The organism is Maricaulis virginensis, assembly GCF_027922185.1.
Lineage (GTDB): Bacteria > Pseudomonadota > Alphaproteobacteria > Caulobacterales > Maricaulaceae > Maricaulis > Maricaulis virginensis.
On the sequence record NZ_BSFE01000012.1, the window covers coordinates 56,022 to 107,767 of the forward strand.

49 protein-coding genes (1 of these 49 only partly in view) are annotated in these 51,746 nt (G+C 66.5%); 17 read left to right on the plus strand and 32 right to left on the minus strand.

Features of this window, described 5'->3' with window-relative positions; genetic code table 11:
- The 9 genes from PKE71_RS15825 to PKE71_RS15865 form a co-directional block, all read right to left on the minus strand.
- Positions 1-490, minus strand: partial view of a PhoH family protein gene (locus tag PKE71_RS15825; protein WP_271187973.1) — the 5' end (the start) only. Its footprint begins 548 nt before the window's first position; only the first 490 of its 1,038 coding nucleotides appear in the window; it begins with the start codon at positions 488-490; its stop codon lies off the left edge, out of view.
- The gene (gene miaB, locus PKE71_RS15830) at positions 487-1,857 is read right to left on the minus strand and encodes a tRNA (N6-isopentenyl adenosine(37)-C2)-methylthiotransferase MiaB (RefSeq protein ID WP_271187974.1); all 1,371 of its coding nucleotides are present in this window, start codon (positions 1,855-1,857) and stop codon (positions 487-489) included. The genes PKE71_RS15825 and miaB overlap by 4 nt, the downstream gene beginning before the upstream one ends.
- Positions 1,858-1,967: 110 nt before the next feature.
- Complete coding sequence (locus PKE71_RS15835; RefSeq protein WP_271187975.1) at positions 1,968-3,245, minus strand: TCR/Tet family MFS transporter; 1,278 nt, start codon at positions 3,243-3,245, stop codon at positions 1,968-1,970.
- Positions 3,246-3,271: 26 nt separating this feature from the next.
- Positions 3,272-3,691, minus strand: coding sequence for a Fur family transcriptional regulator (locus tag PKE71_RS15840; RefSeq protein ID WP_271188021.1), 420 nt, complete (start codon positions 3,689-3,691; stop codon positions 3,272-3,274).
- A 36-nt stretch (positions 3,692-3,727) separates the two neighbouring features.
- Positions 3,728-4,189: a ribosomal protein S18-alanine N-acetyltransferase gene (gene rimI / locus PKE71_RS15845; RefSeq protein WP_271187976.1), complete on the minus strand. Its 462-nt coding sequence runs from the start codon at positions 4,187-4,189 to the stop codon at positions 3,728-3,730.
- Positions 4,186-4,830, minus strand: a complete 645-nt coding sequence (gene tsaB / locus PKE71_RS15850) for a tRNA (adenosine(37)-N6)-threonylcarbamoyltransferase complex dimerization subunit type 1 TsaB (RefSeq protein ID WP_271187977.1) — start codon at positions 4,828-4,830, stop codon at positions 4,186-4,188. Before tsaB ends, rimI begins: the two co-directional genes overlap by 4 nt.
- Before the next feature lie 9 nt (positions 4,831-4,839).
- Positions 4,840-5,475 (minus strand): malonic semialdehyde reductase, encoded by a 636-nt coding sequence (locus PKE71_RS15855; RefSeq protein ID WP_271187978.1) that lies wholly within the window; start codon positions 5,473-5,475, stop codon positions 4,840-4,842.
- 104 nt (positions 5,476-5,579) lie between these two features.
- Positions 5,580-6,143, minus strand: a complete 564-nt coding sequence (locus PKE71_RS15860; RefSeq protein ID WP_271187979.1) for a NifU family protein — start codon at positions 6,141-6,143, stop codon at positions 5,580-5,582.
- A 69-nt stretch (positions 6,144-6,212) separates the two neighbouring features.
- The gene (locus PKE71_RS15865; RefSeq protein ID WP_271187980.1) at positions 6,213-6,689 is read right to left on the minus strand and encodes a universal stress protein; all 477 of its coding nucleotides are present in this window, start codon (positions 6,687-6,689) and stop codon (positions 6,213-6,215) included.
- Between the two features lie 74 nt (positions 6,690-6,763).
- On the opposite strand from PKE71_RS15865, the gene PKE71_RS15870 reads away from it, so the two are divergent.
- Complete coding sequence (locus PKE71_RS15870) at positions 6,764-7,357, plus strand: hypothetical protein (protein WP_271187981.1); 594 nt, start codon at positions 6,764-6,766, stop codon at positions 7,355-7,357.
- Here PKE71_RS15870 and PKE71_RS15875 read toward each other — a convergent pair.
- The 5 genes from PKE71_RS15875 to mutS all read right to left on the minus strand — a co-directional run bounded on the left by PKE71_RS15875 (position 7,354) and on the right by mutS (position 16,863).
- Positions 7,354-7,911 carry a copper chaperone PCu(A)C gene (locus tag PKE71_RS15875; RefSeq protein ID WP_271187982.1) on the minus strand — a complete coding sequence of 186 codons (558 nt, stop codon included), beginning with the start codon at positions 7,909-7,911 and terminating at the stop codon, positions 7,354-7,356. The genes PKE71_RS15870 and PKE71_RS15875 overlap by 4 nt on opposite strands.
- 107 nt (positions 7,912-8,018) lie before the next feature.
- Positions 8,019-9,056, minus strand: a complete 1,038-nt coding sequence (gene trpS / locus PKE71_RS15880; RefSeq protein ID WP_271187983.1) for a tryptophan--tRNA ligase — start codon at positions 9,054-9,056, stop codon at positions 8,019-8,021.
- 83 nt (positions 9,057-9,139) lie between these two features.
- A complete protein-coding gene (gene murJ, locus PKE71_RS15885; RefSeq protein WP_271187984.1) occupies positions 9,140-10,708 on the minus strand; it encodes a murein biosynthesis integral membrane protein MurJ in 1,569 nt (522 codons plus the stop codon).
- A gap of 613 nt (positions 10,709-11,321) precedes the next feature.
- Complete coding sequence (locus PKE71_RS15890; RefSeq protein WP_271187985.1) at positions 11,322-14,132, minus strand: [protein-PII] uridylyltransferase; 2,811 nt, start codon at positions 14,130-14,132, stop codon at positions 11,322-11,324.
- A gap of 34 nt (positions 14,133-14,166) precedes the next feature.
- Complete coding sequence (gene mutS / locus PKE71_RS15895) at positions 14,167-16,863, minus strand: DNA mismatch repair protein MutS (protein WP_373878826.1); 2,697 nt, start codon at positions 16,861-16,863, stop codon at positions 14,167-14,169.
- 100 nt (positions 16,864-16,963) lie between these two features.
- Between mutS and PKE71_RS15900 the strand changes: the two genes are divergently transcribed.
- A complete protein-coding gene (locus PKE71_RS15900) occupies positions 16,964-19,249 on the plus strand; it encodes an NADP-dependent malic enzyme (RefSeq protein ID WP_271187987.1) in 2,286 nt (761 codons plus the stop codon).
- A 2-nt stretch (positions 19,250-19,251) separates the two neighbouring features.
- Here the strand turns inward: PKE71_RS15900 and PKE71_RS15905 are convergent, their stop codons facing one another.
- The 7 genes from PKE71_RS15905 to rsmI form a co-directional block, all read right to left on the minus strand.
- Positions 19,252-20,607: an AmpG family muropeptide MFS transporter gene (locus PKE71_RS15905; RefSeq protein WP_271187988.1), complete on the minus strand. Its 1,356-nt coding sequence runs from the start codon at positions 20,605-20,607 to the stop codon at positions 19,252-19,254.
- A gap of 26 nt (positions 20,608-20,633) precedes the next feature.
- On the minus strand, positions 20,634-22,535 hold the full coding sequence (locus tag PKE71_RS15910) for an ATP-binding protein (RefSeq protein WP_271187989.1): 1,902 nt from the start codon (positions 22,533-22,535) through the stop codon (positions 20,634-20,636).
- A gap of 596 nt (positions 22,536-23,131) precedes the next feature.
- Positions 23,132-24,667: a YifB family Mg chelatase-like AAA ATPase gene (locus PKE71_RS15915; protein WP_271187990.1), complete on the minus strand. Its 1,536-nt coding sequence runs from the start codon at positions 24,665-24,667 to the stop codon at positions 23,132-23,134.
- A 205-nt stretch (positions 24,668-24,872) separates the two neighbouring features.
- The gene (gshB, locus tag PKE71_RS15920) at positions 24,873-25,820 is read right to left on the minus strand and encodes a glutathione synthase (protein ID WP_271187991.1); all 948 of its coding nucleotides are present in this window, start codon (positions 25,818-25,820) and stop codon (positions 24,873-24,875) included.
- The gene (locus tag PKE71_RS15925; protein ID WP_271187992.1) at positions 25,820-26,479 is read right to left on the minus strand and encodes a BON domain-containing protein; all 660 of its coding nucleotides are present in this window, start codon (positions 26,477-26,479) and stop codon (positions 25,820-25,822) included. The genes gshB and PKE71_RS15925 overlap by 1 nt, the downstream gene beginning before the upstream one ends.
- 105 nt (positions 26,480-26,584) lie before the next feature.
- Entirely contained in the window at positions 26,585-26,971 is a 387-nt protein-coding gene (locus PKE71_RS15930; protein ID WP_271187993.1) for a YraN family protein, read from the minus strand.
- The gene (gene rsmI, locus PKE71_RS15935; protein ID WP_271187994.1) at positions 26,968-27,861 is read right to left on the minus strand and encodes a 16S rRNA (cytidine(1402)-2'-O)-methyltransferase; all 894 of its coding nucleotides are present in this window, start codon (positions 27,859-27,861) and stop codon (positions 26,968-26,970) included. The genes PKE71_RS15930 and rsmI overlap by 4 nt, the downstream gene beginning before the upstream one ends.
- Before the next feature lie 43 nt (positions 27,862-27,904).
- On the opposite strand from rsmI, the gene PKE71_RS15940 reads away from it, so the two are divergent.
- Positions 27,905-29,203 carry a penicillin-binding protein activator gene (locus PKE71_RS15940; protein ID WP_271187995.1) on the plus strand — a complete coding sequence of 433 codons (1,299 nt, stop codon included), beginning with the start codon at positions 27,905-27,907 and terminating at the stop codon, positions 29,201-29,203.
- Here the strand turns inward: PKE71_RS15940 and hemW are convergent.
- Positions 29,200-30,363 carry a radical SAM family heme chaperone HemW gene (hemW, locus tag PKE71_RS15945; protein WP_271187996.1) on the minus strand — a complete coding sequence of 388 codons (1,164 nt, stop codon included), beginning with the start codon at positions 30,361-30,363 and terminating at the stop codon, positions 29,200-29,202. The genes PKE71_RS15940 and hemW overlap by 4 nt on opposite strands.
- Entirely contained in the window at positions 30,360-30,956 is a 597-nt protein-coding gene (gene rdgB / locus PKE71_RS15950; RefSeq protein WP_271187997.1) for an RdgB/HAM1 family non-canonical purine NTP pyrophosphatase, read from the minus strand. Before rdgB ends, hemW begins: the two co-directional genes overlap by 4 nt.
- A gap of 379 nt (positions 30,957-31,335) precedes the next feature.
- Between rdgB and PKE71_RS15955 the strand changes: the two genes are divergently transcribed.
- Together PKE71_RS15955 and PKE71_RS15960 are read left to right on the plus strand one after the other, a co-directional pair.
- The gene (locus tag PKE71_RS15955) at positions 31,336-31,884 is read left to right on the plus strand and encodes a DUF2975 domain-containing protein (RefSeq protein WP_271187998.1); all 549 of its coding nucleotides are present in this window, start codon (positions 31,336-31,338) and stop codon (positions 31,882-31,884) included.
- Between the two features lie 13 nt (positions 31,885-31,897).
- A complete protein-coding gene (locus tag PKE71_RS15960; RefSeq protein WP_271187999.1) occupies positions 31,898-32,134 on the plus strand; it encodes a helix-turn-helix domain-containing protein in 237 nt (78 codons plus the stop codon).
- Positions 32,135-32,499: 365 nt separating this feature from the next.
- On the opposite strand, the gene rph is transcribed toward PKE71_RS15960, so the two are convergent.
- Positions 32,500-33,216 carry a ribonuclease PH gene (gene rph / locus PKE71_RS15965; protein ID WP_271188000.1) on the minus strand — a complete coding sequence of 239 codons (717 nt, stop codon included), beginning with the start codon at positions 33,214-33,216 and terminating at the stop codon, positions 32,500-32,502.
- A gap of 127 nt (positions 33,217-33,343) precedes the next feature.
- Between rph and hrcA the strand changes: the two genes are divergently transcribed.
- The 5 genes from hrcA to PKE71_RS15990 all read left to right on the plus strand — a co-directional run bounded on the left by hrcA (position 33,344) and on the right by PKE71_RS15990 (position 38,051).
- Complete coding sequence (hrcA, locus tag PKE71_RS15970; RefSeq protein ID WP_271188001.1) at positions 33,344-34,414, plus strand: heat-inducible transcriptional repressor HrcA; 1,071 nt, start codon at positions 33,344-33,346, stop codon at positions 34,412-34,414.
- Between the two features lie 12 nt (positions 34,415-34,426).
- Positions 34,427-35,074 (plus strand): nucleotide exchange factor GrpE, encoded by a 648-nt coding sequence (gene grpE / locus PKE71_RS15975; RefSeq protein WP_271188002.1) that lies wholly within the window; start codon positions 34,427-34,429, stop codon positions 35,072-35,074.
- 105 nt (positions 35,075-35,179) lie between these two features.
- Entirely contained in the window at positions 35,180-36,706 is a 1,527-nt protein-coding gene (locus PKE71_RS15980; protein ID WP_373878829.1) for an FMN-binding glutamate synthase family protein, read from the plus strand.
- Positions 36,707-36,719: 13 nt separating this feature from the next.
- The gene (locus tag PKE71_RS15985; protein WP_271188004.1) at positions 36,720-37,055 is read left to right on the plus strand and encodes a hypothetical protein; all 336 of its coding nucleotides are present in this window, start codon (positions 36,720-36,722) and stop codon (positions 37,053-37,055) included.
- A 78-nt stretch (positions 37,056-37,133) separates the two neighbouring features.
- Complete coding sequence (locus PKE71_RS15990) at positions 37,134-38,051, plus strand: hypothetical protein (protein WP_271188005.1); 918 nt, start codon at positions 37,134-37,136, stop codon at positions 38,049-38,051.
- A 32-nt stretch (positions 38,052-38,083) separates the two neighbouring features.
- Here the strand turns inward: PKE71_RS15990 and PKE71_RS15995 are convergent, their stop codons facing one another.
- From PKE71_RS15995 to PKE71_RS16010, 4 genes are all read right to left on the minus strand, one after another.
- Positions 38,084-38,431: a glycine zipper domain-containing protein gene (locus tag PKE71_RS15995; RefSeq protein WP_271188006.1), complete on the minus strand. Its 348-nt coding sequence runs from the start codon at positions 38,429-38,431 to the stop codon at positions 38,084-38,086.
- Positions 38,432-38,627: 196 nt separating this feature from the next.
- Positions 38,628-38,975, minus strand: a complete 348-nt coding sequence (locus PKE71_RS16000) for a YMGG-like glycine zipper-containing protein (protein ID WP_271188007.1) — start codon at positions 38,973-38,975, stop codon at positions 38,628-38,630.
- 96 nt (positions 38,976-39,071) lie between these two features.
- Complete coding sequence (locus PKE71_RS16005; protein WP_271188008.1) at positions 39,072-39,710, minus strand: alpha-ketoglutarate-dependent dioxygenase AlkB; 639 nt, start codon at positions 39,708-39,710, stop codon at positions 39,072-39,074.
- Positions 39,711-39,831: 121 nt separating this feature from the next.
- A complete protein-coding gene (locus PKE71_RS16010) occupies positions 39,832-40,260 on the minus strand; it encodes a hypothetical protein (RefSeq protein ID WP_271188009.1) in 429 nt (142 codons plus the stop codon).
- Between the two features lie 358 nt (positions 40,261-40,618).
- On the opposite strand from PKE71_RS16010, the gene dnaK reads away from it, so the two are divergent.
- The 6 genes from dnaK (at position 40,619) to PKE71_RS16040 (ending at position 47,485) form a co-directional block, all read left to right on the plus strand.
- Positions 40,619-42,532, plus strand: coding sequence for a molecular chaperone DnaK (gene dnaK, locus PKE71_RS16015; RefSeq protein WP_271188010.1), 1,914 nt, complete (start codon positions 40,619-40,621; stop codon positions 42,530-42,532).
- Positions 42,533-42,601: 69 nt separating this feature from the next.
- Positions 42,602-43,465 carry an FkbM family methyltransferase gene (locus tag PKE71_RS16020; RefSeq protein WP_271188011.1) on the plus strand — a complete coding sequence of 288 codons (864 nt, stop codon included), beginning with the start codon at positions 42,602-42,604 and terminating at the stop codon, positions 43,463-43,465.
- Positions 43,465-44,649 (plus strand): molecular chaperone DnaJ, encoded by a 1,185-nt coding sequence (gene dnaJ / locus PKE71_RS16025; protein WP_271188012.1) that lies wholly within the window; start codon positions 43,465-43,467, stop codon positions 44,647-44,649. The genes PKE71_RS16020 and dnaJ overlap by 1 nt, the downstream gene beginning before the upstream one ends.
- Positions 44,650-44,704: 55 nt before the next feature.
- A complete protein-coding gene (locus PKE71_RS16030) occupies positions 44,705-45,826 on the plus strand; it encodes a hypothetical protein (protein ID WP_271188013.1) in 1,122 nt (373 codons plus the stop codon).
- Positions 45,823-46,653 carry a 4-hydroxy-tetrahydrodipicolinate reductase gene (gene dapB, locus PKE71_RS16035; RefSeq protein ID WP_271188014.1) on the plus strand — a complete coding sequence of 277 codons (831 nt, stop codon included), beginning with the start codon at positions 45,823-45,825 and terminating at the stop codon, positions 46,651-46,653. Before PKE71_RS16030 ends, dapB begins: the two co-directional genes overlap by 4 nt.
- A gap of 157 nt (positions 46,654-46,810) precedes the next feature.
- Positions 46,811-47,485, plus strand: coding sequence for a helix-turn-helix transcriptional regulator (locus PKE71_RS16040; protein ID WP_271188015.1), 675 nt, complete (start codon positions 46,811-46,813; stop codon positions 47,483-47,485).
- Positions 47,486-47,939: 454 nt separating this feature from the next.
- Here the strand turns inward: PKE71_RS16040 and PKE71_RS16045 are convergent, their stop codons facing one another.
- Genes PKE71_RS16045 through PKE71_RS16060 form a run of 4 tightly spaced genes read right to left on the minus strand, consistent with a single transcriptional unit; the run spans position 47,940 to position 50,491 of the window.
- A complete protein-coding gene (locus tag PKE71_RS16045) occupies positions 47,940-48,413 on the minus strand; it encodes a VOC family protein (protein ID WP_271188016.1) in 474 nt (157 codons plus the stop codon).
- Between the two features lie 11 nt (positions 48,414-48,424).
- Positions 48,425-49,018, minus strand: a complete 594-nt coding sequence (locus tag PKE71_RS16050) for a hypothetical protein (RefSeq protein ID WP_271188017.1) — start codon at positions 49,016-49,018, stop codon at positions 48,425-48,427.
- A 9-nt stretch (positions 49,019-49,027) separates the two neighbouring features.
- Positions 49,028-49,882 carry a methylated-DNA--[protein]-cysteine S-methyltransferase gene (locus PKE71_RS16055; protein ID WP_271188018.1) on the minus strand — a complete coding sequence of 285 codons (855 nt, stop codon included), beginning with the start codon at positions 49,880-49,882 and terminating at the stop codon, positions 49,028-49,030.
- Positions 49,883-49,891: 9 nt separating this feature from the next.
- On the minus strand, positions 49,892-50,491 hold the full coding sequence (locus tag PKE71_RS16060; RefSeq protein WP_271188022.1) for a DUF2244 domain-containing protein: 600 nt from the start codon (positions 50,489-50,491) through the stop codon (positions 49,892-49,894).
- A gap of 93 nt (positions 50,492-50,584) precedes the next feature.
- Between PKE71_RS16060 and nth the strand changes: the two genes are divergently transcribed.
- The gene (nth, locus tag PKE71_RS16065) at positions 50,585-51,301 is read left to right on the plus strand and encodes an endonuclease III (protein WP_271188019.1); all 717 of its coding nucleotides are present in this window, start codon (positions 50,585-50,587) and stop codon (positions 51,299-51,301) included.
- The last annotated feature ends 445 nt before the right edge of the window (positions 51,302-51,746 follow it).

Consider the following 51,746-nt stretch of genomic DNA (forward strand, 5'->3'; position numbering starts at 1 on the left):
CGACCGCCAGCAGCGTCTTGCCGGTACCGGCCGGGCCGACGCCGAAAATCAGGTCATAGGCCTTGTCATTCTTCAGCGCGCGCACGTATTCGCGCTGGCCTTCGGTGCGGGCGATCAGGCTGGAACCGCGCGGCACGCGGATCACGCCATCCTCGTTCTCGCCGGCCCGCTCGTCGGTGTCGCGCAGGCGCAGCGCCGCGCGCACGGCCGCCTCGTCGCAGGTCAGCCCGTGTTCCAGCGAAGCATAGAGCCGCTTGAGCACGCGCTTGGCTTCATCGCGCGCCGCGCCGTCGCCAGCCGTGATGACAATCTGGCCACCGCCGGGCGCCGACAGGCGCACACCCAGTTCCTGCTCGATCAGGATCAGGAAACGGTCGCCGGCGCCGGCCATGCCGCGCAGGCGTTCCTTGTCGTCGAAGAAGACCGTTTCCGAGGCTTCGCGCCGCGGCTTGGTGGCCCGGTTGCGGGGCGGTGTTTTCGCTGAACTCACGCCGCGCTCCGCTCTCCGCCCGCCAGACGCCCGGCCAGCGCGTTACGGCTGGCGCGCTCGATAACGACCTGGCCGATATGGCCGATCATTTCGGCCGGCGCCTCGACATGGACGGCCTGCAGATAGGGGCTGCGGCCGTGCAATTGCCCGTCCTGGCGGCCTGGCTTTTCAAACAGGACCGGCAGGGTGCGCCCGATCCGGCTTTCGTTGAAGGCAATCTGCTGGGCGTTGAGCAGATCCTGCAGCACGGCCAGACGTTCGCCTTTCACGGCTTCGTCGATCTGGCCCATCATCGCGGCCCCGGGCGTGCCCGGACGGCGCGAATACTTGAAGGAGAAGCAGGAGGCGTAATTCACCTCGCGCACCAGATCGAGCGTGGCCTGGAAATCGGTATCGGTCTCGCCGGGAAAGCCGACAATCATGTCGCCGGAAATCGCGATATCCGGCCGGGCCGCCCGCAGGCGCTCGATGATGGCGATGTATTCCGCCGCCGTGTGCTGACGGTTCATGGCCTTGAGGATCTTGTCCGAGCCTGCCTGCACCGGCAGGTGGAAATAGGGCATCAGCTTGGGTTCGTCGGCGAAGGCCGCGATCAGGTCGTCATCCATGTCGCGCGGATGCGAGGTGGTGAAGCGGATACGCTCGATACCGCCGATCAGGGCGATATGGCGCACCAGCTGGCCCAGACCCCAGGCACCGTCGGCCTCGCGGCCGGACGGCGGCGCGCCGTGGAAGGCGTTGACATTCTGGCCCAGCAGCGTGACTTCGCGCACGCCCTTGGCGGCCAGGCCGCGCACTTCGGCAACGATCTGGTCGACCGGGCGCGACCATTCCGCACCGCGCGTATAGGGCACGACACAGAAGGTGCAGAACTTGTCGCAGCCTTCCTGCACGGTGACGAAGGCGGAATAGCCCTCGACCTGGCGCTCGCCGGCGAGACGGTCGAACTTGTCCTCGACCTCGAACTCGGTATCCAGCGCCTCGCCCCGGGCACGATGCGCCTGGGCGATCAGCTCGGGAAGCTTGTGATAGGTTTGCGGTCCGACAACGAGATCGACGACCGGTGCGCGCTTCATGATCTCCGCGCCCTCGGCCTGGGCAACGCAGCCCGCCACGGCGATCGTCATGCCGCCGGATGCCGCCTTCTCCTCCTTCAGCGGGCGCAGGCGGCCCAGCTCGGAATAGACTTTCTCGGCAGCCTTCTCGCGGATGTGACAGGTGTTCAGGATCACCAGATCGGCGCCATCGGGCTCCTCGGCCGGCTCATAGCCAAGCGGGGCCAGCACGTCTCTCATCCGTTCGGAATCGTAGACATTCATCTGGCAGCCGTAAGTCTTGATGAAGAGACGTTTGCGCGTCGAACTCATGAAACCTTCAAAACCGCCTCCGGCGGTTCACCCAATCAGCGTCGTCCGGCCCGCGGCCGGGAAGCGGGGCGTTATGATGGAAATGGGGCCGATAGGCAAGGCCCGCAAGACTATTCGGCCTCTACGGCGCCTTCAGGAACAGTCTCCCGGGACGGCAGTTCATGCGTGCCCGGATCATGCCGCTTGGCGCCGAGCGCCAGGAAGAGCGCGACAATCGTCAGCGCCGAGGCCAGAAGGAAGGGCGCGCCGGCGAAGACAAACGGCGCATCGGCGCCGGTAAAGCCCTCGAACATGCGCGACATGATCAGCGGCCCGATAATCATCGACAGGCTCTGCATCGAGGTCATCGCCCCCTGCAGCTCGCCCTGGGCATTGGCCGGCACGATACGGGAGATCACGCCCTGCAGCGCCGGCTGGCCGATCCCGGCCAGCGCACCGAAGACGATGATCGGGTAGACCATCCAGCCACTGGTCGCCAGGCCATAGGCGGCATAGGAGCACACGGCCAGCGACAGCGAGACCGCGATGGCGCGCCACTCGCCCAGCTTCGGCACGAGAATGCGGGTCAGCCCGCCCTGCACCAGCGCCGTGGTCAGCCCGACCGCCATCAGCGACAGGCCGATATCGCCTGCCGTCCAGCCGAACTTGAAGTCGGTGTAGTAGGACCAGACAGCCGGATAGACCGCGTGGCCGAGCAGCATCAGGAAGACCGCACCCATCATCACCAGAACCGCCGGATAGGACCGCATCTGCATGAGCGAACCCAGCGGGTTGGCGCGGCGGATCGAGAAGGCGCGGCGATTTTCCGGCGCCAGTGTCTCGGGCAGCACGAAAAGACCGTAGATCAGGTTCAGCCCGGCCAGGATGCCGGCCGCAAAAAACGGCGCGCGCGGACCGAAATGCTCGCCCAGCAGTCCGCCGATCGCCGGGCCCAGGATGAAGCCGATGCCGAAAGCCGCACCCATCATGCCGAACCGTCCGGCGCGTTCATGGGCCGGTGTGATGTCGGCGATGTAGGCGTTGGCGGTGGAATAGCTGGCGCCGAACACGCCGGCCAGGATACGGCCGATCAGCAGCAGCCAGAAATGCGGGGCAAAGCCCATCATCGTGTAGTCGAGCGTGAAGCCGGCCAGCGCCGCAAGCAGAACGCGCTTGCGACCGAACCGGTCGGACAGGCCGCCGACAATCGGGGCAAAGACAAATTGCATGCCGGCATAGCTGGCGGTCAGCCAGGCGCCCAGCACCACGGCATTGTTGGCTTCCAGCCCGGTCACATCCTCGATCAGGGCCGGCATGACAGGCATGATCAGCCCGATGCCGATCATGTCGATCAGCACGGTGATGAAAATGAAGATGAAAGCGTGCTTGCCGGGCTTGCGGGCGGACATGACGTCTCCTGCGGGAGGCGGACGCCCTAGTCCTCGGCGCCCTTCAGGGGCACGCCGTAAAGCTCCAGACGGTGATCGACAAGCTTGTAGCCCAGCTTGCGCGCGATCGCTTCCTGCAGACGTTCGATCTCTTCATTGACGAATTCCACGACTTCGCCCGTCTTCAGGTCGATCAGGTGGTCGTGATGCTCGTCGCCGACTTCCTCATAGCGCGACCTTCCGTCGCGGAAGTCGTGCCGCTCGATAATGCCGGCTTCCTCGAACAGGCGGACCGTGCGGTAGACCGTGGCCAGCGAGATCCGCGGATCTTCCGCCGACGCCCGGCGATGCAGTTCTTCGGCATCCGGATGGTCGTCGGAAGACGACAGCACGCGGGCGATGACCCGGCGCTGATCGGTCATGCGAAGTCCCTTCGCGATGCAGATCTGTTCGATACGGTCAGGCATCATCGTCCTCGTCCTTGATACTGCACAGATAGGCGCTCACGCCGGGGTTTGTCCATCTTCGCGCAGCCATTTCTCAAGGACAAGCGCATCGGTCCCGTCTGCATAATAGGCCTTGCGCAGCCCCACCTGCCGGTATCCCGCCCGGGCATAGAGCTTTTGTGCCGCCGTGTTGGCGACCGAAACCTCGAGGAAGACCCTGCCGCAGCCCGCCTGCATCAGCCCGTCCTGGGCGGCGGCGAGCAATTGTCCGCCGCGGCCGGAGACCCGGGCGTGCGGCGCAATGCCGATGGTGAGGATTTCCGCCTCGTCGAGCGCCTGGCGCACCACGACAAGGCCCCGCGCCTCGCCATCCCCGCGCAGGATCAGCGCCGTCACGCCGGCCGTCTGCAAAAGGGAGGCGAATTCGCGTTCCGACCAGGCGGCGGCAAAACAGACTGCGTGCAGCGCCGCCAGCTCGCCGGCGGCGTCCGTCCCGGCGCGCTCGATGGTCACGCTCATGCGGGCTCGATCCCGCCCGGCAGCTTGGCGTCCGGCGGGCGGGCATAGAAGGGCGAGGCCGGCGCCTGCGCCGGGTCTGCCTCGGCCGCCAGATCGAGCAGGGCGTGAAGGTCCAGCTCGCGGACATCGCGGACAGTCGCGCCTGCCGGATCGACAAGCGGTGCGCCCGATCCTGCGAGGACAAGACGGCTCAGACCCAATGCTTCGAGGTGCGCGGGAACCGCATCGACGGTGAGGCGCTGCGGCCCGGACGCTTCCGGTCCGGCCCAGACCTGCAGGATCACCTCGCCGCGCCTGGCGTCGTGCAGCACGGCCAGCGGGCGTACATCGTGCAACTGACGGGCGATCACGGCGAGATTGCCGATGCCGATGGCCACCGCACCCGTCGCCAGGGCCAGGCCGCGGGCGAAGGCCGTGCCGACGCGGGTGCCGGCAAAGCTGCCCGGACCGATCGTGACACCGATCCGCGTCAGCTCGCGGGGGGCGAGACCGGCATCGGCCAGGATCTGCTGCACCATCGGCGCCAGCCGTTCGGCATGGCCGCGGCCGATCCGTTCGCAAAGGACACGGTCCGGCCGGCCATCGGCGCGCAGCGCGACGGCACAGTCCGGACCGGTGGTATCGATGGCCAGCAGGGTCATGCCAGCCCTTTAGAGGATTTTCGCGGCCTCGTCGAAGTCCAGGCGCGGCAGGCGCGGGAAGAGGTTCTTTGTCGTGCCATAGCCCAGATTGACCAGGAAGTCCGACCGCCAGGTCTTCATCTGCGGATCGCCGAGGAAGAATTCCTTGTCCAGACCGTCATTCTCGAACCCGGTCATCGGACCGGTGTCCAGGCCCAGCGCGCGGGCCGCGATGATCAGATAGGCGCCCTGCAGCACGGCATTGCGCTTGCCATTGTCGAGCGTCGAGGCCGGCGCGGTGAACCAGTCGCGGGCACCGGGATTGTGCGGCATCAGCTGGGGCACCTTGTCGTAGAACTCGGTATCCCAGGCGACGACTACCGTGACCGGCGCCTTCATGGTCTTTGCCCGGTTTCCCTCGGACAGGTGCGGCTCCAGGCGGGCCTTGGCTTCGGGCGTGGTCAGGAAGAGAAAGCGCGCCGGCGAGGAATTGGCGCTGGTCGGGCCCATGCGGACCGTGTCGTAGAGCCGTTTCAGCGTCTCGGCCGGGACCGGGCGGGTCTCGTCGAAATCATTATAGGTGCGGGCGTCCAGCAGGATCTGCTTCAGCGCGGCCGCATCGATCGGATCGTTATGGGTGGGCTTGCGCGACAATTCGTCGGCCATGGGGTCGCTCCTGTGCGAATAACCAGTTCGCCCGGACCATAATCCGGGCCGAGCGGCTTTTGAATTTCCGCACTGGAAAAAGTCTTTCCGGCGTGCGGAAACCGTTATTCGACGGCTTCCACACCCTGGATTTCGGGAATGTAGTGGCGCAGCAGGTTCTCGATTCCGGCCTTCAGCGTCATCGTCGAGGACGGACAGCCCGAGCAGGCGCCGCGCATGCGCAGGCGCACGAGCCCGCTGTCGGCGACATAGGAATGAAACAGGATATCGCCGCCATCGCGCGCCACGGCGGGACGGACGCGGGTGTCGATGAGGTCGATGATCTCTTTCACCACCTCGGCATCGGCGCCGTCATACTCGGCATGATCGACGCCGCTCTGCGACGTCTCGAACAGCGGCCGGCCGGACTGCAGCCCGTCCATGATCGCGCCCAGCAGGAAGGGCTTGATATGGTCCCACTCATAATCGTCGGTCTTGGTGACGGCGACGAAATCCTCGCCGAAAAACACACCGCTAACCCCGTCGACCAGGAAGAGATCGGCCGCCAGCGGCGACGCCTCGGCATCCTCGGCATTCTCGAATTCCCGCGGCTGGTCGGGCGAGATTTCGCGTCCCGGCAGGAATTTCAGCGTGTTGGGATTGGGCGTGGCTTCAGTCTGGATGAACATGGCTCGGGTCTCCTGATCGTCACTTGGCCCACCCGGACGCAGCTTTCAACCATGATCGCCGTGTGGGTTTCACACGAGCGCGTCGATTTCCGCCGGATCCATGTCGCCGGGCACCACTGTCACCGGCACCGCGCGGCTCTCGAACAGGCCGCGGCCGCGCGCCAGCGCGGTGACCAGCGGGCCGGGGCCTTCGCTCGAGGAGGACGCCGCCAGCACGAGCAGCGAGATCAGCGGGTCTTCCTCCAGAAGACGCGCCAGCACGGTCCGGCGATCGCCTTCGCGCAGCAGCAATTCCGGACGCTCGCCGGTCACGGCCTCGGCATCCTCGGCCATGGATTCCAGCAGCGTCTCGGCGGCGGTCTCCGCTTCGCGCTTGGCGGTCTCGGCGACGCCGATCCAGTGATTGAAGTCGCTGGGCTCATGCGTTGCCAGGATGGCGACATGGGCACCGGTCGACACGGCGCGGCGGGCGGCGAAGTAGAGCGCCGTCCGGCACTCATTGCTGTCGTCGGCCACGACCAGGAATTTTCGTGAACTCTGCGGCATGAAACGGAGTTTGGCGTCTCGCGGGCGACTCGTCCAGAGAATGCTGCTACCACCGCGCGGGCAAGGGAGGGCGCATGTCTGCAAGCGAACATCGGGACCGGCGCAATGCCGCGACACCGGCGAGAATTTTCGGCCTGACCGACAAGGCGCTGGTCTGGCGCGGCGAGGACGGGAACGCCGCAGCCGGCCAGGTCGAGCTGGCCGATATCGCCCAGGTACGGCTGAGTGTGGAGATGGCCGGCCAGCAGAGCCAGGTCGTCTGCCGCATCACCGATACGCGGGGACAGGAAACCGTTTTCGGATCGATGCGCTGGTCCGGCGTGGGGCAGTGGGAGCCCGCCGCGGACACATTCAGCGCCCTGCTGCGCGACCTGCACCTGGCCTTGCTGCCCTATCGCGACGGCATCCGCTTCATCGAAGGCTCGTCGATGGTCTTCCTGTTCGTGATGTTCTCACTGGGCCTGGCGCTGACGGGGATCAGCCTGTTCTTCTTCGCCCTGCTCTTCCTGGTGCGCGAACAGGCGTCCGGCCTGTTCCTGATTGCCGGGGTCGTGGCGGGCGTGTGGCTGACCCGCCTGTTCTGGCCCCGCGGGCCGAAACCCTATGATCCGGAAACCTATGCCCGGCCCGCAACACCGCGCGAACCGGAGCCTGCGGACGGGATCTAGTGTCCGGAATGCCCGCCCGGTGCCGTATTGCGCGCCTGGAACGTGACCGCCACCTCGCCGGCCCGTTCAAAGACGAGCGTGCCGGTGACCTCATCGCCCTCGGCGACCGGATCCATGCCGAACACCATCAGGTGCAGCCCGCCCGGCGCAAAGGCCAGCGCGCCGGCATCGGTGATGTCCTGCGGACCCACCTGGCGCATCTGCATCATGCCTTCATCATTCATGGTGTGGGTGTGCAGCTCGATATGGCCGGCACCGTCCATGCGCGCCTCGATGAGGCGATCGGCATGGCCCTGCGCGAGCGTCGCCGTGAAATAGGCCGCCGTCACGTCGCGGCCCTGCGGATGCGGCCGGATCCAGGCGTCGCTAATCTCGACCACCGGGGCGATGCCGTCATCAGGCAACGGCGCGGCCGCGTCAGCCGTTTCAGCAGGTGCCGCGAGATCCATCCCGCCATGGTCCATGGCGCTATCCCGGGTGGCGGTGTCTTCGGCCGGTTCGCTGCAGGCTGTCAGGGCGAGGCCTGCGGCTGCAATCAGGGCATAGTGCTTCATTGAAGTCCTCCAGCCGCTACAGGACCGCGCCTTGGAAAGGCCCGCCATGCGGCGAATTGTCCGCCTGAACCATTTCATCGCGATCTTGGTTGATGAATGGATCGATTTTAGTGCCAGAAACCGATGATTTCCTTGGTTTCCTTGAGGATCGGCGCGGCGATCACATCGGCCCGCTCGGCGCCTTTTGCCAGGATACGGTCGATCTCGGCCTGGTCGGCAATCAGCCGGCGGAATTCCTGCGAGATCGGCGCGAGATATTCCACGGCCACATCCGCCAGCGCCGGCTTGAACGCGCCGAAGCCCTGGCCACCGAACTCGGCGAGCACTTCCGCCTTGGTCTTGCCGGTCAGCGCGGCATAGATGCCGACCAGATTGGACGCTTCGGCACGGGCCTCCAGACCCTCCACCGTTTCCGGCAGCGGCTCGGGATCGGTTTTCGCCTTCTTGATCTTGCGGGCGATCGTGTCGGCATCGTCTTCCAGATTGATGCGCGAATTGTCCGACACGTCGGACTTGGACATTTTCGCCGTGCCGTCGCGCAGGCTCATGATGCGCGCGCCCGGCCCCTGGATCACCGGCTCGGTCAACGGGAAAAAGGCCTGGCCATCGCCGTAGTCGCGGTTGAAGCGCGCCGCGATATCGCGGCACAGCTCGAGATGCTGCTTCTGGTCCTCACCGACAGGCACATGCGTCGCCTTGTAGGCGAGAATGTCGGCGGCCTGCAGCACGGGATAGGTCAGCAGGCCGACGGAGGCGCGCTCCTTGTCCTTGCCGCCCTTGTCCTTGAACTGGGTCATGCGCTCGGCCCAGCCCAGACGCGCCACGCAGTTGAAGATCCAGGCCAGCTCCGCATGTGCGGAGACAGCGGACTGGGCGAAGATGATGCTCTTGTCCGGGTTCACGCCAGCCGCGATATAGGCTGCAGCCGCAGCACGCACGGCACCGGGCAGGGCCTTGGGATCGTGCGGCATGGTGATCGCGTGCATGTCGACCACGCAATAGATGCACTCGGCATCGCCCTCATCCTGCAGCGCCACCCAGTTCTTCAGCGCGCCCAGATAATTGCCGAGATGCAGGCGGCCGGTGGGCTGCATGCCGGAAAAGATGCGCTTGGGACCGGTGTAGTCGGTGGGCGTTTCGCTCATGGGATCTGACCTTCGGGGACAGGAAAATGGGAGAGGCGGTGATACCGGCGCCTCTCCCTAGGCTCAAGCCTTGTTTGGCAGGCTTAGCGGCGCCCCAGCGCCTGCAGCACTTCCGAAGGCCGTAGCGCGCCGGTCATAATGCTGACCAGGCCGAACACGCCGAGTCCGGCACCGCTTACCAGGACCAAAGCGAGTAGCTGGCTGCCAAGAGCCAGTGCAGTAATTGTCTCCGATTGGCTGGCGAGCGCCGCGATCGCCAGCCCCATCATCGTTGCAGCTACCGCGACACGTGGCAGCCGCGACTTCAGTCGCGCGTCGAAGTCCAGCCCGCCGCGTCGACGTAGTGTCAGCATCAACAGGATCGCATTGAGCCAGCCGGCAAGGCTCGTCGCAGCCGCCAGACCGACATGGCCAAACTCCGGAAAGCGATTGCGGATCAGGAAGAAGAGACCCAGCCCGACGGCGACGTTCACCAGCATGGACAACGCTGCAAACCTCATCGGTGTCTTTGTGTCCTCACGCGCGAAAAACCCGGGTGAGAAGACCTTGATCAGCACAAATGCGGGGAGGCCGACTGCAAACGCCTGTACGGCAAAAGCCGTCCCCCTTGCCGCCTGGTCGGAGAACTCGCCGCGCATGAAGAGGCCTTCGACGAGGAAGTTCGGCATCACAATCATGGCGATGGCTGCGGGTACGGTCAGCGCCATCGACATTTCGAGCGCGCGATTCATGGCGTTGCGCGCACCGTCATGATCCTCCGCTCGCATGCGGCGCGACAATGTCGGTAGCAAAGCCACACCCATGGCAATACCGATCACGCCCAGTGGCAGCTGGTAAAGCCGGTCCGCAAAGTAGAGCAATGCCACCGCCCCGTCCTGCAGCGAGGCAATCTGCTGACTGATGATGATATTGATCTGGGTTATGCCTGCAGCAAAAGTACCGGGTATTCCCAACGCGATAAGGCGTTTCACGCCTGGGGTCAGCCGCGGCAGCGTGAGGCCGAAACGTATGCCGAGGCGTCGGCACCCCCAGAACAGGAAGAGTGCCTGCAGTATACCTGACACCGTCACACCGAAGCTGAGCCGCAACCCGGTCACCTGAGCCGTGTCAGGGGCCGTTGCCAGAACAGCAATCAGAACCACATTCAGGATCACTGGGGCAGCAGCCGCAACCACGAAGCGATTGTGGGAGTTGAGGACACCGCCCAACATCGCCGTTATAGACATCAGGAAGATGTAGGGCATGGTGATCTGGGTAAACAGTACGGCCAGTTCGTAGCGGCGGCCCGGCTCGCCGATTTCGAAACCGGGCACAATCGCCATCATGAGCCACGGCATCAACACCTGCGCCAACACGACAAACACCGCGAGCACGGTAATCAGGACCGACAAGACCTGTTTCAGGAAAAGCTGTGCTTCTTCCTGACCTTCGGCTTCTACCTTGCCCGCATAAAGGGGCACGAAGGCGGCGTTGAAGGCGCCCTCGGCAAACAGGCGGCGAAAAAGGTTGGGGAAACGCAGCGCAACGACAAAGGCCTCGGACACCGGCCCTGTGCCCAGCGCTGCGGCAAGCAGCATGTCGCGCACAAAACCAAGAACCCGGCTGACCATGGTGAGGGCGCCGACCACCGCCGAGGACCTGAGAAGACGCATCGAAACCCCAAGGACAAACTTATCCAATAAAGTACGATGTCTCTATCGTAGGCTCCAGACGACCTAGCACAAAAAATGACCCGACGCAGCATCGCGAACACGAGGCGCATGGCACCCACGCCTGCACCTCGTGTTCTTCATATTAGCTAGTCGCCGCTATTGGGATTGTTTCCTTCCAAGTTTGTGCCGCACGCGCGGTCCACAAAATTGGGGTCGCCACCTCCCGCCAGCGTGTGGAATGCGACACACATCATCTCTGGCGCAGACAGATCTCTCAGGGATTGGATCGAGTTGTCTTCAGGGTATTGATACGGAACACCGGGCCAATCGGTATTGTCAGGGACATTTGGACCGGGCGGCGGAGAAGTGGGAGGAGGGGGGGGACTCCTGTCCCATAACTGCACCGCCATGAGTCGCAAGAACTACCGATGTCAAAGCCGCAATTCCGATTTGGGAAAAACCATTCATGATTAGCTCCATTAATCACACAACCTTAGACTAAGGCGCAGATCGAGCAAATTCAACCTTTGGTTTTTGGCGCGGTGAGCAAATTTCTCGAGTTCAGCGTTCCGCCGAACCCCGTTTTCCGTAATGTCAACGATAAGTTTGGCCGTTACCTCAGTACGCTGGCGCGGGCCCGCGCGATACCGCGCTGGGCGGCTTTTTCGTCGGCGGCCGTCTCGCTTTCGCTCAGCACGGCCATCAGACCTTTTTCCACCCGCTCGATCACCTCGGCATCTTCCAGCTTGGCCTGCCCGTGACTGACATAGAACACGTCGGTCGCCCGCTCGCCATAACCGTCGATCTGGGCGGAATTAAGCGCGAGGCCCTCATCGGCCAGCACGTCTGCCAGATCGGCCAGCAGACCGGGCCGGTCGCGGCCGGACGCCTCGATCACCGTGGCATTCTCGGCAATCTCGTTGGAAATCGTCACCGACGGCGTGACACGGAAAGCGGCATCGCGGCGCTGCAGCGGCATGGATTTGCGACGGCGCACGGTGAGCTCGCCCGTCGCGACCTCGCGCAGATAGGCGACCAGGGCCTGGCGCTGGCGCTCGTCCTGCTGGCCATAGGGCTGACCGGCCGCGTCCTGGATGTAGAAGATGTCGAAGACCTGGCCCGATGCGGTCGTGTTGATCGTCGCGCCGACAACATCCGCCCCCATCTCGGCAAAGGCGGCCACGATATCGGCGAAGATGCGCGTGCGGTCGGGCGACCAGATCATCACCTCGGTCGCAGCGCGGCGCCGGTCCACGCGCACACCGGCCGCCGTTGTCTCTCCGGCTTCGAAGGCCCGGCGGACAAAGGCGGCGTGGCGATACCGGTCCTCGCGGCCGAAGGATACCCAGTAGGCGTCGTTCAGTTCGGCCATCCACCAGGCCGCAAATTCCGGATTGAGCCGCTCCAGCCGAGGCAACACGGCCTCGCGCTCGGCCCGCGCCCGGTCCGACAGGCTGCGCCGGGCCGAGGCCATTGCGTCACCATCGCTGAGCAGCACCGCTTCGGTGGCCGTATAGAGTTCGCGGATCAGCTGGCCTTTCCAGCCATTCCAGACGCCGGGTCCGACAGCGCGGATATCGACCACGGTCAGCACGGTGAGCAGGCGCAGGCGCTCCACCGAGCCCACCGCAGCCGCGAAATCGGCGACAGTGCGCGGATCGGACAGATCGCGCCGCTGGGCGGTATCGCTCATCAGGAGGTGGGAGCGGATCAACCAGGCCACCAGCTCGGTATCGTCATGGCCCAGACCCAGGCGTTCGCAGGCCGTCAGCGCCCGCAATGCGCCCTCGATACACTGGTCGCCCGCTCCTTTGCCGGTATCGTGCAGCAGGATGGCCAGGTGCAGCGCGCGACGGTTCTGGATCAGCGGCGCGATCCGGGTCGAGAGCGGATGATCGAGCGGGTGCAGCCCGTCCTCGATCTCGCGCAAAAGGCCAAGCGCCTGCAGCGTGTGCTCGTCGACCGTATAGCGGTGATACATGTTGAACTGGGTGCGTGCGACGATATCGCCGAATTCCGGGATATAGCGCCCCAGAACGCCCGCCTCGGTCATCATGCGCAGCACGGCCATCGGCGCCGGACTGTCCAGCAACACGGCAAAGAAGGCGCGTGCCGCACGCGGGTCGCGGCGAAACTCGTCATCGATCAGATAGAGCGTTCGGCCGATCCGGGCGACGGCTTCCGGGTGCAGATCGAGCCGGCGCGAGGCGGCCATGTGGAAGAAGCGCAGCAGCCGCACCGGATCCTCGCGGATCTGGGTGCCATGGGCAAAGTCGAGCCGGCCCTCGCGGATGATGAACTCGCCGACATCGGCGCCTTCCTCACGATCCATGCCCGGCGGCAGGAAACGGGCCAGCCCTTTCGGCTTGGCCTTCCAGGCATCGGCCTCCAGCTTGGCGCAAACCAGGCGGGTCAGCGAGCCGACGGCCATGGCCGTGCGGAAATAGCGGCGCATGAAACGCTCGACAGCACTTTCCGTCTCGCTGTCCTCATAGCCCATGCGGGCGGCGATTTCTGGCTGCAGATCGAATGTCAGCCGCTCGTCCTTGCCGCCCGCCAGATCGTGCAGATGGAAGCGGACGGTCCACAGGAAGTCATCGGCCGCCACATAGCGGCTGACATCCTCGACCGAGAGCAGACGGGTGCCGACCCAGCGTTCGAAGGCATCGGCACCGTAGAGAAATTGCGCCAGCCAGCGCATCAGCTGCAGGTCGCGCAGCCCGCCCTTGCCGGATTTCAGATTGGGCTCGACCGTGTAGCGCGAGCGCCCGGCCTTCTCGATGCGCGCATCGCGCTCGCGCAGCTTGGCCTCGACAAAACCCTGCAGGTCGCCCGCGACGATTTCTTCGCGAAAACGCTGGGCAAGCGACTGGGTCGCGGTCTCGTCGCCCGCCAGATGGCGCAGGCTGAGCAGGGCGGTGCGTTCGGATGCGTCCTCGCGCGTCAGATCGAGGGTCTGGTCGATCGTGCGGCAGGCGCCACCCCCGACGTCGATCTTCAGATCCCACAGGGCGTAGAGGAATTGCTGCAGGAATTCGTCGGTCTCCGGCCGCTCGCCTTCCGGCTTCACCAGCAGGAGATCGACATCCGAGGACGGAGCCAGCTCGCCGGCCCCGAACCCGCCCTGGGCACACAAGGCGATGCCGGCCGCTCCGTCGGGGTCGCCTGCGGCCATGGAGTCGAACAGGGCGTGCAGGCAGACACTCATCCCGTCGGACAGGACCTGCGCCGCGGCGGCACCGCCGCCGGCACCGGACAGACGGGCAAAGGCCTGTTCACGGAACCCGTCCAGCGCCGAGCGGACATGGGCCAGCCCGGCCGAGCGCGCGGCAGGCGAGGTCCAGCCCGACTGCGCCGTAGCGGCAGCCAGTTGCGCCCGCAGTTTCAGGGCGTCGAGCGAGGCGGGCAGGGCGGACCGTGTCATGACGGCGTCAATCTAGTCGTGCCGCGGGCCGCCGTCACGCCTTCTTCACCAGCGATTTTAGCGCATAGACAAGGTCCAGCGCCTCGCGCGGCGTCAGCGTATCCGGGTCGATCCCGTCCAGCCGCTTTTCCACTTCCGACGGCTCGATGATCGGCGCCTGTTCCGGCTCGGCCACGGCAAAGAGCGGCAGGGTGTCGAGCGCTGCGGCAGGAGCCCCGTCGGACTCCAGCCGCTTGAGGATGGATCTGGCCCGGCTGATCGCCTTGCGCGGCAGACCGGCCCGGCGTGCCACCTCGATGCCGTAGGAGCGGTCGGCCGCCCCGGCCCCGACCTCGTGCAGAAAGACCAGCTCGCCCTTCCATTCCTTGGCCTTGAGGGACACGTTTCCGGCCGCATCGAGATCCTCGGCGAGGCGCGTCAGCTCGTGATAATGCGTCGCGAAGAGCGCGCGGCAGCGATTGATCTCGTGCAGATGTTCCGCCGCCGCCCAGGCAATGGACAGCCCGTCAAAGGTCGCCGTGCCGCGGCCGATCTCGTCGAGGATGACAAAGCTGCGCGGTGTCGCCTGGTTCAGGATCGCCGCCGTCTCGATCATCTCGGCCATGAAGGTCGAGCGGCCACGCGCCAGATCGTCGGCCGCCCCGACGCGGGAATAGAGCCGGTCGGCGACGCCGATCTCGGCCCGCTCCGCCGGGACATAGCAGCCGGCCTGGGCCAGCATCAGGATCAGGGCATTCTGGCGCAGGAAGGTCGATTTACCCGCCATGTTGGGGCCGGTAACGAAGGTCAGACGGGCCGCATTTTCCCCCGATCCCTCCAGCTGGCAGGAATTGGGGGTGAAACGCCCTTCACCGGATTTCGCCAGCGCGCGCTCGACCACGGGATGCCTGCCGCCATCGACAGAAAACGTAAATGAATCGTTAATTTGTGGGCGGCACGCCCCGGCCTCTTCGGCCCATTCGGCGAGCGCGGACGACACATCAAATTCTGCCAGAGCAGCCGTCGCGACGCGGATAAAGCCTGCCAGCGCCTCCACACGGTCACGCAGTGCGGAAAATGTCTCGATCTCCATCGCCAGCGCCCGCTCGCCGGCACTCGCGATCTTCGATTCCAGCTCCGCCAGCTCGGTCGTGGTGAAGCGGACCGCATTCGCCATGGTCTGGCGGTGGATGAAAGTGTCGTCGCCCATCAGCGCATCGGCATGACGTGCGGTCACCTCGACGAAATAGCCCAGCACATTATTGTGCTTCACCTTCAGGCTCGAAACGCCGGTCGCCCCGGCATAGGTCTGCTGCAGACCGGCGACGATGCGGCGCGAAGCGTCGCGCAATTGCCGCGTCTCGTCCAGTTCCGGCATCCAGCCTTCAGCGACGAACCCGCCATCGCGCGCCAGCAGTGGCGGCTCGTCGACAATCGCCCGGTCGAGATCCCCGACCAGGGCTGCAAGCTCCGGCTTGTCGGCCAGGGTCAGCGCCGCGATCCCGTCGGCGATACGTTGCGGCGGCCGGTCGAGCCGGGCGTCCAGCAGGTGCGCGGCGATCGCCTCGCCCTCCTGCAGCGCGCCGCTCAGCGCCTTGAGGTCCCGCGGACCGCCACGGCCGACGAGCAGGCGCGACAGGCCGCGCTCGGCATCGCCGGCGGATTTCAGACGATCGCGCAATTGCCGGCGCAGCCCGGCCTCGCGCTCGAACCAGGCGACGGCATCCAGCCGCGCCTCGATCGCCGCGACATCGGTCAGGGGACGCGCCAGCCGGTCGGCCAGCGCCCGCGCACCCGGCGCGGTGACAGTGCGGTCGATTGCGCCGAGCAGCGAACCCTGGCGGTCACCGGACAGGGTGCGATCGATCTCCAGGCTGGCCCGGGTCGCCGGATCGATGGCCAGGACACTGCCCTCTCGCGTCTGGCGCGGCGGCGACAGCTTGGCCGGAGCACCGGCCTGGGACAGGGCGAGATAGTCCAGCAGCGCCCCCAGCGCGGCGCGCTCGGCCTTCGAGAAATCCCCGAACGCGGTCAGCTCCTGCACCTCGAACTGGGCCTTGAGCTGCCGCTCCGCTGAAGCGACATCGAACTTGGCCCGCGGCAAAGGCGTGAGCGTGGTGCGTGGCAGAAGGCCCGCCGCCTCACAGAACCGGCTCTCCTCGACCAGCAGCTCGGCCGGGTTCATCGCCGCCAGCTCGGCCGTCAGGGCGTCCCCGGAAACGGCGCAAACCGCAAACTCGCCGGTCGAGATATCCGCCCAGGCGATGGCGTTCTCGCCGGTCGCCAGTTGGGCCAGGGCGGCAATCCGGTTGGCCGAACGCGGATCGAGCAGGCTGTCCTCGGTCAGCGTTCCCGGCGTGACGATACGGGTGATGGCCCGCTGCACCACCGCCTTGGATCCGCGCGCCTTGGCCGCCTTGGGATCCTCGATCTGCTCGCCCACGGCGACCTTGAAGCCCGCCTTGATCAGACGCGCCAGATAGGCCTCGGCCGTGGCTGCCGGCACGCCGCACATCGGGATCGGCTCGCCCTGGTGCTCGCCGCGCTTGGTCAGCGCGATATCCAGCGCCGCCGCCGCCCGCACCGCATCGTCGAAGAAGAGCTCGTAGAAATCGCCCATGCGATAGAAGAGCAGGGCATCGCCCGGCGCCTGCGACCGCAGGGCCAGGAATTGCTCCATCATCGGCGTGGCGCCCTCGGCCGAGGGGAAGGCACGATCGGCGGGCATGGGAAGGCTGGACAGGGAATTCATCGGCGCAGACGGTGGCGAGGTTTCACCTTGCGTGCAAGGGTGTGAAGCGGCTAGAGCCCATACGATTGTCCATAATCAAAATAAAGCAGGGAAAACGGGGATGAACGACAGAACCAGCCACGTCGAGGACGAAGAAGCGCTCGCCTTTCACAAGGAGCCCGTTCCCGGCAAGCTCGCCCTGTCTCCGACCAAGCCGATGGCGACGCAGCGCGATCTCTCGCTGGCCTATTCGCCGGGCGTGGCTGCGCCGGTGAAGGCGATCGCGGAGAATCCCGACGCGGTCTACGACTACACCTCCAAGGGCAATATGGTCGCCGTGATCTCCAACGGCACGGCTATTCTCGGCCTGGGCGATCTGGGCGCCATGGCGTCCAAGCCCGTGATGGAAGGCAAGGCGGTGCTGTTCAAGCGCTTTGCCGATATCGACGCGATGGACATCGAGGTCGAGGAAACCGATGCCGATGCCTTCATCGAATGCGTCAAGCGGATCGGCAACACGTTCGGCGGCATCAATCTGGAAGACATCAAGGCGCCGGAAAGCTTCATCATCGAACAGCGCCTGCGCGAACTGCTCGACGTACCGGTCTTCCATGACGACCAGCACGGCACGGCCATCATCTCCGTCGCCGGCATCATCAATGCCTGTGACATCACCGGCCGCAAGATCAGCGATCTGAAAGTCGTGGTGAACGGCGCCGGTGCGGCCGGCATCGCCGTGCTCGAACTTCTCAAGGCGATGGGCGTCAAGCACGAGAACGCGCTGCTGTGCGACTCCAAGGGCGTCATCCACACCGGGCGCGACGGGCTGAACCAGTGGAAAGCGGCGCATGCCGCCGACACGGATCGCCGCTCGCTGGCCGAGGCGCTGGACGGCGCCGACTGCTTCCTGGGCCTGTCGGTCGCCGGCGCGGTGACCCAGGACATGGTCAAGGCGATGGCCAAGGACCCGATCATCTTCGCGATGGCCAATCCGGATCCCGAGATCAGGCCGGAAGACGTGCGTGCCGTGCGCGACGATGCCATCATCGCCACCGGCCGGTCGGACTATCCCAACCAGGTCAATAATGTCCTCGGCTTCCCCTACATCTTCCGCGGCGCCCTCGATGCGCGTGCCCGCACGATCAATGAAGAAATGAAGATCGCCGCGGCCCGCGCCCTGGCTGCGCTGGCGCGCGAGGATGTGCCCGACGAGGTGGCCGCCGCCTATCACGGCTCGCGCCCGTCATTCGGCCGCGACTACATCATCCCCTCGCCCTTCGATCCGCGGCTGATCCACTATGTGCCGCCCTATGTCGCCCAGGCCGCAATGGATACCGGCGTCGCACGCAAGCCGATCGCCGACATGACCGCCTACCGGGCCTCGCTGGCCCGGCGCCTCGACCCGACCGCTGCCCTGCTGCAGCGTATCCAGGGCGCGGTGATGGGCCATGGCCGCCGCATCGTCTTTGCCGAAGGCGAGGAGCCGTCGGTGATCCGCGCCGCCTATGCCTTCCAGAACCAGGAGCTGGGCAAGGCCATCCTGGTCGGCCGCGAAGAGATCACCCGCGCCAACATGCGCCAGGTCGGTGTGCCGGAAGACGCGATCGAGATCGTCAATGCCCGCCTCTCGGACCGCAATGCGATCTATGCGGACTTCCTGTACGAACGCCTGCAGCGCAAGGGCTATCTGCGCCGCGACGTGCAGCGCCTGGTCAATAATGACCGCAATGTCTTCTCCGCCTGCATGGTGAAGCTGGGCGATGCCGACGGCATGGTGACGGGCACGACCCGCTCCTATGCCGCAGCGCTGAGCGATGTCGGCCTGGTGCTCGATCCGGCGCCGGGACAGCGCGTGATGGGCATGTCGATCGCCCTGGCCAAGGGCCGCACGCTGTTCATCGCCGACACCAATATCGCCGAGTTCCCCGACAGCGAGGCGCTGGCCGATATCGCCACGGAAACCGCGGCGGCGGCCAAGGGCTTCGGCTTCACCCCGCGCGTCGCCTTCCTGTCCTATTCCACCTTCGGCAATCCGCAGGGCCAGCGGTCCGACAAGCTGCAGGAGGCTGTGCGCCTGCTCGACGAGCGCGGCGTGAACTTCGAATACGAGGGCGAGATGAATGTCGATGTGGCGCTCGACCCGTCACACCGCTTCCTCTACCCGTTCTCGCGCCTGAAGGGTCCGGCCAATGTGCTGATCATGCCGGCCATCCACGCCGCCTCCATCGCCACCAAACTGCTGCGCGTAGCCGGCGGCGCGACCGTGATCGGTCCGATGCTGGTCGGTGTCGAAAAACCCGTGCAGATCGCCCGTCTCGGCGCCTCGGTCAGCGAGATCACGACGCTGGCGGCCCTGGCCGCCTATGACCCGGAAAAGCACGAGGTGGAGAGTACGCTGGCGGAGTAGGGCTACTCCGCCTCCACCGTCTCGCGTTCGGCGAACTTCTCCTCGCCGCGTGCGCCGGGCGGTCCGCGGAAGGCGACAAACACCAGCAAGGCGGCGGCGGGCAGGGTCCACGCCGCTGTCAGCACGAAGAACATCACCCAGCCGACCGCATCCGCCAGCACGCCGGAAAAGCCTGACAGGAATTTCGCGAACAGGGCGTAGAAGGAGCTGAGCAGCGCATACTGGGTCGCCGCATTCGCCGGATCGACCAGGCTGGAAAGATAGGCAATGAAGACGGTGGTGACGAAACCGCCGGCCAGATTGTCGCCGACGATGGCGATGGCCAGTTTCCAGGCATCGTCAGGCTGTGCGGTCGCGGCCAGCCAGGCATAGGCGCCATTGGTCACGAAGGTGATGCCCAGGCCGACCATCAAGGCCCGCATCATGCCGATGCGATAGGCCACCACACCGCCGAGAAACAGCCCGAAAAGCGTTGACGCGAGCCCCGGCCCGCCCTGGATGCCGCCAACAACTGCACGGTCGAATTCCAGGTCCGAATAGAGCGGGGCGGCCATCACACCCATGGTGAAATCGCTCATCCGGTATAGCGAGATCAGTGCGAAGACAGGGATGATCCACCATCCCAGCCGGCCGAAAATGGCCTTGAAGGGCTCATAGACGGCCTTGGCGACCTTCAGCCCGAAACCGCCCTCCAGCTCACGCTTTCCAGCGCCGGCCCTGGGCTCCTTCATCGCGAAGACGAGCCCGGCGGAGACGAGCATGGCACCGGCCATGGCGAGGAAGGACACGTCCCAGTCAGCCCACTCGGAAATGGCGAGGCCCAGGCCGGATGTCATGTAGGCGATGCGGTAACCGAAGGAGTAGGCCGCCGCCATGTTGGCCTGCATGTCATTGGGCGCGGACTCGATCCGCCAGGCGTCGATGGCCACGTCAAGCGTGGCGCCCGAATAGGCCAGCAAGAGCGCGGCAATGGCGACCGGGACAAGGCTGACCAGAGGGTCGGTCTGCGAGATGATGACCAGCGCGATCACCGTTCCGGATATCGCCGTGACAATCCAGGAGCGGCGCGCGCCGAGCAGGCTGTGCAGCACCGGTATCTTCACCCGGTCAACGACCGGTGCCCACAGCCATTTCAGCGTGTAGGACAGGGTGACGAAGTAGAAGAAGCCGATCGTCGAGCGTTCTATACCGGCGTCGCGCAGCCAGTAGGACAGTTTCTGGAACACCATGTAGAGCGGCAGGCCCGACGCGAAGCCCAGGATCAGCATGGAGATCATGACCGGGGTGAAGTAGACGGTGAGCGTCTTGAGCCAGGTGGTGCGGCCAGCCGCACCGATCTCCGCATTGCTGTCGGCCATGTCCCTGAAACTCCAGCGGGTTGAGATCAGCCCATGCTGGCCCGCTTTTGCCGTCCGCACAAGTTAACGAGGACGGCGGTGAGGCGGTCGGGGTCGAGGGGTTTGGAGAGGAATTCGTCCATTCCGGCGCCCAGGCACAGCTTGCGGTCGCTTTCCGAGGCATTGGCGGTAAGTGCGATCAGCGGCAGGGTGAGCCCGGCTTCGCGCGCCTTGCGGGCAACATCCGGTCCGTCGCGCTTGGGCATGCGCTGATCGAGCAGGGCGGCGTCGAATTCCTGCACCGCCAGCGCCTCGCTGGCGGCCTCGCCATCGGTCACGAGCGTGACGGCAATGCCCAGGCTTTCCAGGCATTTGCGGGCAATGAGAGCATTGACCGGATCGTCTTCGGCGACCAGCAGGCTGAGTCCGGAGACATCGGGCTGTACGGACGGCCGCCGGGGTGCTTCGGTGTCCGGCGCGTCCTCCCGGCCCGTCAACCGGTCGATCAGGGTTGCCGGGCGGACCGGTTTGACCAACCAGCCCTCACCCGGGCCGGCCGTTTCGATGACCGCCGCCTTCTGGTCCGGCGCGACGAGGTGCCAGGTCCGCACGACGCCGGTTTCGGCAGCGGCCGCCGCCCAGACCGGATCGACAAGAAGCTCCCGGCCATCGGCCTCCGCGGCGAGCATGTCGGGCGAGTCGATTGCCAGCGCGTCGGCGCCGAGCGCCTGCAGCTGGTCGCACAGGCTCGTGCGCAGAATGGCATTGGGCGCCGCGACCGCGACCCGATGGCCCGTCAGCGGCTGTGCATCCATCACCGCCTCGACGGGCAGGTCGAAAACGACCCAGAATTTCGCGCCTTCGCCCAGGCGGCTTTCCAGGCCCATCGTGCTGTCCATCGCCTCAACGAGGCGGCGCACCATGGCGAGACCCAGACCGGCGCCGCCTTCGGCGCCGTCACGCTCCGCGGCGCCGCGCTCGAAATGCTCGAACAGGGTCTGCTGATCGGCTTCGGCAATGCCGGGCCCGGTATCGCTGACGGAGAGCGCCAGACGCACCGCGCCGTCGGCGCCGGGTGTGCCGGTAATATCGACCCGCACACCGCCGGACCGGGTGAATTTCACCGCATTGCCGATCAGGTTGAACAGGATCTGGCGCAGGCGGGCGGCATCGCCGATGACACGCACCGGTGCACCGGCGGCCTGGACGACCCCGATCTCCAGCCCCTTCTCCCGCGCCCGCGGCGCTGCGAGTTCGACGGTTTCTCGCACCAGCTCGACCACGTCGACCGGTTCGGGACGCAGATCGAGCTTGCCGGCCTCGAGGCGCGACAGATCGAGAATATCGTCCACCATCGCCAGCGCATGGTCGGCCGATGTGGCAATCGAGCGGACATAGTCGGCCTGGTCCGGACGCAAGGGTGTGGCTTCCAGCAGGCGGGCGACGCCGAGCGCGCCAGCCAGCGGCGTACGCAGCTCGTGGGTAACAGCGGCGAAGAAGAGGGATTTGGCGCGCTGGGATGCTTCCAGATCGTCATGCGCCTCGCGCCGGCGGGTGACGTCACGGCCGACGGAGATGACCCCGCCATCGTCGGGAAGCAGACGCTCGTCCCATTCGATCCAGAGCGGACCGGAGCGCGTGCGCATCAGCATTTCATAGCGGCGCTGACCGGCGGTCGAGACCGGCGGCGCCACGGAAAACCAACGGCCGACCCAGTCGGTGCGCTCGCCGCCAAACGCCGTGAGAAAGGCGGCATTGACGTAGAGCACGCGGCCGCTATGGCCGCGCACCAACATCAGCTCACCTGCCGCATCCAGCGCTGTCAGAAGAACGGCATCAAGGGCGGGCTCGATATGAAGACGGCGCGGCCCGGACTCTCTGGCGTGGCCGGCGTGGTCGACGCCTCGGCCGGCGAGATGCGTGACAGGGTCCGTGTCCGGGTCCGGCACGCGATCCGGCGCCCGGTCCGGGCTTTTATCCGCGTCATGGTGTCCTGTATCACCGCGCGCCGTATCAGGGTGACCCGTGACATCGTGATCCGTGACATCGTGATCCGTGCCACCGCACCCGGCATCAGCACGACCGGCATCGCTTCGAACGGCCGCCTGCCGTGCTGCCGGGCCCGTCGGACGGACGATTTCAGCACGCCGGCGCATGGGGTCAGGCGCAGACGCTCGCGCAGCCCCGGCGCCCGCGCACCGGTCTGCGTCGTCCTGCCTGTCACCCTCGCCCGCGGCGCCGGTGCGGGAGCCGTCCCGCGGCGCGCCGGACGGGAGCCCGGAGGATCCATCTTTGCCGTCCCGTTTCATGCCGTCCTGTCTAGCAGGGGACGGTTAACGAAGCGTCGTGACCGCCCCCGCCCGCGCACACCGCAAGGCCGGGCGCAGCGCAACACCGGGCGCAACCCGGCAGCGGCAGGAGGTTGCGCCGCGCCGGATCGCGCCCGGGCCTCCGGAGCCCGGTTTCAGGAGCCGCTCACAGCTCCGCCCTCAGCCTGCCCGCAGATAGACCGGGCGCAGCACAACGGCCTGCATGGCCATGCCGCCTACTGCGCGGCGAGCGCTACACCCGCAGACATCTGCGTCGCCTCGAACAGGCCGCGCCGGCAGGACAGCGCTTCGGCGATATGGATGCGACGCACGCCTTCCTGGCCCTCCAGGTCGGCAATGGTGCGGGCGACGCGCAAGACGCGATGATAGGAGCGGGCGGTGAGATTGTGCGCTGTGGCCGCCTCGTTGAGCAGGGCCTCGCCCGGCCGGTCCGGCGTGGCGACATGATCGAGAATGTCCGTTGGCAGATGCGCGTTGAGATAACCGCGTGCCGCCTGGATCTCGCGGGCCCGGGCGACGCGCCGGGCAGCCTCCGCCGTGCCTTCGGCCGGCGGCGGGAGGGCCAGATCGGCGGGCGTGACCGCGGGAACATGGATCTGCAGATCGATCCGGTCGAGCATCGGACCGGAGATGCGTGCCTGATAATCGCGCGCGCAGCGCGGACCGCGGCGGCAACCGGTACCGCCATCCCCGCCACCGCCGCAACGACAGGGATTCATGGCAGCAACCAGTTGAAAACGCGCCGGGTAGACGATGTGGGCATTGGCCCGGGCGACGGTGATCGAGCCGGTTTCCAGGGGCTGGCGCAGGCTGTCGAGCACCTGGGGATGGAATTCCGGCAACTCGTCGAGAAACAGCACGCCGCGATGGGCGAGCGAAGCCTCGCCCGGCCGGGCGCGCATGCCCCCGCCGACCATCGCCGCCATCGAAGCGGAGTGATGCGGCGAGCGGAAGGGCCGTGTCCGTGTCAGCCGCCCGCGCTCGAGCAGGCCGGCGACCGAGTGGATCATCGAGACGTCGAGCAGTTCCTCCGGTGCCAGGGCGGGCAGAAGGCCCGGCAGGCGCTCGGCCATCATCGACTTGCCCGATCCCGGCGGCCCGACCATGAGGAGATTGTGATGTCCGGCCGCAGCGATCTCCAGCGCACGCTTGGCCGCTTCCTGGCCGCGGACCTGGGCGAGGTCTGGACCCGTGCCGGTATCGAGCAATTCACCTGGCACCGGGCGGGCGAGCACCTGGGTGCCCTTGAAGTGATTGATCAGCTGGATCAGCGTCGCGGGCGCGAGAATGGCCAGGTCACCCCCGGCCCAGGCCGCTTCGGCACCGCACGCCTCCGGACAGATCAGCGACAGGCCGGCCGCATTGGCGGCCACCGCAGCGGGCAGCGCACCCGGCGCCGAGCGGATGCGCGCATCGGCCCCCAGCTCGCCGAACACCAGGTGTCCTTCGACGGCATCCTTGGGCAGTATGCCCATTTCCGCGAGCACGCTGACGGCGATCGGCAGGTCAAAATGCGCACCCTCCTTGGGGCGGTCGGCCGGCGCGAGATTGACGATCAGCCGCTTGGACGGCAGCGACAGCCCCAGCGCCGCAAAAGCCGCACGTACCCGCTCCCGGCTTTCCGTGACCGCCTTGTCGCCCAGACCGACGACGGAAAAGATCGGCTGCTGGCCGCCTGCTACCTGGACTTGTACGTCAACCAGGCCCGCCTCGGCCCCGTCGAACGCCACCGATGTCGTTCGAGCCGCCATGATTTCTCCCTGACGTACCGGGAAATTGAATCGCTGAGCAGCCGCATGCGTCGCAGAATGCCGCTCACCGTGCCTTTCTGCCACAGTCGCCCAGCGACCGCCCTAAAGGCCCATCATGACAAGGTTTTCCACAGACCCTGTCCACACCCGGATCAAAACAGGAACACAGAGTGAACGAAGAATCAGAACACGTCAAGCGTGTATTCTAGGCGGCCAGCCGGTTCTCGACGCAATCCCAGAAAATGGCGCAGGTATCGATGCCGGAGAAGCGCTTGAGCTCCTGCACGCCGGTCGGCGAGGTGACGTTTATTTCCGTCATCCGGCCGCCGATCACATCGATCCCGACCAGCACCAGGTCCCGCTCGCGCAGGACCGGGCCGATCACGTCGCAGATGGCGCGATCGGCATCATCGAGCTCGGAAGCCTCGGCCACACCGCCGACATGCATGTTCGAGCGGGTCTCGCCCTTCTGCGGTACGCGATTGATCGCGCCCACAGGCTCGCCATCGACAAGGAGAACGCGCTTGTCGCCCTTCTCGACCGCCGGCAGGAAGGCCTGGGCGACGACCGGTTCACGCGACTGGGCAAAGAACATTTCCAGCAGCGAGGAGAAATTGCCGTCGCCGGGGCGCAGCCGGAACACGCCGGCGCCGCCATTGCCGTAGAGCGGCTTGATGATGATGTCGGAATGGGTGTCGCGGAAAGCCCGCAACGCACCGGTATCGCGCGAGATCAGCGTCGGCGGGATCAGATCCGGGAACATCAGCGGCAGGATCTTTTCCGGGCTCGAACGCACCCAGGCCGGGTCGTTCAGCACGAGGGTCCGGCCCTTGAGGAATTCCAGGATGTGCGCGGCGGTCTGGTAGGCCATGTCAAAGGGCGGGTCCTGGCGCATCAGGACGACATCGACATCCTCGGCCAGGTCCAGCATGACCGGTTCGCCGAGATCGGCATGATTGCCCTGCTGGTGCCGCACGGTCACGGGACGCGCCCGCGCCAGCACACGGCCCTGCAGCCAGACCAGCTGGTCGGGATGATAGACGAAGAGCTCGGCGCCGCGGGCCTGGGCCTCTTCCATCAGGGCGAAAGTGGTGTCTGCATCCACATTCACCGTCTCGATCGGGTCCATCTGGACCGCAACGCGCATGGTCATCAACGTGTCTCCGGGGCGCCCAGCAATTGCGGACCGGAGTTAGGGGTTTGCGCCGCCGGATCAAGGGCCGGGCGGGCTTCCCCCTCACACACTTCCGCGCGGCGCTCACCGCGGGCGGGCAGATCGGTGGGCACACCATCGATGCGCACATAGGTGATCACTTCTTCCACACCCTCGACCAGCGAGGCATGGCCGGAGGCGCGCTCGAGCTCGGCCCGGTTGCGGGCAACGCCGAGCAGGTAGACATGGCCGTCGCGGGTCTCGACATTGAAATTGATCGAGCGGACGTTCCGGTCGGCCGCGAGACGCGCATTGACCCGCGCCGTGATCTGGCCGTCGCGGACCCGGTTGCGGAAACCGTCTCCCGGACCGATCTCCAGCTCGTTGGCGACATTGCGCACGGCCACCGACGACCAGGCCAGGCATTCCGCCATGCGGCGGTCGGCCTCGCGCGGCACGGCGCCGGTCAGAAGGGCAATCCCCTCTGTGACTTCCACATCGACCCCGTCGAGCGCATAGCCCTCGGTGCGCAGCATCGCGGCCTTGATCGAGACGGACGCGTTCGTGTCGTCCAGCTGGCGGCCGATCGAGCGCTCCTCCTGCACCGTTGAACAGGCGGTCAACAGGGCGAGGGCAGGCAGGGCCAGAATGCGGAACATGGGGACGCTCTCCAGTCGAATCGTGCGGTTCACTCTACGCGATGGGACGCGCAAGACCACGTCCCGGTTCCCGGCCCGGCTGCACGCCGTTGCCGCCGATCGGATTCAGATCAGGCTGACCGCGCCATCGCCGGGGACCCAGGCGGCGCGATGATGCACCGGAAGCCGGCCCGGCGCGACCAGAAACAGATCATAGCGCACAAACAGCCGCCGGAAGCGGGCATCGTGCCGGGCAAGCCAGAGGCTGGCTGCCCGTTCGATGCGCTGGCGCTGGCGCGGACCGACGGAGTCGCGCGCCTCGGCGACAGACGGACGCAGCTTGACCTCGATGAAGGCGATGTATTCGCCGCGACAGGCAACGAGATCGATCTCGCCGGCCGGCGTACGGGCGCGGCGGTCGAGCAGGCGATAGCCCTTGGCCGCCAGCCAGGCCATGGCCAGCCATTCGGCCCAGCGGCCGCGCGCTTCCGCTGCCTGCCGGGCCCGGCTCACCCCTTGTCCCGCAGCGCCAGGGCGCGGGCATAGACGTCGCGCCTGGCCCAGCCGGATTGGGCGGCGATCTCGGCCGCGGCATCCTTGACCCGCATCTCCGCGAGCACGCGTTTCAGCGCCGCATCGATGCGCGCCTCGTCCCAGCCGGTCTCGCTGGGCGGGCCGATCACGATCACCACCTCGCCGCGCGGCGGCCCGGCCTCGGCATAGTGTTCGGCCAGTCCGGCAAGCGTGCCGCGACGCGCCTCCTCGTGCAGTTTGGTCAGCTCGCGGCAGACGGCGGCAGGCCGGTCACCCAGCACCTTCGCCATGCTCGCGAGAGAGGCCGGCAGACGCGATGCGCCTTCATAGACAACCAGACTGCCCGGCGACCGGCCCATTTCCGCCAGCCAGGTCTCGCGGGCTCCGGTCTTGGGCGGCGGAAAACCGGCAAAGGTGAAACAGTCGGTCGGCAGGCCGGCAATCGCCAGCGCCGCCAGAACCGCGGACGCGCCGGGGATCGCGATCACTTTGTGGCCGGCCGCAATGACCTCGCGCGCCAGCTTGAAACCCGGATCGGAAACGAGGGGCGTGCCCGCATCGGAGACCAGCGCGATCCGCTTGCCCGCTTCCAGCGCCGCCAGGATGTGCGGCCGGACCTTCTCGCCATTGTGGTCGTGATAGGGCTGCAGTTCGGCCCGGATCCCGTAGGCATCGAGCAGGCGGCGGGAGACACGGGTATCCTCGGCCAGAACCGTATCGGCGGCGGCAAGCACGTCGAGCGCACGCAGGGTGATGTCACGCAGATTCCCGATCGGGGTGGAAACCAGGTAGAGACCCGGCTCCAGTGCTTGCCCCTTTCCACCCGGCCAGATAGCTTCGCGAGAAATTTCACCGGGTAGTCCGCTCATGCCGTCCGTCATTCTTTCGCGTTTTCATTCCTGTCTTGCCAGCATGACACAAAGCGCGGGCTTGCGCGCCTTCGCTGTCATCGGTCTTGTCGGCATCGCCGTAGCAGCCTGCAGCACCACGCCGCCGCCCCCGCCGCCGGTGCAGCAGCCACCCGTTACCCGGCCGGAACCGGAGCCCACGCCGGAGCCTGAACCCGAGCCGGAAGTGCGCACCGGGCTCATTCCGCCGCACATGGCCGATCGCGACCTCGTCCGCGTCGCTGTCCTGCTGCCCTTCTCGGCCGAGAATGCCGGCGCCCGCGCGGAAGCCCTGCGCCTGCTGCGCGCCGCCGAACTGGCCCTGTTCGAGCGCGGCAGCGGCAATCTCCTGATGATCCCCAAGGACACACAGGGCACGCCCGAGGGCGCACGCGCCGCTGCCATGGCGGCCGCCGGCGACGGTGCCGACATGATTATCGGTCCGCTGTTCGGCCCCGCGGTGTCCGGTGCCGCCTCGATTGCGCGCCAGGCCGATATTCCGGTGATCGCCTTCACTACGGACACGACGGTGGCAGGCGACGGCGTCTATCTGATGAGCTTCCCGCCGGAGATCGAGGTCGAACGGATTGTGGAATACGCCGCCCGCCAGGGTGTCGAGCGCTTTGCCTATCTGGGCCCGCAGGACCGTTATGGCATGGCGGTCTATGATGCCCTGCAGAACAGTGCCGGGCTGAATGGCGGCTATGTCGCCGCAGATTCCTTCTATACCGGCGATGTCGAAGCCATGGCGCGCGCGTCGGCGCGCCTGGCCAGCGGTGTCTTCGAACCGCTCACCCCGGAAGACGCGCTCGAGCTGCAGCGCCAGGAATGGGTGCCGGATCCCGATGCCGCTTTCCAGGCCGTGATCCTGCCCGAGGGCAGCACCCGCTTGCGCGCTCTGGGCCCGCTGCTGGTCTCGCAGAATGTCGATCCGCTGGTCGTTCGCTTCCTGGGCACCGGCCTGTGGAACGATCCGGAATTGCTGCGCGAACCGGCGCTGCATGGCGGCTGGTTTGCCGGCCCCGACCAGGCTGCCCGCGAACGCTTCGAAACGGCCTATCGCGAAGCCTATGACAGTCCGCCCTCGCGCATCGCCAGCCTGGCCTATGATGCGATGGCCCTTGCCGCACACCTCGATGGCGGCGAGCGCGGCTTCTCGCGTGCGGCGATCGAGGAAGAGCAGGGCTTCATGGGGGCGGACGGCCTGTTCCGCTTCCGCTCTGACGGGATGATCGAGCGCGGTCTGGCGATCTTCGAGATCCGCCCGCGCGGCCTGCGCGAGATCGAACCCGCCCCGCTGAGCTTCGAACCGCCGGCCTTCTAGGGTACGAGTTCGCCGGAAACCCCGTCGGCCAGAAGACGGCCGGCGGCGGTCAGGCGTATCCGCGAGCCGGCCTGATCCACCATGCCCTGGCGCATCATGCGCGCCAGACCGTCAGGGTCGATCCCGCTGCCGGTAGTGGCGTGCAGATGATCGATGTCCAGCCCGTCCGCCAGGCGCATCCCCATCAGGATGCGTTCGGCGATCTCGTCCGCGACGCCAAGCGCCTCCTCGCTCGCAATGCCGGTACCGGTCTCTGTGACGCGGCGGATGTAGTCGGCCGGCCGCCGGGCGGCCTCTGTCGCCGCACGTCCGCCAGCGCTCGCGCGCCCGATGCGGCCATGGGCCCCCGGGCCGATACCGATCCAGTCGCCGCCCTCCCAGTAGAGCCGGTTGTGGACCGACTCGTCGGCGCGGCCGCGGGCGTGGTTGGAGATTTCATAGCCCTCGAACCCGGCCGCCGCGCACAGGCTTTCGGTCAGCTCGTAAAGGTCGGCGGCAAAATCCGGCGGCGCGTCCAGCTGTTCGCCGCGGCCGGCGCGCTTTCCGAAGGCCGTACCCGGCTCGATGGTCAGCTGGTAGGGCGAGATATGCCCGACACCGCTGGCCAGCGCCTCGCCGAGCTCGGCTGCCCAGTCATCCGCCGTCTGACCGGCGCGGGCATAGATCATGTCGAGCGAGACGCGGGCGAAATCACGCTGGGCCGCGTCGATCGCCCGGCGCGCCAGTGAAGCGTCATGATCGCGGCCGAGCGAGACCAGTGCCTGGTCGTCAAAGCTCTGCACGCCCAGCGACAGCCGGTTGATACCCGCCGCGGCCATGCCGGCAAATCCGTCGATATCCTTGGGATTGGCTTCCAGCCCGATTTCCGCGCCGCCGGCGAAGCCCCACAGACGCCCGGCCTCACCGATCACGGCGGCGAGCTGCTGCGGGGTCATCAGGGATGGCGTGCCGCCGCCGAAGTGCAGGCTGGCGAGCGGCCGGGCACCGGTGCGGGCGCGCCAGTGCGCCATATCGGCCAGCATGGCGGCCAGAAGCGCCTCGTCATCGCCCTTCGGCCGGTAGACGTTGAAGTCGCAATAGGGACAGATACGGGCACAATAGGGCCAGTGCACATACAGCCCCAGCGCATTGCCGGGGCCGGAGGCCGGCCCGTCGCTCACGATCCGAATTCCGCCGCGATCATCGCAGCCAGGGCCCGGGCGCGATGGCTGAGTTGGCGTTTTTCCTCGGGCGCCATCTCGCCGAAGGTGCGGCGCTCGCCCGCCGGGCAGAAGACCGGGTCATAGCCGAACCCGCCCTTACCGCGCGGCGGCCAGATGATCGTGCCCGCCACTTCGCCGCGATAACGGCTGATCGATCCGTCAGGCCGGGCGAGGGCAATCACGCTGACAAAGCGCGCCGTACGGTCGGCCGCCTCGCCCAGTTCGTCATGCACCCGCTGCATGGCCCGGCCGAAATCGCGCGGCTCGCCGGCCCAGCGGGCGGAATAGATGCCGGGCGCCCCGTCCAGCGCATCGACGGACAGTCCGGAATCATCCGCCAGGCAGGTGAGGCCCGTCGCCTCGCAGGCGGCCCGCGCCTTGAGCGCAGCATTACCCTCGAATGTCGGCTCGGTTTCTTCGGGTTCAGGAAGGTCAAGTTCAACAGCGCTTTTCAGGGCGATCCCGCGGGGTGCGAGAATGTCCCGCAACTCCTTGATCTTGCCCGCATTATGGCTTGCGAGAACCCAGGTTTCACCGTCTGAAATCGCCATTATTCCGGTCCTCTTTTATCGCCTTTCGAAAAATTCATATCGAAAAACGATATTTTTCGCTTGCGCACCCGCCGCCTCTCGTTTATCGATAAACAACAAGGACGGGAGACACCGTCCCGCGTACCACGAATGACAACGGTAATTGGTCAGATTAAAGCAGAAAGGAAACAGTCAAATGGTCAGGTCCGGAAATTCGAGCATGCAGGTCGTCGCGTCCATCGCGGTCAATGCCATGCTGCTGATCTCGGTTGCGGCCGGCGCGTTCTACGCGATTGCACCGGTTGCTGCATGATTGCTACTGACGGGTGAGGCCTGACGGGCGGACGCGCCGCTCACAGGCCTCATTCGCAAGCCGCATTGCCTATGGGAAGGGGCGGGCATGAAAACACTGGGCCAAGGATCGCTCGCATCCATTGTGAAGATCATCCTGGATGTCGTCTGGTATCTGGGCTGGGTCCTTTTGAGTTTCGCCGCGCTGGTCCTGCTGGCTGCCGCTGCCACGCTCGTCATGGATTTCCTCGGCTATTCGCCGGGTGTTGTCACAGAGCTTTTCCAGTCGATCCGCGAACACGGCTGGCTTTTCCCGCTGCTGGTCACCGAGATCATCGCGTTCATGATCGTGATCGACCGGCTGCGCCGCATTTCCTCGACCCTGATCGCGGGCGACCCCTTTGTGCCGGAAAATGCCGGGCATCTGCGGGTCATTGCGATCGCCATCGCCGGCTACCAGGTTCTGCGTCACGTCACGCAGGGGGCCGTTGCGATGCTGCTGACCATGATGGACCAGCCCGTTCTGGGCGGTCTGGAACTCACGGCGACGGCGAATATCGACCTGGGCGCCTGGTTCGCGGTGGTCGCGCTGCTGGTACTCGCGGAGATCTTCCGCGAAGGTGCGAAAATGCGCCAAGAACAGAAACTCACGATTTAGGGAGGCGCCATTCATGCCCATTCGCGTCACCCTGGACCGTATGCTCCTTGAGCGCCGCATGTCGCTGACCGAATTGTGCGACCGTGTCGGCATCACCATGGCCAACCTGTCCATCCTCAAGACGGGCAAGGCCAAGGCCGTGCGCTTCTCCACGCTGGAGGCGCTGTGCCGCGAACTCGACTGCCAGCCGGGCGACCTGCTGAGCTTCGATGATGACGAGGATGAAGACGGCCGCGACGCCGCCGAATAGGCGCGGAAGGCCTCGGCAGAACACGAAACTTCGCCGTCCCTCATACCGGCGAAGCAGACGGCGGGGGTGGGCCTGCACGGAAGACCCTCCCTCACGGAAGGGGCCCTTCCCAAAGAGCCCGTGCGGGCCATTTCCAGCCCCCCAGCGCACTCCCGCCGTCTGTCTCTTGCTAGCAATTTGCCGCAATTTCCGAAGGATAACGCCACCGGCCGCGCTGGCAAGCGCGTTGACCCCACACCGCTTTCCCCGGACCCCGTTCCGGGGCCCGGCATACGAAGGCATTTGTGCTCAGTTTGTCAGCAGTCACAGGGCCGGAATGCGCTGTGCGCCTCCGGGGAAACCGGTCCAAGGATGGGTCGCGGGCGCTACCCCTTCAACGCCGCCAGCTGAGCGGCGCACAGATCGGTCACGCCGGCCTTGGCGAGGGCGAAGAGTTCGTGGAAATCGCTTTCCGGGATCGGCTTGTCCTCGGCGGTCGCCTGGATCTCGACAATACCGCCGGTATTGGTGAGGACGAAATTGGCGTCGGCTGCGGCGCGGCGGTCTTCCTCGTATTCCAGGTCGAGGCGGGTTTCCCCGTCGATCACACCGCAGGAAATCGCGGCGAGCTGGCCATGCACCGGATCGGCTTTCAGCAGGCCTTCCTCGATCAGATAGCCGGTGGCCTGTTTCAGGGCCACCCAGGCGCCGGTGATGGCCGCTGTGCGGGTGCCGCCATCGGCCTGGATGACATCGCAGTCGACGGTGATCTGGCGTTCGCCCAGCGCCTTGAGGTCGACCACGGCCCGCAGGGAGCGGCCGATCAGGCGCTGGATTTCCTGCGTGCGGCCGGACTGTTTGCCCGCCGCCGCCTCGCGGCGTCCCCGGGTGTGCGTGGCACGTGGCAGCATGCCGTATTCCGCCGTCACCCAGCCCTTGCCGCCACCGCGCAGCCAGGGCGGGACGCTGTCTTCGATGCTCGCCGTGCACAGCACGTGCGTGCCGCCGAAGCGGGCCATGCAGGAGCCTTCGGCATAGACGGAAACACCGGCTTCCAGGCTGATCTCGCGCAGTGCGTCGCGGGCGCGTCCGAAGGGTCTCATGCATTTCTCCACGTCTTGATACCGGCCGCTCCTAGCGGCATGTGCGCATCGCTTCAAGCGCCGCGGCAGGGATCGCAGACAGGAATAGAGAATTGAACCGGCGCAAAGCGGAGATTAATTGAATGGCATGGCTGATACGCGACCCGAATCGACCCTGGCCGCCCTGGACGGACGGATGCGCACGATCTTCCGCGAGATCGTGGAAGCCTATCTGCGCTCCGGCGAGCCGGTCGGTTCGCGCACGCTGTCGCAGACCGGCAATCTGTCGCTGTCGCCGGCCTCGATCCGCAACACCATGTCCGACCTGGCCCAGATGGGCCTTCTGACCGCACCCCATTCCAGCGCCGGCCGCATGCCCACCCATGCCGGTCTGCGCCTGTTCGTCGACGGACTGTTGCAGGTCGGCCAGCTGACCGAGGACGAGCGCAAGGCGATCGAGGGCAAGGTGACCCGCTCGGGCCGCACCCAGCAGGACCTTCTGTCGGAAGCCTCATCCCTGCTGTCGGGCCTGGCAGGCGGGGCCGGCCTGGTTGTCACGCCCAAGCGCGAGGCACCGCTGCGGCATGTCGAATTCGTGCCGCTCTCGCCGCAGGAAGTGCTCGCCGTGCTCGTTTTCGAGGACGGCACGGTGGAGAACCGGCTGATGCGCGCACCGGACGGCATGCCGCCGGTGACGCTGATCGAGGCCGGCAATTATCTTTCGGCCCGGCTGAAGGGGCGCTCCCTCGCCGAGGCGCGCAAGGCGATCGAGGCCGAGATCGCCCAGCGCCGCTCCCAGCTGGACAGTGCCGCAGAAGACCTGGTCAAGCAGGGCCTGGCCGACTGGTCCGGCGGCTCGGCCGAGCGCGCCCTGATCGTGCGCGGCCAGGCCCGGCTGCTGGAAAGCGTCGATGCGGCAGGCGATCTCGAGCGGATCCGGCTGCTGTTCGAGGACATCGAACGCAAGGAAGAGCTGATCACCCTGCTGGACAAGGCCCGCGACGGCGATGGCGTGCGCCTGTTCATCGGCGCCGAGAACCCGCTTTTCAGTCTGTCGGGTTCAAGCGTGATCGTGGCTCCCTATATGAATTCCGACCAGGAAATCATCGGGGCGCTGGGTGTAATTGGCCCCACCCGTTTGAACTATGCGCGTGTTATCCCCCTTGTCGACTACACCGCCCGTGTCGTCGGACAGATCCTCGACGGCACGCGATCTTGAGAGTGAAAGCGAATGAGCGAGACCGAAAACAGCAAGCCTGAAGACAACGGCCAGCCCGAGACGGAAGACGCCGCCGCGACCCCGCAAGCGGGCGCGGAGGACACGGCCGGCGAGACCGGTGCCGATGCGTCGCCGGACGATGCGATCGTGAAGCTGACGGCCGAGCTGGATTCCATGCGCGACAAGCTGTTGCGCGCCCTGGCCGAGGCCGAGAATACCCGCCGCCGGGCCGAGCGCGATGTCGCCGATGCCCGCAGCTATGCGGTATCCAGCTTCGCCAAGGACATGCTGGACGTGTCCGACAATCTGTCGCGGGCGGTCGGCGCCGTCGATCCCGCGACGCTGGACGGCGCACCGGACGCGGTGAAGAACCTCGTCGAAGGGGTGGCGATGACCGAGAAGGCCCTGCTCTCCAAGATGGAGCGGCATGGCGTGAAGAAGGTCGATCCCCAGCCGGGTGACGCCTTCGACCCGCACCGCCACCAGGCCGTCGCCCAGATCCCGTCCGACCAGCCCAATGGCCGCATCGCCTCGGTGATGCAGACCGGTTTCGTGATCGGCGAACGCACCCTGCGCGCCGCCATGGTTGCCGTCTCGGCGGGCAATCCGTCCGGCGACGGCAATACGTCAGGCGGTAACGGCGTCGACGTCACCGCCTGACGGGACATCGCATCAACAACACCCGTTTTCGCCGCGCCCCCTCGCAAGGGGCGCGGCGAAAGTCCATGATGAGCCCGTCATGAAACGGGGTTGAAAATCATGTCGATGCTGCCGCAATGGGCAATGGACGCGCTGAACATCCTGACCCAGCTCCTTGTGCTGGCGCTGGGCGCCGCGGCGCTGGCGATGATCGTCATGTACATCATTGATCGCGCCCAGACCGCCGATGCGGTGCGCCGCAACTACCCGCTGGTCGGCCGCTTCCGGAACCTGTTCACGACGCTGGGCGAGTTCTTCCGCCAGTATTTCTTCGCCATGGACCGCGAGGAACTGCCCTTCAACCGGGCGGAGCGCGACTGGGTCTACCGGTCGGCCCAGGGCGAGGGCGGCACCGTGCCCTTCGGCTCCACCAAGCCGATGGACAAGGCCGGCACGGCGCTCTTCGTCAATTGCGCCTTTCCGCTGCTCGACGATCATGCCGCCGCCACCGAACCCCTGCGCATCGGACCGCACGCCCGCCACCCCTATGATGCGCCCTCCTTCTTCAATATTTCCGGCATGAGCTATGGGGCACTGTCGAAACCCGCGGTGCAGGCCCTGTCGCGCGGCGCGGCGAAGGCCGGGATCTGGCTGAACACCGGCGAGGGCGGGCTCTCGCCCTGGCATCTGGAGGGCGGCTGCGACATCGTCTTCCAGATCGGTACCGCCAAGTATGGCGTGCGCAATGCGGCCGGCGGGCTGGATGATCAGCGCCTGCGCGACATGGCCGATATCGATGCGGTGAAGATGTTCGAGCTGAAGCTTTCCCAGGGCGCCAAGCCGGGCAAGGGCGGCATCCTGCCGGCCGAGAAGGTGTCGGCGGAAGTCGCGGAGATCCGGGGCATTCCGGTCGGCGAGGCCTCGATCTCGCCGAACCGGCATCCCGAATTCGACGATGTCGACGGCCTGCTCGACATGATCGGGCATATCCGCGAGGTCACCGGCAAGCCGGTGGGGCTGAAGGCGGTGATCGGCGCCCATGGCTGGATCGAGGACATGTGCGAGGCGGTCACACGCCGCGGCACGGAGAGCGCGCCGGATTTCTTCACCATCGACAGCGGCGATGGCGGCACCGGCGCGGCGCCGATGGCGCTGATGGACAATGTCGGCCTGACGATCCGCGAAAGCCTGCCCATGGTGGTCGATATTCTCGAGCGCTACGGCCTGCGCGGCCGGGTGCGGGTGATCGCGACGGGCAAGCTGCTGCTGCCGGGTGCCGTGGCCTGGGCGCTGGCAGCCGGTGCCGATTTCGTCCAGTGCGGCCGCGGCTTCATGTTTTCGCTGGGCTGCATCCAGGCGATGAAGTGCCACCGCAATACCTGCCCGACCGGTGTCACCACGCACGACAAACGCCTGCAGCGCGGCCTCGTCGTCACCGACAAGGCCGAACGCGTCGCCCGCTATGCCGACACGATCCGGAGCCATGTCGAGATGATCGCGCATTCCTGCGGTGTCGCCGAGCCGCGGCAATTGCGCCGCAAGCATGTGCGCATCGTCCAGGAAAACGGCCGTTCGCTGCCGATGAGTGTGATCGACTTCATGCCGCCGCCCGATGGCCGCAACCGGCCCGGCGACATGCCTTCCCAGCCCTAGCAGGACCCTGGCGGTGACCCTCCTTGCGCTGCGCCTGATGCATACGGCCGTGTTCGCACTCTGCCTCACCTGTCTGGGCCTGATCGCGCATTATGATCTGACAGGACGGGGTCTGGTGCCGGCTCTGTGGGCTCTGCTGCCGCCGGCACTGGTGGGTCTGGGACTTCTGCTCAATCGCGGCGAATGCATCCTGCAGAGCTGGGCCAGGCAGCTCACCGGCAGCGGCGAGGCCTGGGCGCGCGACGTTTTCTTCCTGCCGGAAAGCTGGGCGCTGCGGACGGTGCCGGTCATGCTGCCGCTGTCGCTGGTGCTGATCGCGGCCATGCCGGCCCGCTATCTCGCGGGATGACCAAAGCGTAACGGGTGTGACACGGGCCCGACAGGCCGCCTGCCGTCAGGATGCTCCGGCAAAATCAGGGGGAATGGCATGCTGGGACTGATCGTACTTCTCGCGCTCGAGGCACCGCCGGCGGAACCGCTGGCGCTCTACGCCCGGGCGCGCGAAACCGTCGAAACCCATGGCGACGCACTCTGGCCGGGCCTCGCCGACGCGCCCTTCCGGATGCTGCTGAATGATGGCGAACGGGAGTTTCTGGTCTGCGGCGGCACACCGGACGGGTTCGAACCGGCCGGGACGGATCCCGCGACCGGCTGTTCCCTCTCTTGGCGCGATGCGCAGTTCGGGCCGAACCTGCTGGCCACCTTCCCGCTGTTCGGGGTCAGCACGATCGTGACCGGCACGCCGGAAGAGACCGGACAGACCCCGCGCGCCTGGCAGCAGGTCGTGCTGCACGAGCACATGCACCAGTTCCAGGACACACATCCCGCTGCCAGCTATGCCGCCGTTCAGGCGCTTGACCTGCATGGCGGGGACGAGACCGGCATGTGGATGCTGAACTATCCCTTCCCCTACGCCGACCCGGCGACCGCGGAAGCCGGGCGCGCCCTGGCCGACGCGGCCCTGGCAGCGCTCGATGCAGAGCCGGACGGGTTCGACGCGGCCTTCGATACCTATGCCGCCGCCCGCGCAGCTTTCACCGCCGGCCTGTCGGACGCCGATGGGCGCTATTATGAATTCCAGGTCTGGAAAGAGGGGGTTGCGCGCTGGACCGAGCTGGCACTGGCCCGGCTCGAGGGCGACGCCGAAGAGACCGCACGCCAGGAAGCCCGGCTGCGCCAGGAATTGCGCGAACTGTCACTGCCGGACTGGCAGCGCGTCGCCTTTTACGCGCTGGGCTCGGCCGATGCCGAGCTGCTCGAACGCCGGGGTGCTGCCTGGCGGGAAGCCTATTTCGACCACCCCTTCCGGCTCGGCACCCATTTTGTCTCTGCCGGCGCCCGCTGAGCCGGCGCCGGCAGAGACCTGTATCGACCAGACTAGCAGGCGCGGTACTCGCCATTGCGCCAGTAGGTGCAGCCGTCGCGCTCGTCGACATAGTATTCGCGGCGTGCACGCTCGTCATAATAGAGGCGGGAATGGCTGGGATTGTTCTGGTTCCAGGCGCAGCCGCCCTGGGACCGGCATCCGGCATAGGCACCGCCCGCCGCACCGATCACGCCACCGATGATGGCGCCGGTCTCGGCATCGCCGGACCCGGTATTATTGCCGATGATGGCGCCCGCCGCCGCGCCCAGCGCGCCGCCGGTGATCGCCCCCTGGGTGGTGGCCCCGCAGGCCGTCAGGCCCAGTGCGAGAACACTCACTGCAAACGCTTTCGAGATCATGCTCGTCTCCCTGTCGCACCCGGCGCGGTCCGGCCATGTGCCGGGGCATCGCGAACGGGTGGAAAGGCCATTCTGCCCGCAATTGCATGACTGCGCCATGAACCAGCAGGTCGCAGGGCGCACAAAAAACGCCGGGAGCGGCAACTCCCGGCGTTCGACCGGCAAGGGGTACCGGCGATGTCTGTGGCGTTCGGGTTCAGCAGGCGCGGTATTCGCCGTTGCGCCAATAGGTGCAGCCATCCCGGTCGTTGACGTAGTAGTACCGGTTGGCCCGGCGATCGAGATAGAGCTGCGAGTGGTTGGAATTGCTCTCGTTCCAGCGGCAGCCGCCTTCCTCGCGGCACCCGGAATAGGCACCGGCCGCGGCACCGACGGCACCGCCGATCAGGGCACCGGTCTGGGCATCGCCCGAGCCGGTATTGTTGCCGATGATCGCACCTGCAGCCGCGCCCATTGCGCCGCCGGCAGCCGCATTTCGCGTGGTGGCACCGCAGGCCGTAACGGTCAGGGCGGCAGCACTGACGATCAGAAGTGTCTTCATCATGGCGTCCAGTCTCCCGTGTGTTGTTCGACACAGGATGCAACGCCCGGACGCAGGAGCCGTTCCATGGACCGGCGATTTCGCCGGCGCCGCGGGCGATCAGGCCGGCGTGACGCGCCGCATGGTCAGATTGATGCGTCCGCCGCCGGGGAAAACCGTTTCCGGCAGCAGGGTCGAGGTGCCCGGATAGATCCGGTCGACGCCGTGATAGCTGCGCCGCGAGGCCCCGCCGAGCACCACGACATCGCCCGAGGACAGCACCATGGAGGCCGTCTTGCCGCGCCGCGTGGTGCCGCCGATCCGGAAACGGGCCTTGTCCCCCAGCGAGACCGAGACGACGGCCGCATCGGTCGCCGCCTCGTCGCTGTCGACATGCAGGCCCATGCGGCTGCCCGGCGCATACCAGTTCACCAGGCAGGCTTCCGGCGGCGCGGGATAGCCGGACACGGCCGTCCACAGATCCAGCAATGCAGTGGGCAGGGGCGGCCAGGGTGCGCCGGTTTCCGGGTGCGCGGGCTCGTAGCGGTAGCCGCGCGCCTGGTCGGTGACCCATCCCAGCGGGCCGAAATTCGTCATCTTCACCGAGAGGGGCTGTCCCGTACGCGGCATGGAGGGCCGCCAGAAGGGCGCCGTCGCGGCCGCCTCGATCACGGCCGCCACCAGATCCGACTGGACCGTCCGGTCGAAATGACCGGGCAGAAAGCGGAAACCGGGCAGAGGCGGGGCGGGCTCGTCCATGCCTCCAGCATGGCGCGCCGCAGGCCGCGCTTCCACCCGGAATTCATCCCCCGGCAGTCATCCCCTGTCGACCGCCGGCGGACGCGTTGCTGCAGCGCCCGCCAGCGGCCGTCCCAAACGCCTAACGCGCGCCGGAACCGGTAAAGTCGAGCCGCATCTCGCCATTGTTCAGCCGGACATTGCGGGATTCCCGGCGGCCATCGGGATAGATCACCTCGACAAAGGCCTCGGTGTAGACCGTGTTCATGCTGGTCGAGAATTCGCCGGGCGAAGCGACGCCCGGGCGATGACGGGTGACGTGGAAGGTGTGGGTCAGCGGTGTCGTGCCGATGAAATTCATCGAGGTCGTGTCCCGTCCGGCCGGGATCGATCCCATTACATCGGTCGAATTGACGCCGACCGAGCGGTGGCCGGTCAGCGACATGTAGACCTCGGCCCCCGGTTCCGGCGTGGTGACGATGAAGGTCTGCTGCGGCAGAATCACCGAGCAGGCGGACATAATTAATGAGACCGCTGCGACAACGGGCAGCATCAGGCGTCTGGCGATCATTGTCCCCCCTCGGGCCGCCGGGCCCTGTCCTTGAAAACCCGTACGGTTTACCGGGGGCTTGCAGGGCAGGCCATTCGGCGATCGACGAAGGCGCGCGGGATTTTCTGCGGTCCGCGCCGCCGCGACACCCCGTCCCTGCAACGGACGCGTCTGCGGCCTTGCGCTTGCAGTCATCCCTCCCTAAATCGCCCACCAAGCGCGGGGTTATTCCCCGAACATGCGTGAACCACTCCGGTGTCGGCATCACCGGATATTCAATGACGATCCCGAAGGGGACGGTGAACGGCATCCGGTACGCTTGCGACAAGGTCCTGATGCGCCGAACCGGTCCCGCTTGGAAAAAACGGAGAGACGATCAATGAGCAAGGTCATCGGCATCGACCTGGGTACCACCAACTCCTGTGTGGCCGTTATGGAAAACGGACAGGCCAAGGTCATCGAGAATTCCGAAGGCGCGCGGACGACCCCGTCCGTGGTCGCGTTCACCCAGGACGGCGAGCGCCTGATCGGCCAGCCGGCAAAGCGCCAGGCCGTCACCAACCCGGACTACACCTTCTTCGCCATCAAGCGCCTGATCGGCCGCATGATGGACGACCCGACGGTCAAGAAGGACATCGACATGGTGCCCTACAAGATCGTGCCGTCGGACAATAACGACGCCTGGGTGCAGGGCCGCGACAAGAAGTATTCCCCGTCCGAGATTTCCGCCTTCACGCTGCAGAAGATGAAGGAAACCGCGGAAAGCTATCTCGGCGAGAAGGTCGAGAAGGCGGTCATCACCGTCCCGGCCTATTTCGACGACGCCCAGCGCCAGGCCACCAAGGACGCCGGCAAGATTGCCGGTCTTGAAGTCCTGCGCATCATCAACGAGCCGACCGCGGCCGCCCTGGCCTATGGTCTCGACAAGGGCGAGAACAAGACGATCGCCGTGTTCGACCTCGGCGGCGGCACGTTCGACGTCTCCGTCCTGGAAATCGGCGACGGCGTCTTCGAAGTGAAGGCGACCAATGGCGATACCTTCCTGGGCGGTGAGGACTTCGACCTGCGGATCGTCGAATACCTCGCGGACGAGTTCAAAAAGGAAAACGGCATCGACCTGAAGCAGGACAAGCTGGCCCTCCAGCGCCTGAAGGAAGAAGCCGAGAAGGCCAAGAAGGAACTGTCCTCGGCCACCTCCTATGAAGTGAACCTGCCCTTCATCACGGCCGATGCCTCGGGCCCCAAACACCTGAATATCAAGCTGTCCCGCGCCAAGCTGGAAGCGCTGGTCGACGATCTGGTCAAGCGCACCCTGGAGCCCTGCAAGAAGGCGCTCAAGGATGCCGGCCTGTCGGCTTCCGACATTGACGATATCGTTCTGGTCGGCGGCATGACCCGCATGCCCAAGGTGCAGGAAGCCGTGAAGGGCTTCTTCGGCAAGGATCCGCACAAGGGTGTGAACCCGGACGAGGTGGTCGCCATGGGTGCCGCCATCCAGGCCGGCGTCCTGCAGGGCGATGTGAAGGACGTGCTGCTGCTCGACGTGACCCCGCTGTCGCTGGGTATCGAGACGCTGGGCGGTGTCTTCACCCGCCTGATCGAGCGCAACACCACGATCCCGACCAAGAAGTCGCAGGTCTTCTCGACCGCCGACGACAATCAGACCGCCGTCACCATCCGCGTCTCCCAGGGTGAGCGCGAGATGGCCGCCGACAACAAGCTGCTGGGCCAGTTCGACCTGGTCGGCATCCCGCCGGCGCCGCGCGGCCTGCCGCAGATCGAGGTCACCTTCGACATCGACGCCAACGGCATCGTCAACGTGTCGGCCAAGGACAAGGCGACCGGCAAGGAACAGGCGATCCGGATCCAGGCGTCCGGCGGTCTGTCCGACGACGATATCGAACAGATGGTCAAGGACGCCGAGGCGAATGCCGAGGCCGACAAGAAGAAGAAGGAACTGGCCGAGGCCCATAACGGCGCCGAAGCCATGATCCACCAGACCGAAAAGCAGCTCGAGGAGTTCGGCGACAAGGTGCCGTCCGCCGACAAGGAAGCCATCGAGGCGGCCCTGTCCGAGCTGAAAGCGGTCAAGGATGGCGAGGATGTCGAAGCCATCCAGCAGAAGACCCAGGCCCTCGTCCAGGCCGCAATGAAGCTGGGTGAGGCGATGTATGCCGCCCAGCAGTCCGAAGGCGCCGAAGGCGGTGAAACCGCCTCCGGGGACTCCTCGGACGATGACGTGGTCGACGCGGAGTTCTCCGAAGTCGACGACGAAAACAAGAAGGACGGCTAAGGTCCGGTGATCCGGAGCGGCACGCGGGATACCGCTGCCGCTCCGGGCCCGCCGGCCCAGGAGCGCCTCATGGCCCGTCCCGACCCGATTTCCGCACCTTTCGGTGCCTTCGCACTTCCCGAGCTGGCGGAGCGCTTCCGGCGCCTCCCCATGTCCCTGCCGCTCGACGGCCTGCGCCGCGGCGCGGAGACCGTGGTCCGGCGGACCCTGATGTCCGGCGGCCGCGAGATCGCCGATGTCGAGGTGTTTCCCGGACAGTTCGCCCGCCTGCACCTGCGCGACAATCGCTGCGAGAAGCGCGTCTTCGCCGGAGCCCGCACCTGGGACGATGCGGAACGGGCCGAGATCCGCGCCCGCATTGCCGCCCACGACGCCGATACCCCCTTCAATTTCGTCGATGCCGGCGCCAATGCCGGCCTCTACACCCTGTCCGTGCTGGCAGACGGAAAGACGCTGGGGCGGCCGGTGACGGTGGTGGCGATCGAGCCGGACACGGAGAACCGGCGGCGGCTGGAATTCAATCTGCGATCGTCCGGCGCCGAAGGCGTGACGGTCGTGCCCTGTGCGCTGGGCGCCGAAGCGGGGGAAGTCCGCATGGTGCAATCCGGCAGGAACCGGGGCGAAGTGCATGTCGAAACCGGTGGCGAGGGCGATACGGTCGCCATGCGTCCGCTGCAGGCCGTGCTGGATGAGGCCGGTATTGCGCGCGTCGATGTCATGAAGATCGACATCGAGGGTTATGAGGGTCCCGTTCTGGAGGCTTTCTTTGCCCGGGCGCCGCGCACGCTGTGGCCCGGCATGATCCTGATCGAAACGCGGCACGAGGCCGCGATCCATGACGGCGCCGCGGGCCTGTGTCTTGCACAGGGCTATTCGCTGGCGCGGCAGATGCGGCAGAACGCGGTACTGGTTCTGTCCCACGGTGAAGCTTGATGAGTAAACGCGACTATTACGAGACACTCGGTGTCGACCGTTCGGCAGACGAAAAGGCGCTGAAGAGCGCCTATCGCAAGCTGGCGATGCAATATCACCCGGACAGGAATCCGGGCGATGCGGAGGCCGAGGCCAGGTTCAAGGAAGTCGGCGAGGCCTATGCCATCCTGTCCGACAAGGACAAGCGCGCAGCCTATGACCGCATGGGCCACGCCGCCTTCGAACAGGGCGGCATGGGCGGCGGCCAGGGCCCGTTCGGCGGTGGCGCCGGTGCGGCCGAGTTTGCCGACATTTTTGAACAGGTCTTCGGCGAAGCCTTCGGCATGGGCGGCATGGGCGGCGGCCGTCGCGGCGGGCGCAGCCATGGTCCGGCGCGCGGTGCCGATCTGCGCTATGACCTCGAGATTGCCCTGGAAGATGCCTTCAGCGGCAAGGAAGCGACCATCAAGGTCCCCACGGCCATGCATTGCGAACGCTGTGACGGGCAGGGCAATGAGCCGGGTACCGAGCTGGAAACCTGCGGCACCTGTGGCGGGGCCGGACGAATCCGCCGCTCCCAGGGCTTCTTCACCATGGAACAGACCTGTCCGCATTGCGGCGGGCGCGGCCAGTACGTGAAAACCCCCTGCCAGGACTGCGACGGTGTCGGCCGGGTGCGCAAGACGCGCACGCTGAATGTCACCGTTCCGGCCGGCGTCGAGGACGGCACGCGCATCCGTCTTGCCGGTGAAGGCGAAGCCGGGGCCCGTGGTGGTCCGCGCGGCGATCTCTACATCTTCATTTCCGTCAAGCCGCACGAGATTTTCGAGCGCGACGGACCCAATCTCTACTGCCGCACCCCCGCCTCCATGGTGCAGGCCGCGCTGGGCTGTTCCATCGAAGTGCCCACGATCGAGGGCGGCAAGGCCGAGATGAAAATCCCCGAAGGCGCCCAGACCGGACGCCGCATGCGCCTGCGCGGCAAGGGCATGCCCCGCCTGCGCGGCGGCCCGCGCGGCGACATGATCGTCGAGCTGTTCGTGGAAACCCCGCGCAATCTGTGCGACCGCCAGAAAGAGCTCCTGAAGGAGTTCTGCGACCTCTCCGGCGAGGGCTGCAATCCCGACAGCGCGGGTTTCTTCAACAAGGTCAAACAGTTCTGGGACGATGTGACGACCGATGACGGTCGTCCCAACGCCAACTGATCCGCCGCACGCAATCCGCGTGACACCCTGCGCCGCAACGGCGTAGGATTCGCGCATGGATACCAGGCCGGACACGACTGCCCCTGCTGACACACCCGCAGACGCAACGCATTTCGAACCCTTCGAGATGCGGCTCTATCGCGTGTCGCCGCTGGGCCCGCTCCTGACAACGCTGGCGCTGTTCGTCCTGGTCTATGGCAGTTTCGTGCTGATTGCCGAGACCACCCGCCAGCCTTCGCTCTTCCATGTCAGCGCGACTGGCGGGATCGTGCTGGTACAGGTCGCGTGGATCGCGCTGGTCCTGTCGCTGATCTTCACGGCCGGCACCGCCTTCACCGAATTCAGCCGCCGCATGTGGGAGGCCGAGACCGACGCCCTGGTTGCCGCCCTCGTACCGGCCGGGGCCGGCGATGCGCGCGCCTTCGCCCTGGGCATTCCGCGCAGCTGGAGCCGGCGCTATGCGCTGATGTTCTTTGCCGGCGCCGCCGCGGGTCTTGCCTTCAACGGCATGATCATCCTCACCAGCAATTTCACCTTCGTGACCTATCTCCAGTCGGTCGGCCTGTGGTTTATCCTGGTATCGCCCGTGCTCTACGGCATCGGCTTTCGGGCCGGGATCGATCTGGCGCGCGAGAGCGCAGCCATCAAACAGCTGATCCGCGACCACCTGACGATCGATCTCTTCCATCTCGACCGGCTGGGCGTGTTCGGCCGGATCGGGCTGCGCGCCGCGCGGTCCTGGCTGATCATGGCCGGTATCCTGCTGCTTTTCCTGATCAATCCGAACCGGCCCGACGCATTGTTCGACGCCACCCAGTTGTGGATCACCGTGCCCGTTGTTGCCGCCTCGATTGCCGGCGGCGTCATCGTGCTGACCAGCGCGCTGCATCCGGTGCACACCAAGATCCGCGCCGCCAAACAGGCCGAGCTCGACCGCATTCATGCCGAGATGGCCAGGGTGCGCGAGCGGGCGCTGGCCGGCGATGCGGAGGCCGCATCGGCCCTGGCCGGTCTGACCGATTACGAGATCTGGGTGAATGCGCGGCCGGAATGGCCGGTCTCGGCGGGCGTGACGACGCGCTTCTCGCTTTATGTACTGATCCCGGTCATTCCCATCATCGGGTCCTATGTGTTTGAAAAGCTGGCCGATCAGTTTGTTTCCGGAGGAGGAGTATGAGCCAGGTCATCCGTGTAGCGCTTCTGGGTGTGACCGGGCGTCTGGGCCGGGCCATCGGCCGGGCCGTCCTGCAGGCACCCGATTTCGCCCTGACAGGCGCCGTTGTGCGCGCCGGCTCGTCCTCGGAAGGCGAGGATGTCGGCGAATGGCTGACCGGCACGCCCTGCGAGTGCATCGCGACGGTCGCCCTCGAGGAGGCGGTGCGCGACGCCGATATCGTGCTCGATGCCAGCCTGCCGCGCATGACGGCCGCAACGGCAGAACGCCTGGCTGGCTGGAACGGTCCGCCCCTGGTCAGCGGTGTCACCGGGTTCGACGCGGACGAACAGGTCCGTCTGACCGCGGCGGCCCGCCGGCTGCCGATTCTCTCCACGGGGAATTTCTCGCTCGGTATTGCCCTGGCCGAAGCCCTGGTGCGCCAGGCCGCCGGCCGGCTGCGCGCGCATGACTGGGATATCGAGGTCGAGGAGACCCATCACCGCATGAAGCCCGACGCGCCCTCGGGCACCGCCCTGCTGCTGGGCCGGGCCGCCGCCGAAGCCCGCGGCGAGGATCTCGATGCCGTCGCGACACCGGGACGCCATGGTACGACCGGTCCGCGCAAGCCCGGCACGATCGGCTTTTCCGCCACGCGCGGCGGCACGATCATCGGCGAGCATGCCGTGCGCTTCCTGGGCGATATGGAAGAGATCTCCATCTCCCACCGCGCCTTCGACCGCTCGATCTTCGCCGCCGGAGCACTGGAGGCTGCGCGCTGGATGTCGAACAAGGGCGAGGGCCGGCCGGCCGGCCTCTACTCCATGCAGGACGTCATCGCCGTCGCATGACAGGATTTGTCAGGACTTGTGTGACAGGCCTCGACCTGCGTTGCACGTGAAACATGCCGGATATGGCGCCGGCCGGGCCAAGCTTGCGCAGGGCCCGAAATCCTGACATCATCCCGCCAGATCAGCCGGCCTCAAGGCCATGTTTCAGGGGGTGTCAGTGCGCAGGGCCGAACGTCTCATCCGCATCGTCCAGGCCTTGCGGGAAGCCGCGCCCGGCGCCGTGACCGCCCATGACATGGGCAAGCGCTTCGAGGTTTCCGAACGCACCATCTATCGCGATATCGCCCATCTGATCGGCTCCGGCGCGCCCATCGACGGCGAAGCGGGTGTCGGCTATGTGCTGCGCCCCGGTTTCGACCTGCCGCCGCTCACCTTCTCCTATGAACAGCTCGACGCGCTCGCCCTGGGCGCCCGCCTGGTCAAGGCGACCGGCGACAAGGATCTGGCCATGGCCGCCGCCGAGGCGCTGGGCAAGATCGAGCACGCCCTGCCCGACACGCACCGCCAGCGCCTGCGCTCCACGCCGCTGTTTGCCGCCTTCCTCGACGAGACCGTGCGGCCGGAAGCCTTCGGCCCCGTACGCAACGCCATCGCTTCGAAGCGCAAGCTGCGCGTGGTCTACAACTCGCTGCAGGACGAGAAAACCAAGCGCGTCATCCGTCCGCTCGCGCTGACCTGTTTCGGCCGCGTCTGGCTGCTCTCGGCCTGGTGCGAACTGCGCAATGATTTCCGCCACTTCCGCACCGACCGCATCGAACGCCTCACCGTCCTCGCCGAAAGCTATGAAGACGAGCCCGGCAAGCGCTACGAAGACATGCGGCGCGCGGCGTAACCGCTCTCACTCACCCGTTGTCATCCCGGTCGGATGGCCCGCGCAGGCGGGCCAAAGGGCCGGGACCCATACGCCCGGTGCAGGCCGGGGCGGCCTCGACATCTGTGAGAACTGGATGAGCAGCGGGGCTATGGGTCCCGGACTCGCGCCCGGCTTTCGCCGGGCATCCATCCGGGATGACAAAGAAGGGCAGGGGAAGGCTGAAAAAGGCCCGTCTCTCCATTGATCTCTTGCCTCCCCTGCGGCGAAATCCCGGTATGAAATCAATGGGCTGGTTTGCGCGTGCGCGAGCCTATCAAAGCCCAGACGCCCGCCTCAACGGGCGCAAGTGTCCGTCAGGGCCCGGTCCACAGGGCACGCTCATCACAACCAGCTCTACGAGCTGGGTTCCGGCTTTCGCCGGAATGACGGTGGAGCGGAGACGGCAGGCCCTGCCGCGCAGGCCCTGCAAGCCCTACCAGCTCCCGGTATTCTCCATGCTCGCCCAGGGTTCCTGCGGCGGGAGATTGTCGCCGCGCTGCAGGAGTTCCACGGAGATACCGTCCGGCGAACGCACGAAAGCCATATGGCCGTCGCGCGGCGGACGGTTGATCGTATAGCCCATCGCCTGCAGGCGGGCGCAGGTGTCGTAGACATTGTCCATGCGGTAGGCGAGATGCCCGAAATTGCGGCCGCCGGTGTATTCCTCCGGATCCCAGTTATGGGTCAGCTCCACACAGGGCAGGCCTTCGGGAATCTTGCTGCCGGTATAGACACCGCCCGGATAGCCCGCGGCCTCCACATCTTCCGGCGTGGCGAGAAAGATCAGGGTGAAACGCCCCTTCTCGCTGTCCATCCGGCTGATTTCCTTGAGACCCAGGCCTTCGCAGTAGAAACGCAGGCTCGCGTCCAGGTCCGAAACCCGGACCATGGTGTGCAGGTAGCGCATGGCAATCCGTCCTAATTCGTCTCGTTGGCGGGTTCGGTCCCCGTATCCCGCTGGCCGGGATTTTTCGGATCGGGCACCGCTCTTACCGCCCATTTGGGGCGTTTGCGCGGAATGACAATGTCATCGAAGGGTTCGCCGCGGGCGCGGGCCAGGGCCGGCACGAAGCCTTCCGGCGAGCGGGCATGGTGGATGCGCGCCATCAGCGCGCCGCAGGCCGCCCAGATCAGGCAGAATCCGAAGAACATGTAGAACATCCACGGATAATAGCCCTCGTCATACCAGGGCCCGCCATCCAGCCCCATGACGATGACCGGCCACAGCGCCACCAGGCCCAGCGCGGCCAGCGGCGTGATCGCGATCGCCAGCACCAGTGTACCGGCGGCATAGAGCGCCCAGCGCGGCTCGTAGGCGGCGACATAGAGGCGTTCGAACGCGGCCGCGTCGACGCCCCTCACGGTCGCCGGCTTGCTCTCGCAGCGCTCGGCATATTCGATCCGCGCGTCTTCCATCAGCCGCCGGCGTGCCGCGACCCAGCGGATCAGGAAGGCGGCGGCCGCGACAAGGCCGGTAATGCCGGCAATGGCAAAGGGGTGTGAAAGGTCCATGGACCCAGTTTAGCGTGCTGCCGCCTCGTAGGCGAGCATGGCGCGCTTGCGTTCGACACCCCAGTGATAGCCGGTCAGCTGCCCGTCTGCCGCAATCACGCGGTGGCAGGGGATCAGCCAGGCGACCGGGTTGGCCCCGACCGCCGCACCCACGGCGCGCGCCGCCTTGGGCGTCCGGACCTGCTCGGCAATCGACTTGTAGCTTGTCGTCTCGCCGGCCGGGATCTCCAGCAGGGCCCGCCAGACCTGGCGCTGCCAGGGCGTGCCATAGAGCGCCAGCGGCACCGGCGCACCGGGCCCGCCGCCCAGGAAGATCCGCCCGGCCCAGGCCCGCGCCTCCGCGTCGTCGCGGACATAGTCTGCGGCGGGAAAGCGAGCGTGCAGATCGTCGAAGGCCGTGTCGATATCCGGTTCGGCAAAGGCGAGGGCGGAGAGGCCGCGCGGCGCGATCAGCAGCACCGCTTCGCCGAAGGGCGTGGGCGTTGCGCCCCAGACGAAGCTCAGCCCGGCGCCGCGCCGTTTTGCATCGCCCGGCGTGACGGCTTCGTGGGCGATGAAGAGATCGTGCAGCCGGCCGGGGCCCGACAGACCCGCATCGAAGGCGGCATCGAGAATGCTGGCGCCGTCCTCCAGCGCCTCGCGCGCGGCGCCATGGGCCAGCGCGCCGACATATTTCTTCGGGCTCAGCCCCACCCAGCGGGTGAAGAGGCGCTGGAAATGGTGCGGCGACAGGCCGGTCGAGCGGGCTGCGGCGTCCAGATCGGGGTGGTCGCGCCAGTTCTCGCCCAGCCAGGCGAGGGCCGAGGCGATGCGGCGATAATCACGGCAGGCCGTGTCGAGATCGAGATTCTGTGCGGTCATCATGCGGCCAGTCTAGCCACCGCTCGGCACCGCTCCACCCGGTTCTTGCGCCCGGTCCTTCGGGGTGTCCTGCGACGCCTCTCGGGCCGGATTGAGCGAGCGGCGTGCCGTATCGATCGCCGCCCCCAGCGCTTCGGCAAATTCGCCGCGCTCGGGCGGGCTGAGAAAACTGCCCAGCACCAGCGCGCGGCCATGGGCGCTCAACGCCAGCTGGGCGTGGTGTTCACCCGGATCGATCAGCCGCAGCTGCACCCAGGCCGTGGGCAAGCGATAGCGGCGGCGATGCCCGGTCGGGTGCTGGCGCACCACCTCGATATCGCGCGCATTCACCGTCACCCATTCGCGCGCGCGGCCATCGCGATAGGAAATCCGGAAAGCCAGCCAGACCAGAAAGGCATCGAGCCCGAAAAACGGCGTCACCGGCCAGGCCCCGATGGTGATGAACAGCATGCCGGCGCTGAAGGAGATAATGGCGATGGCGATCATCAGCGCCGTGAAGGCGGGGTTGGGCAGCGACCGGTTGGGCGCCAGTTCGGCCTCCATGAAGGCCGGGCCCTCATGCGGCGCGACGGCCTCCGCCTCGGCGGGCCAGCTTTCCACGATCGTGCGCATGACGGGCAAGATAGTCGCTCCTGTGGCCGAGACAATGGCCGCCGGGTCCGCTCGCCGGATGACAGGCCGCGCGAAGCGGCTATACCTGCGGCCATGACGACATCGACGCCCCGCAAGACCGCCGCCAGACCGAAATCCCGCCGCAAGCCGCAGCCGCGCGGCCTTTCGCGCGAGCAGGCCCACGACCTGATGGCGCGGCTGGCGCAGGACCGGCCCGCGCCGCGCACCGAGCTGGACTATACCAATCCCTATACGCTGCTGGTCGCGGTCGCCCTGTCGGCCCAGGCCACCGATGTCGGCGTGAACAAGGCGACGAAGCTTTTGTTCCAGGAGGCCGATACGCCGGAGAAGATGGTCGCGCTGGGCGAGGATCATGTGCGCGACCGCATCAAGACGATCGGCCTGTTCCGCAACAAGGCCAAGAATGTCATCGCCCTGTCGAAAATCCTGATCGAGCAGCATGGCGGTATCGTGCCCGCCGAACGCGAGGCGCTGGAAGCGCTGCCGGGCGTCGGCCGCAAGACGGCGAATGTGGTGCTCAACGAGGCCTTCGGCGTGCCCACCATCGCCGTCGACACACATATCTTCCGCGTCTCCAACCGCACCAGACTCGCCCCGGGCAAGGACCCGCTGGCCGTCGAAAAGCGGCTGGAAAAGATCATGCCCGACGAATTCCGCCAGGGCGCCCACCACTGGCTGATCCTGCACGGCCGCTATGTCTGCAAGGCCCGCAAGCCGGAATGCTGGCGCTGCCCGATCGAGGATCTGTGCCAGTTCAGGGACAAGACACCCGCCCCGAAAGGGATTTGAGGCGAAGGGCTTGCCCTGACACCCTCTCTATCTTCCCCGGACTTGTTCCGGGGCCTGGTGGTCTCGACGCGCTCGCGCTGACGCCGGCCACACCCGGTTCGAGGGGCGGCGGTGATCCACTCTTCACCTTTGCCAGGCTCCGGAACGGGGTCCGGGGAAACCGGCTGGGTCTGGCCCCTGGACCGGGGAGCGGTCGAAGGGGGTAAGTGAATGCGCGCTACGCGCTCTGCGGTTCTGCGCACCGCCCCCTCAGTCCGCTGACGCGGACAGCTCCCCCGCAAGCGGGGCGAGCCCTTGCTTCCCTGACACCCACTCCGTTTTCCCGATACGGCCCACTTTCCCCAACCTCACCGCTTTCCCCGGACTTGTTGTTCAGCCCGGGGACATCATTAACGGGTGTTCGGAGACATGGTTGACACCTTGTGGCTTGGATTTCGTCTCTTGG

Excerpts from the sequence above, each read along its gene's own strand:
- PKE71_RS15995 (WP_271188006.1), bottom strand. The coding sequence starts at position 38,431 with ATGATCTCGAAAGCGTTTGCAGTGAGTGTTCTCGCACTGGGCCTGACG.
- PKE71_RS15955 (WP_271187998.1), top strand. The coding sequence starts at position 31,336 with ATGAAAACACTGGGCCAAGGATCGCTCGCATCCATTGTGAAGATCATC.
- PKE71_RS15905 (WP_271187988.1), bottom strand. The coding sequence starts at position 20,607 with ATGGCCGACAGCAATGCGGAGATCGGTGCGGCTGGCCGCACCACCTGG.
- miaB (WP_271187974.1), bottom strand. The coding sequence starts at position 1,857 with ATGAGTTCGACGCGCAAACGTCTCTTCATCAAGACTTACGGCTGCCAG.
- rph (WP_271188000.1), bottom strand. The coding sequence starts at position 33,216 with ATGAGACCCTTCGGACGCGCCCGCGACGCACTGCGCGAGATCAGCCTG.
- PKE71_RS16055 (WP_271188018.1), bottom strand. The coding sequence starts at position 49,882 with ATGATGACCGCACAGAATCTCGATCTCGACACGGCCTGCCGTGATTAT.
- PKE71_RS15980 (WP_373878829.1), top strand. The coding sequence starts at position 35,180 with ATGCTGCCGCAATGGGCAATGGACGCGCTGAACATCCTGACCCAGCTC.
- PKE71_RS15990 (WP_271188005.1), top strand. The coding sequence starts at position 37,134 with ATGCTGGGACTGATCGTACTTCTCGCGCTCGAGGCACCGCCGGCGGAA.
- PKE71_RS16060 (WP_271188022.1), bottom strand. The coding sequence starts at position 50,491 with ATGCGCACGATCGTGGAAAGCTGGCCCGCCGAGGCGGAGGCCGTCGCG.
- PKE71_RS15865 (WP_271187980.1), bottom strand. The coding sequence starts at position 6,689 with ATGCCGCAGAGTTCACGAAAATTCCTGGTCGTGGCCGACGACAGCAAT.
- grpE (WP_271188002.1), top strand. The coding sequence starts at position 34,427 with ATGAGCGAGACCGAAAACAGCAAGCCTGAAGACAACGGCCAGCCCGAG.
- PKE71_RS15840 (WP_271188021.1), bottom strand. The coding sequence starts at position 3,691 with ATGCCTGACCGTATCGAACAGATCTGCATCGCGAAGGGACTTCGCATG.
- PKE71_RS16045 (WP_271188016.1), bottom strand. The coding sequence starts at position 48,413 with ATGCGCTACCTGCACACCATGGTCCGGGTTTCGGACCTGGACGCGAGC.
- tsaB (WP_271187977.1), bottom strand. The coding sequence starts at position 4,830 with ATGACCCTGCTGGCCATCGATACCACCGGTCCGGACTGTGCCGTCGCG.
- gshB (WP_271187991.1), bottom strand. The coding sequence starts at position 25,820 with ATGACCATGCGCGTTGCGGTCCAGATGGACCCGATCGAGACGGTGAAT.
- PKE71_RS15890 (WP_271187985.1), bottom strand. The coding sequence starts at position 14,132 with ATGACACGGTCCGCCCTGCCCGCCTCGCTCGACGCCCTGAAACTGCGG.
- PKE71_RS16000 (WP_271188007.1), bottom strand. The coding sequence starts at position 38,975 with ATGATGAAGACACTTCTGATCGTCAGTGCTGCCGCCCTGACCGTTACG.
- PKE71_RS15855 (WP_271187978.1), bottom strand. The coding sequence starts at position 5,475 with ATGGCCGACGAATTGTCGCGCAAGCCCACCCATAACGATCCGATCGAT.
- PKE71_RS16005 (WP_271188008.1), bottom strand. The coding sequence starts at position 39,710 with ATGGACGAGCCCGCCCCGCCTCTGCCCGGTTTCCGCTTTCTGCCCGGT.
- PKE71_RS15870 (WP_271187981.1), top strand. The coding sequence starts at position 6,764 with ATGTCTGCAAGCGAACATCGGGACCGGCGCAATGCCGCGACACCGGCG.
- dnaK (WP_271188010.1), top strand. The coding sequence starts at position 40,619 with ATGAGCAAGGTCATCGGCATCGACCTGGGTACCACCAACTCCTGTGTG.
- PKE71_RS15940 (WP_271187995.1), top strand. The coding sequence starts at position 27,905 with ATGACACAAAGCGCGGGCTTGCGCGCCTTCGCTGTCATCGGTCTTGTC.
- PKE71_RS16010 (WP_271188009.1), bottom strand. The coding sequence starts at position 40,260 with ATGATCGCCAGACGCCTGATGCTGCCCGTTGTCGCAGCGGTCTCATTA.
- PKE71_RS15860 (WP_271187979.1), bottom strand. The coding sequence starts at position 6,143 with ATGTTCATCCAGACTGAAGCCACGCCCAATCCCAACACGCTGAAATTC.
- nth (WP_271188019.1), top strand. The coding sequence starts at position 50,585 with ATGACGACATCGACGCCCCGCAAGACCGCCGCCAGACCGAAATCCCGC.
- PKE71_RS16020 (WP_271188011.1), top strand. The coding sequence starts at position 42,602 with ATGGCCCGTCCCGACCCGATTTCCGCACCTTTCGGTGCCTTCGCACTT.
- dnaJ (WP_271188012.1), top strand. The coding sequence starts at position 43,465 with ATGAGTAAACGCGACTATTACGAGACACTCGGTGTCGACCGTTCGGCA.
- rdgB (WP_271187997.1), bottom strand. The coding sequence starts at position 30,956 with ATGGCGATTTCAGACGGTGAAACCTGGGTTCTCGCAAGCCATAATGCG.
- PKE71_RS15835 (WP_271187975.1), bottom strand. The coding sequence starts at position 3,245 with ATGTCCGCCCGCAAGCCCGGCAAGCACGCTTTCATCTTCATTTTCATC.
- rsmI (WP_271187994.1), bottom strand. The coding sequence starts at position 27,861 with ATGAGCGGACTACCCGGTGAAATTTCTCGCGAAGCTATCTGGCCGGGT.
- mutS (WP_373878826.1), bottom strand. The coding sequence starts at position 16,863 with ATGAATTCCCTGTCCAGCCTTCCCATGCCCGCCGATCGTGCCTTCCCC.
- PKE71_RS16050 (WP_271188017.1), bottom strand. The coding sequence starts at position 49,018 with ATGGACCTTTCACACCCCTTTGCCATTGCCGGCATTACCGGCCTTGTC.
- murJ (WP_271187984.1), bottom strand. The coding sequence starts at position 10,708 with ATGCGTCTTCTCAGGTCCTCGGCGGTGGTCGGCGCCCTCACCATGGTC.
- trpS (WP_271187983.1), bottom strand. The coding sequence starts at position 9,056 with ATGAGCGAAACGCCCACCGACTACACCGGTCCCAAGCGCATCTTTTCC.
- PKE71_RS15915 (WP_271187990.1), bottom strand. The coding sequence starts at position 24,667 with ATGGCGGCTCGAACGACATCGGTGGCGTTCGACGGGGCCGAGGCGGGC.
- PKE71_RS15900 (WP_271187987.1), top strand. The coding sequence starts at position 16,964 with ATGAACGACAGAACCAGCCACGTCGAGGACGAAGAAGCGCTCGCCTTT.
- PKE71_RS15925 (WP_271187992.1), bottom strand. The coding sequence starts at position 26,479 with ATGTTCCGCATTCTGGCCCTGCCTGCCCTCGCCCTGTTGACCGCCTGT.
- dapB (WP_271188014.1), top strand. The coding sequence starts at position 45,823 with ATGAGCCAGGTCATCCGTGTAGCGCTTCTGGGTGTGACCGGGCGTCTG.
- hrcA (WP_271188001.1), top strand. The coding sequence starts at position 33,344 with ATGGCTGATACGCGACCCGAATCGACCCTGGCCGCCCTGGACGGACGG.
- PKE71_RS15960 (WP_271187999.1), top strand. The coding sequence starts at position 31,898 with ATGCCCATTCGCGTCACCCTGGACCGTATGCTCCTTGAGCGCCGCATG.
- PKE71_RS16030 (WP_271188013.1), top strand. The coding sequence starts at position 44,705 with ATGGATACCAGGCCGGACACGACTGCCCCTGCTGACACACCCGCAGAC.
- rimI (WP_271187976.1), bottom strand. The coding sequence starts at position 4,189 with ATGAGCGTGACCATCGAGCGCGCCGGGACGGACGCCGCCGGCGAGCTG.
- PKE71_RS15875 (WP_271187982.1), bottom strand. The coding sequence starts at position 7,911 with ATGAAGCACTATGCCCTGATTGCAGCCGCAGGCCTCGCCCTGACAGCC.